The sequence below is a fragment of the Mesorhizobium sp. M2D.F.Ca.ET.226.01.1.1 genome (genome assembly GCF_004022705.2).
Lineage (GTDB): Bacteria > Pseudomonadota > Alphaproteobacteria > Rhizobiales > Rhizobiaceae > Mesorhizobium.
Genome location: NZ_RZOY02000009.1, coordinates 227,670 through 283,336, shown reverse-complemented (window position 1 = coordinate 283,336; position 55,667 = coordinate 227,670). Strand labels below are relative to the sequence as shown.

Annotated in this window: 54 protein-coding genes (2 of these 54 cut by a window edge); 24 read left to right on the top strand and 30 right to left on the bottom strand. The window is 64.3% G+C overall.

Going from position 1 to position 55,667, the window contains the following annotated elements:
- Both EN869_RS22000 and nhaA read left to right on the top strand, forming a co-directional pair.
- On the top strand, positions 1-544 hold the 3' portion of the coding sequence (locus EN869_RS22000; protein ID WP_127227806.1) for an ActR/PrrA/RegA family redox response regulator transcription factor. 20 nt of this gene lie to the left of the window's left edge; only the last 544 of its 564 coding nucleotides appear in the window; its start codon lies off the left edge, out of view; it ends in the stop codon at positions 542-544.
- Between the two features lie 317 nt (positions 545-861).
- On the top strand, positions 862-2,052 hold the full coding sequence (nhaA, locus tag EN869_RS21995) for a Na+/H+ antiporter NhaA (RefSeq protein ID WP_127227805.1): 1,191 nt from the start codon (positions 862-864) through the stop codon (positions 2,050-2,052).
- Here the strand turns inward: nhaA and EN869_RS21990 are convergent.
- The 4 genes from EN869_RS21990 to EN869_RS21975 form a co-directional block, all read right to left on the bottom strand.
- Positions 2,049-3,101: an RNA polymerase subunit sigma-70 gene (locus EN869_RS21990; protein WP_127227804.1), complete on the bottom strand. Its 1,053-nt coding sequence runs from the start codon at positions 3,099-3,101 to the stop codon at positions 2,049-2,051. The genes nhaA and EN869_RS21990 overlap by 4 nt on opposite strands.
- Positions 3,102-3,140: 39 nt before the next feature.
- On the bottom strand, positions 3,141-3,887 hold the full coding sequence (locus tag EN869_RS21985; RefSeq protein ID WP_127227803.1) for an SDR family NAD(P)-dependent oxidoreductase: 747 nt from the start codon (positions 3,885-3,887) through the stop codon (positions 3,141-3,143).
- 175 nt (positions 3,888-4,062) lie between these two features.
- Complete coding sequence (locus tag EN869_RS21980) at positions 4,063-4,563, bottom strand: MmcB family DNA repair protein (RefSeq protein ID WP_164772367.1); 501 nt, start codon at positions 4,561-4,563, stop codon at positions 4,063-4,065.
- Between the two features lie 284 nt (positions 4,564-4,847).
- Positions 4,848-5,075 (bottom strand): hypothetical protein, encoded by a 228-nt coding sequence (locus EN869_RS21975; protein ID WP_127227801.1) that lies wholly within the window; start codon positions 5,073-5,075, stop codon positions 4,848-4,850.
- 164 nt (positions 5,076-5,239) lie between these two features.
- Here EN869_RS21975 and EN869_RS21970 point away from each other — a divergent pair, with 164 nt between their 5' ends.
- Complete coding sequence (locus EN869_RS21970; protein ID WP_127227800.1) at positions 5,240-5,710, top strand: nucleoside deaminase; 471 nt, start codon at positions 5,240-5,242, stop codon at positions 5,708-5,710.
- Positions 5,711-5,724: 14 nt separating this feature from the next.
- Here EN869_RS21970 and cueR read toward each other — a convergent pair whose 3' ends face one another.
- Positions 5,725-6,114: a Cu(I)-responsive transcriptional regulator gene (cueR, locus tag EN869_RS21965; protein ID WP_127227799.1), complete on the bottom strand. Its 390-nt coding sequence runs from the start codon at positions 6,112-6,114 to the stop codon at positions 5,725-5,727.
- A gap of 225 nt (positions 6,115-6,339) precedes the next feature.
- Here cueR and EN869_RS21960 point away from each other — a divergent pair, with 225 nt between their 5' ends.
- Positions 6,340-6,957, top strand: a complete 618-nt coding sequence (locus tag EN869_RS21960; protein WP_127227798.1) for a L,D-transpeptidase — start codon at positions 6,340-6,342, stop codon at positions 6,955-6,957.
- 159 nt (positions 6,958-7,116) lie between these two features.
- On the opposite strand, the gene EN869_RS21955 is transcribed toward EN869_RS21960, so the two are convergent.
- From EN869_RS21955 to trpS, 3 genes are all read right to left on the bottom strand, one after another.
- On the bottom strand, positions 7,117-7,686 hold the full coding sequence (locus EN869_RS21955; protein ID WP_112128178.1) for a NifU family protein: 570 nt from the start codon (positions 7,684-7,686) through the stop codon (positions 7,117-7,119).
- 340 nt (positions 7,687-8,026) lie between these two features.
- Complete coding sequence (locus EN869_RS21950) at positions 8,027-8,518, bottom strand: universal stress protein (protein ID WP_127227797.1); 492 nt, start codon at positions 8,516-8,518, stop codon at positions 8,027-8,029.
- A 99-nt stretch (positions 8,519-8,617) separates the two neighbouring features.
- Positions 8,618-9,685 carry a tryptophan--tRNA ligase gene (gene trpS, locus EN869_RS21945; RefSeq protein WP_127227796.1) on the bottom strand — a complete coding sequence of 356 codons (1,068 nt, stop codon included), beginning with the start codon at positions 9,683-9,685 and terminating at the stop codon, positions 8,618-8,620.
- 207 nt (positions 9,686-9,892) lie between these two features.
- On the opposite strand from trpS, the gene EN869_RS21940 reads away from it, so the two are divergent.
- Positions 9,893-10,486 carry a LysE family transporter gene (locus EN869_RS21940; RefSeq protein WP_167498524.1) on the top strand — a complete coding sequence of 198 codons (594 nt, stop codon included), beginning with the start codon at positions 9,893-9,895 and terminating at the stop codon, positions 10,484-10,486.
- A gap of 18 nt (positions 10,487-10,504) precedes the next feature.
- On the opposite strand, the gene murJ is transcribed toward EN869_RS21940, so the two are convergent.
- Positions 10,505-12,088 carry a murein biosynthesis integral membrane protein MurJ gene (gene murJ / locus EN869_RS21935; RefSeq protein ID WP_127227794.1) on the bottom strand — a complete coding sequence of 528 codons (1,584 nt, stop codon included), beginning with the start codon at positions 12,086-12,088 and terminating at the stop codon, positions 10,505-10,507.
- A gap of 40 nt (positions 12,089-12,128) precedes the next feature.
- Entirely contained in the window at positions 12,129-14,930 is a 2,802-nt protein-coding gene (locus tag EN869_RS21930) for a [protein-PII] uridylyltransferase (protein WP_127227793.1), read from the bottom strand.
- 186 nt (positions 14,931-15,116) lie between these two features.
- Between EN869_RS21930 and EN869_RS21925 the strand changes: the two genes are divergently transcribed.
- The 3 genes from EN869_RS21925 (at position 15,117) to EN869_RS21915 (ending at position 19,093) form a co-directional block, all read left to right on the top strand.
- Complete coding sequence (locus EN869_RS21925; protein ID WP_127227792.1) at positions 15,117-17,621, top strand: heavy metal translocating P-type ATPase; 2,505 nt, start codon at positions 15,117-15,119, stop codon at positions 17,619-17,621.
- A gap of 41 nt (positions 17,622-17,662) precedes the next feature.
- Positions 17,663-18,052, top strand: coding sequence for a DUF305 domain-containing protein (locus EN869_RS21920; protein WP_127227791.1), 390 nt, complete (start codon positions 17,663-17,665; stop codon positions 18,050-18,052).
- A gap of 195 nt (positions 18,053-18,247) precedes the next feature.
- Positions 18,248-19,093, top strand: a complete 846-nt coding sequence (locus tag EN869_RS21915) for an aldo/keto reductase (RefSeq protein WP_127227790.1) — start codon at positions 18,248-18,250, stop codon at positions 19,091-19,093.
- A 183-nt stretch (positions 19,094-19,276) separates the two neighbouring features.
- Here EN869_RS21915 and EN869_RS21910 read toward each other — a convergent pair whose 3' ends face one another.
- On the bottom strand, positions 19,277-19,699 hold the full coding sequence (locus EN869_RS21910; protein WP_245489457.1) for a helix-turn-helix domain-containing protein: 423 nt from the start codon (positions 19,697-19,699) through the stop codon (positions 19,277-19,279).
- Between the two features lie 38 nt (positions 19,700-19,737).
- Between EN869_RS21910 and EN869_RS21905 the strand changes: the two genes are divergently transcribed.
- Both EN869_RS21905 and EN869_RS21900 read left to right on the top strand, forming a co-directional pair.
- Positions 19,738-20,124 carry a DoxX family protein gene (locus tag EN869_RS21905; protein WP_127227789.1) on the top strand — a complete coding sequence of 129 codons (387 nt, stop codon included), beginning with the start codon at positions 19,738-19,740 and terminating at the stop codon, positions 20,122-20,124.
- 302 nt (positions 20,125-20,426) lie between these two features.
- On the top strand, positions 20,427-21,185 hold the full coding sequence (locus EN869_RS21900; RefSeq protein ID WP_245514639.1) for an MBL fold metallo-hydrolase: 759 nt from the start codon (positions 20,427-20,429) through the stop codon (positions 21,183-21,185).
- A gap of 8 nt (positions 21,186-21,193) precedes the next feature.
- Here the strand turns inward: EN869_RS21900 and EN869_RS21895 are convergent, their stop codons facing one another.
- The 3 genes from EN869_RS21895 to mutS form a co-directional block, all read right to left on the bottom strand.
- Positions 21,194-21,763 (bottom strand): TetR/AcrR family transcriptional regulator, encoded by a 570-nt coding sequence (locus EN869_RS21895; protein ID WP_127227787.1) that lies wholly within the window; start codon positions 21,761-21,763, stop codon positions 21,194-21,196.
- 4 nt (positions 21,764-21,767) lie between these two features.
- Entirely contained in the window at positions 21,768-22,232 is a 465-nt protein-coding gene (locus EN869_RS21890) for a nuclear transport factor 2 family protein (RefSeq protein WP_127227786.1), read from the bottom strand.
- Between the two features lie 75 nt (positions 22,233-22,307).
- A complete protein-coding gene (mutS, locus tag EN869_RS21885) occupies positions 22,308-25,031 on the bottom strand; it encodes a DNA mismatch repair protein MutS (protein WP_245489459.1) in 2,724 nt (907 codons plus the stop codon).
- A gap of 251 nt (positions 25,032-25,282) precedes the next feature.
- Between mutS and EN869_RS21880 the strand changes: the two genes are divergently transcribed.
- Positions 25,283-27,562, top strand: coding sequence for an NADP-dependent malic enzyme (locus EN869_RS21880; protein WP_127227784.1), 2,280 nt, complete (start codon positions 25,283-25,285; stop codon positions 27,560-27,562).
- A gap of 83 nt (positions 27,563-27,645) precedes the next feature.
- On the opposite strand, the gene EN869_RS21875 is transcribed toward EN869_RS21880, so the two are convergent.
- The 3 genes from EN869_RS21875 to EN869_RS21865 form a co-directional block, all read right to left on the bottom strand.
- Positions 27,646-28,806 carry a porin gene (locus EN869_RS21875; RefSeq protein ID WP_127227783.1) on the bottom strand — a complete coding sequence of 387 codons (1,161 nt, stop codon included), beginning with the start codon at positions 28,804-28,806 and terminating at the stop codon, positions 27,646-27,648.
- A 379-nt stretch (positions 28,807-29,185) separates the two neighbouring features.
- Positions 29,186-29,893 (bottom strand): antitoxin Xre/MbcA/ParS toxin-binding domain-containing protein, encoded by a 708-nt coding sequence (locus tag EN869_RS21870; protein ID WP_127227782.1) that lies wholly within the window; start codon positions 29,891-29,893, stop codon positions 29,186-29,188.
- Between the two features lie 247 nt (positions 29,894-30,140).
- Complete coding sequence (locus tag EN869_RS21865) at positions 30,141-31,133, bottom strand: adenosine kinase (RefSeq protein WP_127227781.1); 993 nt, start codon at positions 31,131-31,133, stop codon at positions 30,141-30,143.
- Positions 31,134-31,413: 280 nt separating this feature from the next.
- Between EN869_RS21865 and EN869_RS21860 the strand changes: the two genes are divergently transcribed.
- Positions 31,414-32,325, top strand: coding sequence for an EamA family transporter (locus tag EN869_RS21860; protein ID WP_127227780.1), 912 nt, complete (start codon positions 31,414-31,416; stop codon positions 32,323-32,325).
- A 96-nt stretch (positions 32,326-32,421) separates the two neighbouring features.
- A complete protein-coding gene (locus EN869_RS21855) occupies positions 32,422-33,117 on the top strand; it encodes a sulfate transporter family protein (RefSeq protein ID WP_127227779.1) in 696 nt (231 codons plus the stop codon).
- Here the strand turns inward: EN869_RS21855 and EN869_RS21850 are convergent.
- The 6 genes from EN869_RS21850 to EN869_RS21825 all read right to left on the bottom strand — a co-directional run bounded on the left by EN869_RS21850 (position 33,114) and on the right by EN869_RS21825 (position 36,720).
- Positions 33,114-33,923 (bottom strand): oxaloacetate decarboxylase, encoded by an 810-nt coding sequence (locus EN869_RS21850; RefSeq protein ID WP_127227778.1) that lies wholly within the window; start codon positions 33,921-33,923, stop codon positions 33,114-33,116. The genes EN869_RS21855 and EN869_RS21850 overlap by 4 nt on opposite strands.
- 80 nt (positions 33,924-34,003) lie before the next feature.
- On the bottom strand, positions 34,004-34,858 hold the full coding sequence (locus EN869_RS21845; protein WP_127227777.1) for a hypothetical protein: 855 nt from the start codon (positions 34,856-34,858) through the stop codon (positions 34,004-34,006).
- 63 nt (positions 34,859-34,921) lie between these two features.
- Complete coding sequence (locus EN869_RS35525) at positions 34,922-35,167, bottom strand: HAD-IA family hydrolase (protein WP_167507064.1); 246 nt, start codon at positions 35,165-35,167, stop codon at positions 34,922-34,924.
- Complete coding sequence (locus EN869_RS21835) at positions 35,139-35,687, bottom strand: HAD family phosphatase (protein ID WP_127227775.1); 549 nt, start codon at positions 35,685-35,687, stop codon at positions 35,139-35,141. Before EN869_RS21835 ends, EN869_RS35525 begins: the two co-directional genes overlap by 29 nt.
- On the bottom strand, positions 35,687-36,172 hold the full coding sequence (gene dut / locus EN869_RS21830) for a dUTP diphosphatase (protein ID WP_127227774.1): 486 nt from the start codon (positions 36,170-36,172) through the stop codon (positions 35,687-35,689). Before dut ends, EN869_RS21835 begins: the two co-directional genes overlap by 1 nt.
- Before the next feature lie 77 nt (positions 36,173-36,249).
- Positions 36,250-36,720: an Lrp/AsnC family transcriptional regulator gene (locus tag EN869_RS21825; protein ID WP_127227773.1), complete on the bottom strand. Its 471-nt coding sequence runs from the start codon at positions 36,718-36,720 to the stop codon at positions 36,250-36,252.
- Positions 36,721-36,835: 115 nt separating this feature from the next.
- Between EN869_RS21825 and EN869_RS21820 the strand changes: the two genes are divergently transcribed.
- From EN869_RS21820 to EN869_RS21810, 3 genes are all read left to right on the top strand, one after another.
- Complete coding sequence (locus tag EN869_RS21820) at positions 36,836-37,090, top strand: DUF6356 family protein (RefSeq protein ID WP_127227772.1); 255 nt, start codon at positions 36,836-36,838, stop codon at positions 37,088-37,090.
- Positions 37,091-37,106: 16 nt separating this feature from the next.
- A complete protein-coding gene (locus tag EN869_RS21815) occupies positions 37,107-37,907 on the top strand; it encodes a class II glutamine amidotransferase (protein WP_127227771.1) in 801 nt (266 codons plus the stop codon).
- Between the two features lie 109 nt (positions 37,908-38,016).
- Positions 38,017-39,390: an amidase family protein gene (locus EN869_RS21810; protein ID WP_127227770.1), complete on the top strand. Its 1,374-nt coding sequence runs from the start codon at positions 38,017-38,019 to the stop codon at positions 39,388-39,390.
- Here EN869_RS21810 and EN869_RS21805 read toward each other — a convergent pair.
- Complete coding sequence (locus EN869_RS21805; RefSeq protein WP_245489460.1) at positions 39,384-40,451, bottom strand: FAD-binding oxidoreductase; 1,068 nt, start codon at positions 40,449-40,451, stop codon at positions 39,384-39,386. The genes EN869_RS21810 and EN869_RS21805 overlap by 7 nt on opposite strands.
- A 112-nt stretch (positions 40,452-40,563) precedes the next feature.
- Between EN869_RS21805 and EN869_RS21800 the strand changes: the two genes are divergently transcribed.
- The 3 genes from EN869_RS21800 to EN869_RS21790 all read left to right on the top strand — a co-directional run bounded on the left by EN869_RS21800 (position 40,564) and on the right by EN869_RS21790 (position 43,766).
- Positions 40,564-41,157 carry a TetR/AcrR family transcriptional regulator gene (locus EN869_RS21800; protein ID WP_127227768.1) on the top strand — a complete coding sequence of 198 codons (594 nt, stop codon included), beginning with the start codon at positions 40,564-40,566 and terminating at the stop codon, positions 41,155-41,157.
- Entirely contained in the window at positions 41,157-42,077 is a 921-nt protein-coding gene (locus EN869_RS21795; RefSeq protein WP_127227767.1) for a haloalkane dehalogenase, read from the top strand. The genes EN869_RS21800 and EN869_RS21795 overlap by 1 nt, the downstream gene beginning before the upstream one ends.
- A 96-nt stretch (positions 42,078-42,173) precedes the next feature.
- The gene (locus EN869_RS21790) at positions 42,174-43,766 is read left to right on the top strand and encodes a peptide chain release factor 3 (protein ID WP_127227766.1); all 1,593 of its coding nucleotides are present in this window, start codon (positions 42,174-42,176) and stop codon (positions 43,764-43,766) included.
- 85 nt (positions 43,767-43,851) lie between these two features.
- On the opposite strand, the gene EN869_RS21785 is transcribed toward EN869_RS21790, so the two are convergent.
- From EN869_RS21785 to EN869_RS21775, 3 genes are all read right to left on the bottom strand, one after another.
- Positions 43,852-44,322 (bottom strand): VOC family protein, encoded by a 471-nt coding sequence (locus EN869_RS21785; protein ID WP_127227765.1) that lies wholly within the window; start codon positions 44,320-44,322, stop codon positions 43,852-43,854.
- 32 nt (positions 44,323-44,354) lie between these two features.
- Positions 44,355-44,885 carry an SRPBCC family protein gene (locus EN869_RS21780; protein ID WP_245489461.1) on the bottom strand — a complete coding sequence of 177 codons (531 nt, stop codon included), beginning with the start codon at positions 44,883-44,885 and terminating at the stop codon, positions 44,355-44,357.
- 114 nt (positions 44,886-44,999) lie between these two features.
- Positions 45,000-45,344, bottom strand: a complete 345-nt coding sequence (locus EN869_RS21775) for a metalloregulator ArsR/SmtB family transcription factor (RefSeq protein ID WP_127227763.1) — start codon at positions 45,342-45,344, stop codon at positions 45,000-45,002.
- A gap of 184 nt (positions 45,345-45,528) precedes the next feature.
- Here EN869_RS21775 and ilvD point away from each other — a divergent pair, with 184 nt between their 5' ends.
- A complete protein-coding gene (gene ilvD / locus EN869_RS21770) occupies positions 45,529-47,373 on the top strand; it encodes a dihydroxy-acid dehydratase (protein ID WP_127227762.1) in 1,845 nt (614 codons plus the stop codon).
- 207 nt (positions 47,374-47,580) lie between these two features.
- Here ilvD and EN869_RS21765 read toward each other — a convergent pair whose 3' ends face one another.
- Complete coding sequence (locus EN869_RS21765; protein ID WP_127227761.1) at positions 47,581-49,335, bottom strand: ABC transporter ATP-binding protein; 1,755 nt, start codon at positions 49,333-49,335, stop codon at positions 47,581-47,583.
- A gap of 174 nt (positions 49,336-49,509) precedes the next feature.
- Here EN869_RS21765 and EN869_RS21760 point away from each other — a divergent pair, with 174 nt between their 5' ends.
- From EN869_RS21760 to EN869_RS21750, 3 genes are all read left to right on the top strand, one after another.
- Positions 49,510-50,790, top strand: coding sequence for an amidohydrolase family protein (locus tag EN869_RS21760; RefSeq protein ID WP_127227760.1), 1,281 nt, complete (start codon positions 49,510-49,512; stop codon positions 50,788-50,790).
- Between the two features lie 81 nt (positions 50,791-50,871).
- Positions 50,872-51,795, top strand: a complete 924-nt coding sequence (locus EN869_RS21755) for a DMT family transporter (RefSeq protein WP_127227759.1) — start codon at positions 50,872-50,874, stop codon at positions 51,793-51,795.
- 139 nt (positions 51,796-51,934) lie between these two features.
- Positions 51,935-52,408, top strand: a complete 474-nt coding sequence (locus EN869_RS21750; protein WP_127227758.1) for a DUF805 domain-containing protein — start codon at positions 51,935-51,937, stop codon at positions 52,406-52,408.
- A 10-nt stretch (positions 52,409-52,418) separates the two neighbouring features.
- On the opposite strand, the gene EN869_RS21745 is transcribed toward EN869_RS21750, so the two are convergent.
- The gene (locus EN869_RS21745) at positions 52,419-53,318 is read right to left on the bottom strand and encodes a phosphotransferase family protein (protein ID WP_127227757.1); all 900 of its coding nucleotides are present in this window, start codon (positions 53,316-53,318) and stop codon (positions 52,419-52,421) included.
- Between the two features lie 101 nt (positions 53,319-53,419).
- Between EN869_RS21745 and EN869_RS21740 the strand changes: the two genes are divergently transcribed.
- The gene (locus EN869_RS21740; RefSeq protein ID WP_127227756.1) at positions 53,420-54,052 is read left to right on the top strand and encodes a class I SAM-dependent methyltransferase; all 633 of its coding nucleotides are present in this window, start codon (positions 53,420-53,422) and stop codon (positions 54,050-54,052) included.
- A gap of 12 nt (positions 54,053-54,064) precedes the next feature.
- Here EN869_RS21740 and EN869_RS21735 read toward each other — a convergent pair whose 3' ends face one another.
- Positions 54,065-55,667: the 3' portion of an FAD-dependent oxidoreductase gene (locus EN869_RS21735; protein ID WP_127227755.1), read on the bottom strand. Its footprint extends 839 nt past the window's final position; only the last 1,603 of its 2,442 coding nucleotides appear in the window; its start codon lies beyond the right edge, outside the window; its stop codon occupies positions 54,065-54,067.

Genomic DNA, 55,667 nt, shown 5'->3' with positions numbered 1-55,667 from the left:
TGGCGCGATGGTCGAGGGCGAGGACACCTCGCTGCTGATCGTCGAGGACGACAAGCCCTTCCTCACCCGTCTTGCCCGGGCCATGGAAACACGGGGCTTCGTGGTCGAGACGGCCGAGAGCGTAGAGGAGGCGGTCGCCAAGGCGCGCGCCCACCCGCCGGCCTACGCCGTGGTCGACATGCGGCTCGGCGACGGCAACGGCCTCGATGTCGTGGCGGCCATCCGCGAAAAGCGCGACGACGCCCGCGCCATCATCCTCACCGGCTACGGCAACATCGCCACCGCGGTGACGGCGGTGAAGCTCGGCGCCATCGACTACCTGTCCAAGCCCGCCGATGCCGACGACGTCTTCGCCGCGCTCACCCGCACCTCCGGCGAGCGCGCGGCGCCCCCGGAAAACCCGATGTCGGCCGACCGCGTCCGCTGGGAGCACATCCAGCGCGTCTACGAAATGTGCGACCGCAACGTTTCCGAGACGGCGCGCCGGCTGAACATGCATCGCAGGACGCTGCAGCGGATACTGGCCAAGCGAGCGCCGCGGTAGTTGCCTGGAACGCGCTTGGCGGGGACAAGACCACCAACCACCAAAGCCGGCGCTGCCCCTCATCGCCCTGCCGGGCACTTCTCCCCGTATGGTGACGGGGAGAAGGGGCTGGCCGCAACGCTGGCTCTCTTCCGCGACGTTGGAGATTTGCGAAATCACTGGTGACAGCACCCTTCTCCCCGTTTACGGGGAGAAGATGCCGGCAGGCAGATGAGGGCCAGCGCCCGCATTCGCAAATTGTAACGCTTGCCCGGCCGTCGAGCTTTGCGCATCATCGCCAATGATGTCGCCGTAAAAACGCGACAGCGGAGGGGTCCATGCGCGACGAGCGGCCAAAATCGATCCTGCGCGAGTTCCTCGACGGCGAGGCGGCCGGCGGCATCATCCTGATGGTCGCTGCGGCCCTTGCGCTGATCGTCGCCAACTCGCCTTTGGCCGCGGCCTATTTCGCCGTCCTGCATGCCTATCTCGGGCCGCTCAGCGTCTCGCATTGGATCAATGACGGGTTGATGGCGGTGTTCTTCCTGCTGGTCGGGCTGGAGATCAAGCGCGAGATGCTGGACGGGCAGCTCTCGACCTGGCCGCGCCGCGTGCTGCCCGGCATTGCCGCCGCCGGCGGCATGGTGGTTCCGGCGCTGGTCTATGTCGTCGTCAACCGCGACAATCCGGCGGCACTCTCCGGCTGGGCGATCCCGACCGCCACAGACATCGCCTTTGCGCTCGGCGTGCTGTCGCTGCTCGGCAGCCGCGTGCCGGCCTCGCTGAAAGTCTTCCTCACCGCTCTGGCCATCATCGACGATCTCGGCGCCGTCATCATAATCGCGCTGTTCTATACCAATGGCCTGTCGCTCGCCTATCTGGCCGCCGCCTTCGCCGTCATCGCCTTGCTGGTCGCACTCAACCGCATGCGGGCCATGAAGCTCTGGCCGTATCTTCTGCTCGGCGCGCTGCTGTGGGTGCTGGTGCTGAAGTCGGGTGTGCATGCCACCCTGGCCGGCGTCGCGCTGGCGCTCACCATCCCGCTGGAGCGGTCTCCCGGCATCAGCGACGAAACAGACCATTCGCCGCTGCATCGCCTCGAACACGGCCTGCACAAGCTGGTGCCCTTCCTCGTCATCCCGATCTTCGGCTTTGCCAATGCCGGCGTCTCGCTCGGCGGCCTGAGCTTCGCGGCCCTGGTCGAACCGCTGACGCTGGGCGTCGCCGCCGGCCTTGTTCTGGGCAAGCTGGTAGGGGTCTTCGGCTCGTCGGCGCTTGCGATCCGCTTCGGCCTCGCCGACCTGCCGCTCAATGCCGGCTGGCTGCATATGCTGGGCATCTCGCTGCTTTGCGGCATCGGCTTCACCATGAGCCTGTTCATCGGCCTGCTCGCCTTCGCCAGCGACCCGGCGCTGCAGGACGCGGTGAAGGTCGGCATCCTTGCCGGCTCGCTGGTTGCCGCGCTGCTCGGCGCTGCCGTGCTGCTGACGGCGCCGGCTGCCGGCGAAGCGCAAGAGGACGTGGACTAGACCCTCGAGGCAAGCGGCTCCGGCGGCAGGCCAAAGGCCGCGAACAAGGCGGGGCCGAGCGGCGGGACGTAGATCGTCAGCGAGGCGATCTTGCCGTCGGCCGGTTCGATGACATGCAGCGAATGCGGCCGCCACACGGAATCCTGGCGGCCGAGCGCGTAGACGCCCACGGCCGGTTGGGTGTTGGCGCCGATGGCCACCGCTCGATAGCCGGCGAAATTGCCCCAGACGCTCCCCAGGAAGGCGCCGATTGCCTGATGTCCGCGGTACCATTCCCGCCATGGCGGCATGTGATAGACGGCGTCCTCGCGCAGCAGGTCGACGAGCCCGTCGAGATTGTCGGCCTGCCAGGCCTGCATATAGCGTTCGAGCAGCAGGCCTTCGTTCGCGCTGGGCTCTGATCGCTGCGGCGGCTGGCCTTGTGTGTAGTGCCCGCCAAGCGTCGCGCGGGCCCGCTGTAGGGCACTGTTGATCGAGGCCGTGGTTCCGCCGAGCAGTTGCGCGGTCTCGATGGCGGACCATCCGAGCACATCGCATAGCAACAAGGCGGCGCGCTGCCGTGGCGGCAACAGCTGGATCGCAGCGACGAAGGCGAGCCGCACCGCCTCGCGGGCCTCGTAGCGCGCTTCCGGACCGGGCCTGTCGTCGGCAATGTCGGGCAGTTCCGCATCCGGATATGGCTCCAGCCAGGCAAGCGCGCTTGCCGGTCCGCCGGTCGCTTCTCCTTCGGTGGGCGGCCGCCCGGGTTGATCGAGAATGCGCCGTGCCGACGATCGTGCCTTGATGGCGTTGAGACAATTATTGGTGGCGATCGAGTAGAGCCAGCCGCGCGCCGAGCCGCGCCCGTCGAATTGCGACCGCCCGCGCCAGGCTTTGAGGAACGTCTCCTGGACGAGATCGTCCGCCTCGCTGAGCGAACCCATCATGCGGTAACAATGCAGCTTGAGCTCGCGGCGGTGGGCGACGCTCAGCCGCTCGAAGGCCAGCCGGTCGAGGACCGGCCGGCCTGACCGGCCCAAAGGCTCGAAGGGGCACGGAGCATCAGTCATGAGAAGCCCGGTGCGTTGAGTTGCGGCATCCTGCGCGCCTCATGCCGCCGCCGCAAGGCCGCTGCCGCTCACGGTGAAGGAACTGCCCTGCGGCTTGCCCGTCGCGAGCTGCACCACTGCACGTGCGACATCGGCCGGCGTCTGCATGTCGCTCAAGCTGGCCAGGAAGTCGGCCGGGCGGACGCCCATATAGGCGGCGATGCTGTCGATGCCGCGATCGCCGACCCCAGTCCCCGGCATGATGCGGGCCGGCGAAAGTGCCATAAAGCGCAGGCCGAGGCCGAGCCGGTCCGATTCCTTCTGGCAATGGCCGGCCAGGAATACCTGCATGCGCTTGGCGCCGGCATAGCCGCCGGAATTCGGCGGTCCGCCGGTGATGGCGGCGCCGCTGGCGATCAGCAGCACGCGGCTGCCCGCTTTGAGCCGGCCCTTGAGGGCTTCGCGGCAGAACAGGAACGATGCCTTGACGTCCATTTCCCAGTTCGCCGAGAAGACCTCCCAGCTCTGCTCCTGTATCGGCGCGGCAGGGGCGAGCGCCCCCGCGCAGACCACCAGCACATCGGGAGCCAGCGTTTCGAAAACCGCCTGCGGCGCTCCTTCCGCGGTCGCGTCCATGCTGAGGGTCTTCAGGCCCGGGCGTTCCCAGGCGAACTGTTTAAGGTCGGCGGCGCCACGGGCTACGGCAAGTACAGTCGCTCCCTCACCAAGCGCTGCTTCGACGATCGAGCGGCCGACACCCCGGCTACCTCCGACGACGACGACATTCTGATTGTGTAGCGATTTCATCTGATCACCTCTTTTCCAGGCGGCCGGTCCATCCGGACGTGCCTGTTGGTGAAGACAATCGGGATCCGCGAAAATCATCGGTGCTGGCCAAAAATTTTTCGCCGGCCTCGGGCAGAGTTAGCTCGAGGCTTCGGCCTGACGCCGCAAGTCAGCGCCAAGGCGCGGTACGCCCGATCTACTCGCTCTCGCCATCCAGCGCCGGCACCGCAACGCCGGCAAGCTCGGCCGCCAGAAGCCGCGCGGCGCCCGCGCGGGCAATCCGCAGCATCAGTGCCTTGCGCGTCGCGGCCGCCATGCGATGCTCGGGCGCATCGCGTAGGATCTCCGCGCCATAGCCGTCGGAGAGGATGAATCCGCATTCCTCGGGAAAGATGTCCTGTGGAACGCCGGGATGGGTGGCGAAGAAGAAGCGGTCCGAATGCAGCCGGTAGTCCGGCCATTTGCGGTCGACGCGAAAGTCCTCGATCGAGGATTTGATCTCGATGATCCAGATGTCGCCCTGCCTGGTCAGCGCGACGAGGTCGGCGCGCCGCCCGGTGGCCAAAGACAGCTCCGGTAGCACATGCGCGCCCATTTCGGTGAGCAGCCGCTGCACGCCGCGCCGCACCAGCATGGCGCGCTCCGACTGGCGGCCGTCGATCAGCGGGTTGAGGGGAATCGGGGAAACGATGGGCATGGGAAACACCATGCCAGATTTTGTTCACGGTTTTAGGCGGGCGATTATATATTTGACAGACCCGGCACATAAAATTGTTCGGACCCGCGCGGCGAATGCAGGCTCATTGGGAGGGATTATGGTCCAAGAGCATGAGGATGAGCCACAGGTAGAGCGCGAAGCCGGCCGGAACGCTCAAGGCCACTGCCAGGATGAATACGAACAGGCGCTGAACGGTCAAGGTTGCGTGTCAGAGAACACAACAAATCCCAATACCGGCAATATGATTATGGCAACAATGGCGATCATTTGGATGGCGAGCCCTTCGCTCGAAATTCGTCCGCCAGAAGCCTCGCCAGATGGTCGCGGCTCAGGCTCAGCGTTTCCTTCAGGAACCAGAGGAAGTTGCGCGGGCCGTCCGTCGGCAGTCCGCTTTCCTCGGCCTGGGTGATGACCCCGCGCTGGCGCTCGATCCGCTGTTCGATCTCGCGGATGTGCTGCTCGACGCGTTCGATATCTTCCTGGATGCCCATGGCCCATGATGGCGGCGAAGACGGACAAAAGCCAGCACGATGAAGCCCAGCCGCGGATGGAAGGGCGCGTTGCAAGCGACATACTCGAAACGGCCGCTCAAGGAAGATAAGTTCTTGCTAATCATGTCCCCTTGGCAGCAATCTCGCCGTGAGAGGATTTCCCCATGACACGCGATCAGATGCTCGCCCACCTCCGGTCTGCCGACGCCGTCGCGCGCGAGGCGGCGGCGCATGGGCATCATCCCTTCGGCTGCGTGCTGGTCGGACCGGACGAACAGGTGCTGATGCGGCAAGGCAATCTCGACACGGTGCGCCATGCCGAGACCGAGCTGGCCCGTCGCGCCGCCGCGGCCTACGAGCCGGAGTTCCTGTGGCAATGCACGCTGGTCACGACCGGCGAGCCCTGCGCGATGTGCGCCGGCACGATGTACTGGGCGAATATCGGGCGGCTGGTCTATGGCTTCGAGGAGACCGATCTCCTGGCGCTCACCGGGGATCACGAGGCGAATCCGACGATGAACCTCGCCTCGCGCACCGTTTTCGCCTCCGGCCAGAAGAAGATCGAGGTCTTCGGCCCTTTTCCCGAAATCGCCTCCGAGTTGCTCGCCCCGCACCGCGATTTCTGGAAGCGCTGACAGGCCATACAGCCTTAGGCCGCTCCCGCCATATCGTCCAGGATCGGGCAGTCAGGCCGGTCGTCGCCATGGCAGGCATGGATCAGCTTCTGCAGCGTCGAGCGCATCGACTGCAACTCGCGCACCTTGTCCTCGATCGCCCTGACATGGGCGGCGGCGATCTCGCGCACGTCGTGGCTGGCGCGGTCGCGATCCTGATAGAGCGCCATCAGCTGCCTGCAATCGTCGATTGAGAAGCCGAGATTGCGCGCACGGCGCAGGAAGGCGAGCCGGTGGACGTCGTCACCGGAGTAATCGCGATAGCCGTTCTCGGCCCGCGCCGGACGGATCAGGCCGATCTCCTCGTAATAGCGAATGGTCTTGGCCGGCAGGCCGGAACGCTCGGCGGCGTCACCGACATTCATGGCGTTCTCCCAGGTTTCCGGCAGCCTTCGGGCTGCCCCATTGATTTTGCTTCACAATCCTGTGAGGCCTGTTGCGGAAATGCCGCAGTTCGGCATCTACCGGCACGTAAGGCCTTGCATATAGGCAGTGCGCGCTTGGCAAGCAAAAGAAATGCCAGCATGAATGATGGCGAGAAAGCGGCCGACTCGTGCCGCTGATACAGAAACAGGGCGTCGGACCTTTTCATGCGCTTGAAGTCGTTTGCAATCCTCGCCGCTCTTGCGCTGTCGATCGCGGTCAGCGGCTGCAGCACCATCGGCGGGCAGTTGTTCACCAACAACTATGGCGCGATGACGGATGCCGGCTATCAGCTGCCACGCGTCCCGATCGAGAAGGTTCCCGCGAGATTCCACCGCCAGGAAGTGCGGTACGATTCCTCGGAGAAGCCCGGCACCATCATCGTCGATACCCAGAACAAGTTTCTCTACTTCATCGAAGGCGACGGCATGGCGATACGCTACGGCATCGGCGTCGGCCGCGAGGGTTTCGAGTGGCACGGCACCGCCCATATCGCGCTGAAGCGCGAATGGCCGACCTGGACGCCGCCTTCGCAGATGATCAAGCGCCAGCCCGAGCTCGCCAAGTTCGCCGGCGGCATGGAGCCGGGCCTGAAGAACCCGCTCGGCGCGCGCGCCATGTATCTCTTCAACAAGGGCGGCGACATGGGCTACCGCCTGCATGGCAGCCCGGAATGGTTCTCGATCGGCAAGGCGATGTCGTCGGGCTGCATCCGGCTGATGAACCAGGACATTATCGATCTCTACGACCGCACGTCGGTCGGCGCCAAGGTCATCGTGATGTAGGCGTGAAAAAGTTTCGCAGGCGGACCGTCTAGGCAACAACAAGACGTCCTGAAAACAGAAAACCGGGCTGTTGGGGCCCGGTTTTTTGTTTTTGGGTCTTGGATCAGAATTCTTGGATCAGAATTCGCTCCGCTGCTATTCGGCCGGCGGAGCGGATTCTCAGGCGACTTGCTCGACCTGCTGCACCTCCGGCACGAAGTGGCGAAGCAGGTTCTGGATGCCGTGCTTCAGCGTCGCCGTCGATGACGGGCAGCCGGCGCAGGCGCCTTTCATATGCAGGAACACGGTGCCGTTCTCGAAGCCGCGGAAGGTGATGTCGCCGCCGTCCTGGGCGACGGCCGGGCGCACGCGCGTGTCGAGCAGTTCCTTGATCGTCAGAACCAGCTCCTCGTCGGCCTTGTCGTAGAACTCGCCGGTCTCGCCGGCTTCGCGCGCCGGGGCGGTCGAAGCCATGACCGGCGCGCCGGACATGAAGTGCTCCATGATGGCGCCGAGGATGGCGGGCTTCAGGTGCTGCCAGTCCGGGCCGTCCTTGGTCACGGTGACGAAATCATAGCCGAAGAAGACGCCCGTGACGCCCGGGATCTCGAACAGCCGGCCGGCCAGCGGCGAGGCTTCCGCCGCGGCTTCGGCGTTGCGGAAATCGGCTGTTCCTTCGCGCAGCACTTCCTTGCCGGGAAGAAACTTCAACGTCGCCGGGTTCGGCGTCGATTCGGTCTGGATGAACATAGGTATCTCCAGGCCCTTCTCGGGCCGATAGTTTGGAATAATTCTAAATAGGCTCTATCGGCTGGACATTCAAGCGAAACACGTCGCCCGAACGGCTGGCTGGCGGAATGTTTTTTCGACCCCTCATCCACTTAAGATATGTTGAGATTCAGGTCAGGCCGAGTCGAGAATGGTGGTTTCCGAGAACCGGCCTACGCCGGCCGTAGCCTTCATAGATCGAAGACATTTATAAGGGCTTCGGCCGGCGAAGGCCGGAGCGGAGCGTACTTGAAGTACGTGAGCACCGGAAGCGCAGGAAGCCGCCGTTGGCAGGCCGGCCTCACCTGAATATCAGCACATCTCAGGCGAGGCTGTCGATCTCCTCATCCGACAGATTCTGCGGCACCACCGTCACCGGAATGGGGAAGGCCGCGGCCCGGCCGGCAACCGCGCTGACCAGCGGTCCCGGACCTTCCTTGCCGGCGCCGGCCGCCAGCACCAGGATGGCGATGTCCTGGTCTTCCTCGATCAGCTTGTGGATCTCTTCGGTCGGCTTGCCCTCGCGCACCACCAGCTCCGGTTCGATGCCGACGCTCTGGCGCACCTTGTTGGCATAGCCGTCTAGCGCCGCGCGCGCCGTCGCGTTCGCTTCCTCGCGCATGATCTTTTCCACGCCCAGCCAATGTTGGAAGTCGTCCGGCTCGATGACATAGAGCAGCACCAGCACGCCGCTGGTGTGCTGCGCCCGCTTCGAGGCGTAGGCGACGGCGCGCTCGCATTCGGGCGTGTCGTCGATGATCGCCAGGAATTTGCGGCGATGGCCGGCTTCGCGGCTGAGGCGTTTGGAGACCATGTCTATCTGCTCGGTATCAATTCGGCCGCAATCTGCCACCGCCGCGAACCGGCGGCAAGCCGCCGGCCGGCGTGGCAATGGTCCTACGGAACCCTTCGATCAGTCCTGCAGCAGGCCGATAATGTCGCGAACCGTCTTCATCGTGCGCTCGGCGATCGCGCGCGCCCGGTCGCCGCCATCCTGGAGCACGGCGTCGACATAGGCGCGGTCGCCCTCGATGCGGCGCATCTCGGCAGCGATCGGCGCCAGCTTCTCCACGGCAAGATCGGCCAGCGCCGGCTTGAACACGGAAAACTGCTGCCCGCCATATTGCTTCAGCACGTCTTCCTTCGAGATCTCGGCGAGGCCGGCATAGATGCCGACCAGGTTCTCAGCTTCGGGCCGGCTTTCCAGCCCGTCGACCTCGCTCGGCAAGGCCTCCGGATCGGTCTTGGCCTTGCGGATCTTCTTCGAGATGGTGTCGGCATCGTCGGTCAGGTTGATGCGCGACAGGTCCGACGGGTCGGACTTCGACATCTTCTTCGAGCCGTCACGCAGGCTCATGATGCGCGCCGCCGGACCGCCGATCACCGGTTCGGTGATCGGAAAATAGCCGTTCACCGTCTCCTCGCCGACCTGCATCTTCACGCCGACGCCGAGCGCGGCGATCTTCTCGGAGAAGTCGTTGTTGAATTTCTGCGCGATGTCGCGGGTGAGCTCGAGATGTTGCTTCTGATCCTCGCCCACCGGCACATGGGTGGCGCGGTAGAGCAGGATGTCGGCGGCCATCAGGCTCGGATAGGCGAGCAGGCCGAGCGAGGCATTCTCGCGGTCCTTGCCGGCCTTGTCCTTGAACTGCGTCATCTTGTTCATCCAGCCGATGCGCGCCACGCAATTGAAGATCCAGGCGAGCTCGGCATGCTGCATGACCCGCGACTGGTTGAAGACGATGTGCTTCTTCGGGTTGATGCCGGAGGCAAGGAACGCCGCGGTGATCGAGCGCGTCTGGTCGCCGAGGTCCTGATGCACGAGCTGTGCCGTCAGCGAATGCAAGTCGACGACGCAATAGATGCAGTCGGACTGTTCCTGGAGGGCGACGAATTTCTTGATGGCGCCGAGATAGTTGCCGAGATGCAGATTGCCGGTCGGCTGAACGCCCGAAAAGACGAGTGGCTTGAAGGCGGACATGGTTTCCTCATGGCTTGTGGAGGGCCGTTTCGCGCGCGGCGAAAGTCTTTCGACGACGCGCTTATGGACGAAGGCGGTTTCGGGATCAAGAGGCCAGCCGGGTTCCCGACTTAGAAGGCTCTAGCCAGCCACGATTGCCCTGGCTTAGCATTGTGGTCTTCCTCGGGTTTCCGCCATGCTTTCACATCTGCTTGCCGTCGCTTCCGTGTGGCTGGTCGCGGCCGTTTCGCCGGGGCCGAATTTCCTGATAACGGCGCGGATTGCCGTGGCGCGTTCGCGTGGCGCCGGTTCGCTGCCGTATGCGGCATCGGCATCGCCACGGCGGTCTGGGGCGTTTGCGGACTTGCCGGCGTAAAGGCGTTGTTTCTCGCCGCTCCCTGGGCCTACGCGACGTTGAAGTTCGCGGGCGCCGGCTATCTCGTCTATTCGGGCGTAAGGCTGATCGTGCTGGCCGAGAAGCGCAGCGCGGCCGATGGCCCGTTGCCTGTCGATCCAAAGGGATTCTCAAACCGGCGGGCCTTTTGGATCGGTCTCGTGACCAGCCTTGCCAATCCGCGTTCCGCGCTTTCGGTGGCCAGCATTTTCGCCGTCGCCCTGCCGGCGCAGCCCCCTCTGTGGCTCGGCGTCGTGTCGGTCGCGCTCATGGTGGCGATCTCGGTCGGCTGGTACGCCTGCGTGGTTTGGCTGTTTGCCGCTGAAGCCGTCTCGAACGGCTATCGAAAGCTGCGGCGCACCATCGACCGCGTGGCCGGCGGTCTGCTCATCCTGTTCGGCGCGAAACTGGCCCTGGAGCGCGCGTGATCGCCCGGCTCGCCGCCGTCATTGCGTCGGCGGCGCCTTCGAGCCGCGCTTGACGTTCCTGCGGATCATGCCGAAGTCGGCGCCGCCAGTGCCGAAAGCAGCGATGAAATAGAGCGCGGCACCGCCGCCGACGAGCGCGAACAGCGTCGTCGCCTTCACCACCAGCGGCGAGCCGGGCCCAAGCCTCGCGGCGAAATAGTGCTCGGCGAAGTAAAGCGCGGCGGCCATGATCACAGCGGACAGCACAAGCCTGGGGATGCGCTTCAGCAGGGGGACGTCGCGGCCCCAATGTCCCCTCCTGATCAGCATACCGAGCAGCATCAGGGCATTGACCCAGCCGGCTATCGCCGAAGCCACCGCGATGCCCGGCGCGCCCATCGACGGAAACAGGCTGAGCGCCGTGGCGACGTTCACGCCGACCGAGATGGCGGCAAAGATCATCGGCGTGCGCGTGTCCTCGCGCGCGAAATATCCGGGCGTGAAGGCCTTGATCAAAACGAAGGCTGGCAGTCCGAGGCCGAAGATCGCGAGGATCGAGGCGACGATCGGCGTCGAGTGGTTGGCGGCGAAGGCGCCGCGCTCGTAGACCAGCCGCACGATCGGTTCCGACATCACCCAGAGCGCGGCGGCAGCCGGCAGTGTCATGAACAGCGTGAACTCGACCGAGCGGTTCTGCAGGTTTGCGGCTTCCTTCAAGTTGCCCGATTTCAGCGCCCGCGACAGTTCCGGCAGAAGCACGATCGCTACCGCCACGCCGACGACGCCGAGCGGCAGCTGATAGATGCGGTCGGCATAGGCGAGCGACGACACGGCGCTGTTCTGCGCCGAGGCGATCGCCGTGCCGATCAACTGGTTGATCTGGGTGATGCCGCCGGTGATCGCTGCCGGCAGCGCCAGGATCAGGAGCCGCTTGACGTTGGGGGTCAGATGCGGTCTGCGGAAGCCGATCGAGATGCCGGCATGGCGCACCGCGATCCAGACGATGGCGAGCTGCACGATACCAGCCGCCAGCACGCCCCAGGACAGGCCGAAGCCGACATCATGCGCGTCGAGCCCGTGATACCAGGCATAGGCCAGCACGGCGATCAGGATGATGTTGAGGAAGGCAGGCGCGATCGCCGCGGCGAAGTAACGGCGCAGCGAGTTCAGCATGCCCGCCATCATGGCGCCGAGCGACATGCAGATCAGGTACGGGAACATGATCGTCGCAAGCGTCACGGTCGTCTCGAACTTGCCCGGAATGTCGGCAAAGCCCGGCGCCACCAGGTAGCGCACGATCAGCGGCATCGCGAGCTCCATGGCGATCGTCAGCGCCAGCAGCGCCGAGAACAGCACGCCGAACACTTCCTCTGAAAAGCGCTTGGCGCCCTCATTGCCGTGTTGCTCGATCTCCTTGGCGAACAGCGGCACGAAAGCGGCGTTGAAGGCGCCCTCGGCGAACAGCCGGCGAAACGTGTTGGGGAACTGGAAGGCGGCGTTGAAGGCGTCGGCGACCGGCCCGGTGCCGAGGGCCGCCGCCATCAGCATCTCGCGTCCGAAACCCAGCGCGCGGCTCATCAGCGTGCCGGAAGCGACGGTGGCGAATTTCTTGACCAGACTCATGCGGTGGATGACTGCCAGGGGAATTGCGTCAAATGGATGTTCACTCGGCCGCCGCCTTGGCCTTGCCGTTGCGTTCGGGCGCGTTGCCTTCGAGCGTATCGATCAACCGCTTGTGGATGGTGGCGGTGCGCGTCGGGCTGTCGATCTTCTGTCCGGTCAGGTCGGTGACATAGAACGTGTCGATGACTTTCTCGCCGAAAGTGGTGATATGTGCCGAGGCGATGTCGAGCGACAGGTCGGACAGCGTTCCGGTGATCTCGGACAAAAGGCCCGGCCGGTCCAGCCCCTCGACCTCGATCACCGAGAAGCGGTTCGACAGCGTGTTGCGGATCTCGGCGCGGGGCGGGATCCGGAAAGCCTTGGCGCCACGCTTCGGCTTGGTGCGTTTCTCGATCATCTCGGGGAGCCAGGTCTTGCCTGAAAGCACGTCCTCGATCAGCCGGCCGACGCGTTCGGCGCGGCGGCGTTCGTCCTCGTCGCGGTCGAACTCCCGCGAAATCAGGATAGTGTCCAGCGCCCGTCCGTCCGAGGTGGTGAAGATCTGCGCGTCGACGATGTTGCCGCCGGCCGCAGCACATGCCCCCGCGATGATCGACAGCAGGCGCGGATGATCCGGCGCCAGCACGGTGATCTCGGTCACCGCCTCGAATTCATGCGTCTTGACCATGGTGGTGAGCTTCTTGCCCGCCGCGTCCGCCTCGCGGATGAATTCGGCGTGGCGCAGCTGATCCGGCAGGTCGACGGTCAGCAGATAGTTCTCATAGTGCTGCGCGACATAGCGCTTGCGCTCCTTGGCCGGCCAGGCCGAGAGCGCCTCGGCCAGCCGCTCGCGCGCGGCGGCGGTGCGTTGCGCACGCGACACTTCCGAGAAGCCGCCAGTCAGCAGCAGCTCGGTCTCGTAATAGAGCGTGCGCAGCAGCTGCCCTTTCCAACCGTTCCACACACCCGGCCCGACGCCGCGTATGTCGCAGACGGTGAGGACCAAAAGCAGCTTCAGCCGCTCGACCGACTGCACGATCGAGGCGAAATCCTCGATCGTCTTGCGGTCGTTGAGGTCGCGCGTCTGCGCCGTCATCGACATCACCAGATGGTTTTCGACCAGCCAGGCGACAGTTTCGGTGTCGGCCGCAGACAGCCCCATATGCGGGCAGATGCGCCGCGCGATGCGGGCGCCGGCCTCCGAATGGTCCTCCGGCCGGCCCTTGGCGATATCATGTAGAAGCACCGCGACATAAAGCGCCTCGCGGCTCTTCTTCAGCCCCGGCATCAGCGAATGCGCCAGCGGGTGAATCTTCTCGCCATCGCCGCGCTCGATCTCGGCCAGCACGCCGATGCAGCGGATGAGATGCTCGTCCACCGTATAGTGGTGATACATCGAGAACTGCATCATGGCGACGATCTTGCCGAAGTCGGGGATCAGCCTGCCGAGCAGCCCGGCCTCGTTCATACGCCTCAGATTGAGCTCGGCGTTGCGATCAGAGGTCAGGATGTCGAGGAACAGCCGGTTGGCTTCCTCGTCGCGCCGGAGCGACTTGTTGACCAGGCCAAGCGAGCGGGTGAGCAATTTCAGCGCGTCGGGGTGGAACTCCAGCCCGTGCTTGTCGGCGAACCAGAAGAGCCGCAAGAGATTTACCGGATCGCGCTCGAATACGCTCTCGTCGGCGATGTTGATGCGGTGATTGTCGACGATGAAGTCGGAGGTTCCGGCGAGCTTGCGCTTGCGCCGCGAGAAGGTGAGGAAGATGCGGTTGAAGCCCGGCACATGCTTGGCCTGCTCTTCCTCGAGCGCCGCGCAGAAGATGCGGGTGAGGTCGCCGACATCCTTGGCGACTAGGAAATAGTGCTTCATGAAGCGCTCGACCGCCGACAGGCCGGGATGCGTGGTGTAGCCGAGGCGCTCGGCGATCTCACGCTGGATGTCGAAATGCAGCCGCTCCTCTGCCTTGCCGGTGAGGAAATGCATGTGGCAGCGCACCGCCCACAGGAAATCCTCGGCCTTCTGGAACTCGCGATATTCGACCTCGGTGAAGACGCCGTTTTCGACCAGTTCCTCGCCGGTGCGCACGCGGTAGAAATATTTGCCGATCCAGAACAGCGTCTGCAGGTCGCGCAGGCCGCCCTTGCCGTCCTTGACGTTGGGCTCCACCAGATAGCGGCTTTCGCCGGCCTTGGCGTGGCGCTCGTCGCGCTCGGCAAGCTTGGCCTGCACATATTCCGGCCCGGTTGTGCGCACCACTTCATGGTCGAAGCGGGTGAGCAGCTCGTCATAGAGCTTGCGCTCGCCCCACAGGAAACGTGCTTCCAGGATCGACGTGCGGATGGTGATGTCGCTGCGCGATAGCCTGAGGCATTCCTCGATGTTGCGGGTGGCGTGGCCGACCTTCAGCCCCATGTCCCACAGCATGTAGAGCATGTATTCGACGATCTGCTCGCCCCAGGGCGTCTGCTTGTAGGGCAACAGGAAAAGCAGGTCGATGTCGGAGCCCGGCGCCAGCGTGCCGCGGCCGTAGCCGCCGACGGCGACGACCGCCATGCGCTCGGCCGCGGAGCGGTTCTTGACCCGGTAGACATGGGTAGCGGCGAAATCGTAGAGCGCCCGGATCAGCTCATCCATCAGATGCGAGAGCCGCTCGGCACAGGCATTGCCGCCGCCATCCTCCTTGAGCATGGCCTCGGCGATCTTTCGCCCGTCCGCTAGCCTGGCTTTGAGCAATTGGAGGACAGCAGTGCGAACCGCCGGTCGCGAACCGTCGCCGGCGGTTGCCGACGTCAGCGCGGTCAAGTCGCGGCGCAAGGTGTCGCCATCGATGATTTCGTTGAGTTTCAAGGAGATCTTTGCCATTCGGCGGCGTCTATAGCGCGTTTTCGCGGCGCTGTGTATGGGGCGGGCCGCCGCGTTTCCAGCGGTAAATGATGGACGCGATACGCCACTGAGAGACGAAAGCTCCAAAAATCCAATCCGCCCCTTGACCTTCCAGTTACTGGAAGCACTACCTCCGCCTCAAGTTCGAAACTTAGGGGCCTTTTCATGAGTCATTCCGACCATCGCCACCTTCATGCGCATGGCGACAGCTGCTGCTCGGCGAAGAGCATCGCGCCTGCCGCTGAGGCAGTGATTCGCGACCCTGTCTGCGGCATGACGGTCGATCCGGCGGCCGGCAAGCCGACGGTCGAGCATGGCGGCCGGACGTTTCATTTCTGCAGTGAGCGCTGCCGCACGAAATTCCAGGCCGAGCCGGAAGCGTATCTTTCCGCTACCGATCCCGTCTGCGGCATGAATGTCGACCGCGCGAGCGCGAAGCACTTCCTGCGCCATGAAGGGCAAGGCTTCTATTTCTGCTCCGCCGGCTGCAAGGACAAGTTCGAGGCGGAGCCGGCAAAGTACCTTGCCGGCCGGCCTGAGGCGCAGCCGATGCCGAAGGGCACGCAATACACCTGCCCGATGCATCCTGAGATCATCCGCGACAAGCCAGGCTCGTGCCCGATCTGCGGCATGGCGCTGGAGCCGATGGGCGTGCCGACCGGCGACGAAGGCCCGAATCCCGAGCTCGTCGACTTCACGCGCCGGCTCTGGGTCAGCGCGGCGCTCTCCGTGCCTCTCCTAATCATTGCCATGGCGCCGATGCTGGGCTTCAGCTTCGAAACCATCATCGACGGTCGTACCAAGACGTGGGTGGAACTGGCGCTGGCGAGCCCGGTGGTGTTGTGGGCGGCGTTTCCGTTCTTCCGTCGCGGCTGGGACTCAATCCTCAACCGCTGCCCGAATATGTGGACGCTGATCTCGCTGGGCGTCGGCGCCGCCTATCTCTATAGCGTCGTCGCCGCCCTGTTTCCGGACATCTTCCCGAATCAGTTCCGCGGCCATGACGGCGCCGTGCCGGTCTATTTCGAGGCTGCTGCCGTCATCGTCGCGCTCGTCTTCCTCGGCCAGGTGCTGGAGCTGCGCGCCCGCGAGCGTACCGGCTCGGCCATTCGTGCCCTGCTCGATCTCGCGCCGAAGGCGGCGCGGCTGATCGGCGCGGACGGTTCCGAGAGGGACGTGCCGCTCGACAGCGTCCAGACCGGCGACCGGCTTCGCATCCGCCCCGGCGACGCGGTGCCGGTCGACGGCATCGTGCTGGAGGGCCGCTCGGCGATCGATGAATCGATGATCACGGGCGAGCCGTTGCCGGTCGAAAAGACGCAAGGCGACGCACTCACCGGAGGCACGCTGAACAAAAACGGTTCGCTGGTCATGCGCGCCGACAAGGTCGGCGCCGAGACCACCCTGTCGCGCATCGTCGAGCTAGTCGCCAAGGCGCAGCGCTCGCGCGCACCGATCCAGGGGCTTGCCGACCGCGTGTCCTTCTATTTCGTGCCGGCCGTGGTGCTGGTCGCCATCATCGCCTTCATCGCCTGGGCGCTCCTCGGTCCCCAGCCAAGCCTGATCTTCGCCATCGTCTCGGCTGTGTCGGTGCTGATCATCGCCTGTCCCTGCGCGCTCGGTCTCGCGACGCCGATGTCGATCATGACGGCCACCGGACGCGGCGCGCATGCCGGCGTGCTAATCAAGGAAGCGGCGGCGCTGGAGCGTTTTTCTTCCGTCGACACGCTGATCGTCGACAAGACCGGCACGCTGACCGAAGGCAAGCCGCGGCTCACCGATGTCGTCGCGGCCGAGGGCATCGAGGAGAACGAACTGCTGGGCCTTGCCGCCGCGCTTGAAAAGGGCTCGGAGCATCCGCTGGCCGAGGCGATCGTCGAGGGCGCTGCCGCGCTCGGCCTGAAGCTGGCCGACGCTGCCGATTTCGAAGCCGTCACCGGCAAGGGCGTTTCAGGTGTGGTTTCGGGCCGGAAGGTAGCGCTCGGCAACGCGGCGATGATGGCCGGCCTCGGCATAGAGCCGTCGGCGGCCAGTGTGGAGGCGATGCAGGGCGAAGGCAAGACGGCCATGTTCGTAGCCGTCGACGGCAGCTTCGCCGGCATCGTCGCCGTCGCCGATCCGGTGAAGGCAACGACGGCCGAGGCGATCAAGGCGCTGCACGACAAGGGCCTGAAGATCATCATGGCAACCGGCGACAATGAGCGCACCGCGAAAGCCATCGCCGGCAGGCTCGGCATCGACGAGGTGCGCGCCGGCCTGCTGCCCGACGGCAAGAGCGCGCTGGTGGAAGAACTGCGCCGCAAGGGTGCAGCCGTCGCCATGGCCGGCGACGGCGTCAACGACGCGCCGGCCCTGGCTGCCGCCGATGTCGGCATCGCCATGGGCACCGGCGCCGATGTCGCGGTCGAGAGTGCCGGCATCACGCTGGTCAAGGGTGACTTGAACGGCATCGTCAGGGCGCGCACGCTTGCCCAGGCGACACTGCGCAACATCCGCCAGAACCTGTTCTTCGCCTTCCTCTACAACGTGCTTGGCGTGCCGGTCGCGGCCGGCCTGCTCTACCCGCTCACCGGCACGCTTTTGTCACCGATGCTGGCGGCGGCGGCGATGAGCCTGTCGTCGGTGTCGGTCATCGCCAACGCTTTGCGGCTGAGGACGTTGAAACTCTGAGCAAAGCCCCCAGATACGCTATCCAACAGAAGGAGACCTGAATGACCTTGGCCAAGAAAATCGTGCTGCTGCTGATGGCCGCCGGAATGCTGCTTGCCGTCTTTCTCGAAAGCGTGCCTGCCTCGTCGGAGGAGATGAAGCACGACATGTCCAAGATGGCGATGGGCGCCCAGAGCCCGGCCACCGTCGGCTACGAGGCGGCGATGAAGAAGATGCACAAGGACATGATGATCAAATACACCGGCAATGCCGATGTCGACTTCGTTCGCGGCATGATCCCGCATCATCAGGGCGCCATCGACATGGCCAAGGTGGTGATAGCCAACGGCAAGGACCCCGAAATCCGCAAGCTCGCCGAAGGCGTCGTCGCGGCGCAGGAAGCCGAGATCAAACAGATGCAGGACTGGCTCGCCAAGCATCCGGCGAACTAGAGCAATTCCAGGAAAAGTGTGTAGCGGTTTTCCGTCCGGAATTGCGTAGAAACAAATACTTAGAGCGGTTCGGCGGTTCCGCGAAACGCTGAACCGCTCTAGCCCACTCCAGGAAATCTGGGCGGCCAGCGGGCCCCTACTGTCTGGATTTCCGACTTTGGCTGTGCTGCGATCCAGCTTCACGCGGAGGAAGCCATGCCCTCGTCGATCAGAACCGTGAAGCTGCCGTGGGGTGAAGCCGTACCGGCCCTCGGCCAAGGCACCTGGAAGATGGGCGAGGACCGGCGCCGCCGCGCCGATGAGGTGGCGGCGCTGAAGCTTGGGCTCGACCTTGGCATCACACTGATCGACACGGCGGAGATGTATGCCAGCGGCGGCGCCGAGGAAGTGGTGGCGGAGGCTGTCGCCGGGCGCCGCGACGAGACCTTCCTGGTCTCCAAGGTGCTGCCCTCAAACGCCGCGCGCGCCGGCGTGAAACGCGCCTGTGAAAGCAGCCTGAAACGGCTCGCCACCGACCGCATCGATCTCTATCTGCTGCATTGGCCGGGCAGCGTGCCGCTGTCCGAAACCGTCGAGGCCTTCGAGGCGCTGAAGGCCGAAGGCAAGATCCGCCATTGGGGCGTCAGCAATTTCGACACCGACGAGATGGAGGAATTGGTCGGCTTGGCCGCTGGCGGCAATGTCCAGACCAATCAGGTGCTCTACAATCTGTCACGGCGAGGCCCGGAATTCGATCTAGCCCCCTGGTGTGTGGAGCGCGGCATCCCGCTGATGGCCTATTCGCCGGTGGAGCAGGGCGCGCTGGCGCGCAATGCGCGGCTGGAGGCCGTCGCTGCCCGACACAACGCCACCGCCGCGCAGATCGCGCTCGCCTGGGTGATGGCGCAGCCGGGCGTCATCGCCATTCCGAAGGCCGGCCGCCAGGAGCATGTCCGCCAGAATGCCGCCGCGCTCGACATCAAGCTGACGCCTGAGGATTTCACCGATCTCGACCGCGCCTTCCCGCCGCCGACGCGCAAGCGCGGGTTGGAGATGATCTGAGGCGGACCAGACCGCTCCAAGTCTTCCATGATCGTGACCCGCTTGGCTCTGAGATTGGCACGGTTTGGGTTCCGCTTCCGGCCCGGAGCAATTTCAGGAAAGGTGTGAGCGGTTTTCCGTCCGGAATTGCGTAGAAACAAAGAGATAGAGCGGTTCGCCGTTTCCGTGAAACGATGAAACGCTCTATGGTTTTTCGCTCGAGCTGCGCGCGAGATGCGTTCTGCCCCATTTCGCCAGCGTGCGGATCACCGTGTCCAGCGTCCTTCCATGGTCGGTCAGCGCGTATTCCACCCGCGGCGGCACTTCGGCGAACACCTTGCGGCTGACAATACCCTGGCTTTCCAATTCGCGCAGATGCGTTGTCAGCATGTGCTGGCTGACGCCGGCGATCGCCCGACGCAATTCGTTGAACCGGCAAGGCCGCTTGGTCAGCTGCCAGAGGATGAGGATCTTCCACTTGCCCCCGAGCACGGCGAGCGTGGCGTCGATTTCCGGCGGTGGCTCATGGAGCGCGGCGGCCGCGCTTTCGCACTCCGGATCATTAGTCATATTTTCCATACTATACCAGATAATCCATCCTACTTGCACATTCGATGCAGCACTCACAATATCACCAGCATCTCAAATTGACACGGGAATAGTCAATGTCACTGCCTGCATCCGCCTCTTCGGACGCGACCCGGTGGAAACCGATCGCCTTCTGGGCGCTGAAGATTGTCTTTGCTGTCGCATTTTTCGGCGCCGCAGCGATGAAGCTCTACGGGCCACCGCCAATGGTCGCCGAATTTGACGCCGTCGGATTGGGACAGTGGTTCCGCTATTTCACAGCGATCCTGGAGATCGGCGGCGCCATCCTTCTCCTCGTGCCGAGAACGACCTTCTTCGGCGCGGCCCTACTGACGGTGGTCTGCGTGGGCGCGTTCTTCGCCCAAATCCTGGTCCTGCATCAGGACTGGATACACACTGTGGTGATGGCCGCGATTCTCGCAGCCATCGCGTGGTCCCAGCGGGGGCAAGTCCAGCTCTCCTGAGCATTTGCGTGAGCAGTCGCGACTTCAATCGGGCTGACGTCAGGGTTTGGCCGTCGGCCCCTTTGGCCTGTACAGCGCCTCCAGCGCTTCCCTCGGCGTCATCTCGTCTGGGTTGATCGTGCCGAGTGCCTCGCCCAGCGCATCGCTCTTCACCGGCTTCAGCGCCTTGTGATTTCCCGCCGCCGACGCACGAGCGTGGGCTGGAGATGATATAGTCGCCGCGAATTTTGCGACTTAGCCGGGAGCAGGCATTGGAACGAATTTCAGCCGGACCTCATCATACGACTTATAAAATAGGCGACTTGACCGTCACTTCGCTGCGCGACGGTTATGTCGACATGCCGATCCGGCGCCTGCGCCATCCGGGAGACGAGCCCTTCGGCGACGATCTCCCGGCGCAGCTGCCGCTCTTTGACGGCGCGCTTCGATTGTCGGTCAACGCCTTTGCCATCGACGACGGCCATGAAATCACGCTGATCGACACGGGGTCCTCGAACGCCTGGCACCCGACAATGGGGTACCTGCCGCAGGCTCTGAGCGAGGCGATGATCGCCATCGACCGGATTCGGACGGTTGCGTTCACCCACACCCATCTCGACCATATTCACGGGCTCGTCCGTCCGGATGGGAAGGACGGCTTTCCGCAACTCTCTCGCCTGCTTGTCCCTCGAGCCGAGCTCGACATGTTCCGGTCGGTAGCGAGGTTGAGCCGCTTCCATGATCGAGCAGAACCGTTGGACCCTGGGCAGCGCCTGAGCGCGAATATCGATGCTGTCGCGGCGACGGGCCACGAAATCGGTCACACATGCTTTCGCGTCACGAGCGGCGGCGAAACATTGCTGGTCTGGGGCGACCTCGTCCATGTGCCGTCGCTCCAGTTCGAGCGGCCGGAGGTCGCCTGGGAGTTCGACGCCGACCAGGAGCAGGCGCGGGCAACCCGGTTGCGCATTCTTGCGCTTGCCGCCGACAATGCCTGGTGCGTTGCCGGAGCGCATCTCGATTCACCAGGTGTCGGCCGGATCTTGCGAGGCGAAACAGGCTTCCGCTTCGAACCGTTGTAGGAACCGGGCTAAATCTTTGCCGGCAGCCCAAGCCGCATCCGCAATCGCCGCAAGGCCCTTGAAAACACCTCGAGGTCGTTGGCGGCGCGGGCGAGCGTGAGGGCGCCCTGGATGGCGGCGACGGCTTCCTCGGCAAGCTCGCCGGCCTCGCCCGGCTTGTGCCCGGATCGCGCCAGCGCATCGGTGAGATGCGTGACCCAGCGGCCGAAATAGTCCCTAATCTGGCCGGCGAAGAGATCGCGCGATTCATCCAGCGCGAAGGCGCCGATAAGGCAAACGCGCCGTCCCGAGCGGAAATAGCTGTCCGTCGCCTCGAGCATTTGCTCGATCCCGGCCGACGGATCGGTACTGTCGCGTAGTGGCGCAAAGACATTGTCCTCGAACCAGCCGTCGATATGGACAATGACGGTTCTCGCCATCTCTTCCTTGCCGCCGGGAAAGAAGTGGTAGAGGCTGCCTTTGCCCAGCCCCGTCGCTCCGCCGATCAGGGCCAGGCTGGCGCCCTCATAGCCATGCTCGCGGAAAACCTCCGCAACGATGCCAAGCAACTGGTCGCGATCCGGAGCGATGCGCCGCACCGGCTTAGAGTCCGAGTTCGGAAAGGCCGGGATGATCGTCCGGCCGGCGGCCGAGCGGCCAATGATATTTCCGCTCGCTCTCGGCGATAGGCAGGTCGTTGATGCTGGCGACCCGGCGCCGCATCAGCCCGCCTTCGTCGAACTCCCAGTTCTCGTTGCCATAGGAGCGGAACCAGTGGCCGCTGTCGTCGCGCCATTCATAGGCGAAGCGCACGGCGATGCGGTTGCCGTTCCAGGTCCAGACCTCCTTGATCAGGCGGTAGTCCAGCTCGCGTGCCCATTTGCGCTTGAGGAAACCGACGATCTCGCTGCGGCCGGAGACGAATTCGGCCCGGTTCCGCCAGATGCTGTCCTCGGTATAGGCGAGCGAAACCCGTTCAGGGTCGCGGCTGTTCCAGGCATCCTCCGCAAGGCGCGCCTTTTGCGCCGCAGTTTCGGCCGTGAAGGGCGGCAATGGCGGACGGCTCATGAGATCTCCTGTCGGTTTCGATTGTGGAACCGACATTGTACCGAACGGTACAATGAGTCAAGGACATGTCTGGTTCTATTGCTTTGTCGCTAGCCCCTTCAGCCGGTAGAGCGCTTCCAGCGCCTCCCTCGGCGTCATCTCGTCCGGATTGATCGCGCCGAGCGCCTCGCCCAACGCGTCGCTCTTCACCGGCTTCGGCGTTTCCCGCTTCACGGCCACCGAAAACAGCGGCAGGTCATCGACCAGCCGGTTGGTTTTGCCGGAAACCTCGCCTTCTTCCAACTGATGCAGAACTTCCTTGGCGCGCGCGACCACCGCTTCCGGAAGGCCGGCCAGCCGCGCCACCTGAACGCCGTAGGAGCGGTCGGCGGCACCCTTGCCGACCTCGTGCAGGAAGACGACGTCGCCTTCCCATTCCTTGACCCGCATGGTGACGTTGGAGAGCCGGGGCAGCTTGCCGGCAAGCGCCGTCATCTCGTGGAAATGCGTGGCGAAGATTGCCCGGCAGCGGTTCTTCTCATGCAGATATTCCACCGCCGCCCAAGCGATCGACAATCCGTCGAAAGTCGCGGTGCCGCGGCCGATCTCATCAAGGATCACCAGCGCCCGCTCGCCCGCCTGGTTGAGGATCGCCGCCGTCTCGACCATCTCGACCATGAAGGTCGAACGTCCGCGCGCCAGATCGTCGGAGGCGCCGACGCGCGAGAACAGCCGGTCGACGACGCCGATATGGGCGCTTTGGGCCGGCACGAAGGAACCGGTCTGGGCAAGGATGGCGATCAGAGCGTTCTGCCTGAGGAAGGTCGACTTACCGCCCATGTTCGGGCCGGTGAGCAGCCATATGGCGCCGGCCTTTGCGCCTCCCTCCGGCGACAGGTCGCAATCATTGGCGACGAACGGGCCTTCGCCCGAGCGCCGCAGCGCCTGTTCCACCACCGGGTGACGCCCGCCGGCTATTTCGAAGGCAAGACTGGAGTCCACCAGGGGTCGGCACCAGCTTTCGCTTTCGGAAAGCAGCGCCAATGCCGCCGAGACGTCGAGCAGGGCAAGCGCCTCGGCCCCGGCGCGGATGCTGTCCGCCGCACCCACCACTTCCGCCGTCAGCCGATCGAAAGCGGCGAGCTCGATGCCGAGCGCCTTGTCGGCGGCGTTGGCGATCTTCGATTCCAGCTCCGCCAGTTCCGTCGTCGTGAAGCGCATGGCATTGGCCATGGTCTGGCGATGGATGAAGCGCGCCTTGGCGGCGTCGCTGCCGGTCATGATCGAGTGATGGTTGGCCGTCACCTCGATATAATAGCCGAGCACATTGTTGTGCCGGATCTTCAACGAGCGGATGCCGGTCTCCTCGATCAGGGAGCGCTCCAGCCCGGCGATCACCTTTCGCGACTCGTCGCGCAGCGCCCGCATCTCGTCGAGCTCGGCGTGATAGCCGGGGCGCACGAAGCCACCGTCGCGCCTGATCAGCGGCAGCTCGTTGTCGAGCGCTTCGCTGAGATGGCTGGCAAGCGCCTCGGGCAAGGCATTGATAGCCGCCAATGCTGCAGCGAGTTCGGCAGGCAGGGTGGCCGCCGCGAACAGTTCGGCGATCGCGCCCGCCGCCTCGAAGCCGGCACGCAGCGCCCCCAGATCGCGCGGCCCGCCGCGGTTGAGTGCCAGCCTGGACAGCGCCCTTGGCATATCGGCGACGCTTTTGAGGCTCGTCCGCAACCCCTGGCAGAGCCGCGTCTCGGAACGGAAGAACGAGACCGAATCCAGCCTTGCCGCGATCGCCGCCGGATCGGTCAGCGGCGCCATCAGCCGATCTGCCAGCAATCGCGCGCCGCCGCCCGTCACCGTGCGGTCGATCGCCTTGAACAGCGAGCCGTCGCGGCTGCCCGACAGCGTGCGCAGCAATTCCAGATTGGCGCGCGTCGCTGGATCGATGAACAGCGTCGAGCCCTGCTCCTCGCGCTCGGGGCGTGACAAAGGCGGGCGTTCTGCTTTCTGCGTCTTCTCGACATAGGCGATGGCGCCGGAGATCGCCGACAGCTCGGCGCGCGAAAAGGTGCCGAAACTGTCCGGTGTGGCCACCTCGAAGAAGCGCGCGATGCGGCTTGTGGCCGAAGCCGAATCGAACAGCGAAGGCGGCTGCGGGTTGGCGACGCGGCCGAGCACATCGAATACGGGCCTGAGCTCCGGATCGTGGAAAACCGGCTCGGCGACGATCAGCTCGCGCGGGTCGACACGGAAGATGTCGGCAAGCAGCCGCTCGGCACTTGTCTCGGCGACGCGGAATGCGCCGGTCGAAATGTCGATCCAGGCCAGAGCGAAGTTCGCTTGACTGGCCGCGCCGCCGCCTTTCACGCGGCCAAGCGCCATCAGGAAACTCGATTCCGAGGGCGCGAGCAGCTTGTCCTCGGTGATGGTGCCGGGCGTGACCAGCCGCACCACGTCGCGCCGCACCACGGATTTGGAGCCGCGTTTCTTGGCTTCGGCGGGATCCTCGATCTGCTCGCACACGGCAACACGAAAACCCTGCGCGATCAGCTTCTGCAGATAGTCGTCCGCCGCATGCACCGGCACGCCGCACATCGGGATGTCGTGGCCCTGGTGCTTGCCGCGCTTGGTCAAGACGATGCCGAGCGCCTGGCTGGCCTTCTCCGCGTCGTCGAAGAACAGCTCGTAGAAATCGCCCATGCGATAGAACAGGAGCGAATCCGGATTCGCCGCCTTGATCTCGATGAATTGCTCCATCATCGGCGTGACGCCCGTGGCGGGCGCAGGCGTCGTCGCCTCCTGGACGTCGGTATCGGTCGGCATGTGCATATTCATGCCGGGACGCTAGCAGATCGGCCAGCCGGGTTTAATGCCGGCCGCTCGAAAAGCAGGGGAAAGCCGGCAGTGCTGCTGCCAGATGCCGTCGCGGCGCCAAGCAGGGCCGCCGGACCCGCATTGAATGAGCTTTGCCGGGCTTGCCGGTTTACAGCTGCCGCCTGTAGCCTTAGTCCTGAAATTCCAAAAGAAAGCATCCATTCAAGCGGTGCCGTGCAAGGCGAGGAAATCAAAGCATCATGGCCAGGAAAACCGAAAGCAGCGGCCCCTCAGTCAGTCCCGAGGAGGCGTTGGAATTCCACGCCATGGGGCGGCCCGGCAAGCTCGAGATCGTCGCCACCAAGCCGATGGCGACGCAGCGCGATCTGAGCCTCGCCTATTCGCCGGGCGTCGCGGTTCCCGTGCGCGCCATCGCCGAGGATCCGAGCCGCGCCTTCGACTATACGACGCGCGGCAACATGGTTGCCGTCATCTCGAACGGCACCGCCATCCTCGGCCTCGGTAATCTCGGCGCGCTGGCCTCAAAGCCGGTGATGGAAGGCAAGTCGGTGCTCTTTAAGCGCTTTGCCGATGTCGATTCCATTGACCTTGAGGTGGCGACGGAAGATGCCGACGAGTTCATCAACTGCGTGCGTTTCCTCGGGCCGTCCTTCGGCGGCATCAATCTCGAGGACATCAAGGCGCCGGAATGCTTCATCATCGAGCAGCGCCTGCGCGAATTGATGGACATCCCGGTCTTCCACGACGACCAGCACGGCACGGCAATCATCTCCGCCGCCGGTCTGATAAACGCGCTGGAGATCACCGGCCGCGACATGAAGACCACGAAGATGGTCTGCAACGGCGCAGGTGCGGCCGGCATCGCCTGCATCGAATTGATGAAGGCGATGGGCTTTGCGCCGGAAAACGTCATCCTGTGCGACACCAAGGGTGTTGTCTACCAGGGCCGCACCGAAGGCATGAACCAGTGGAAGTCGGCGCATGCGGTCAAGACCGAGGCGCGCAGCCTGGCCGAGGCGCTGGACGGCGCCGACGTCTTCCTCGGCCTTTCCGCCAAAGGCACGCTGACGCCTGCCATGGTGCAGTCGATGGCCAAGAACCCGATCATCTTCGCCATGGCCAATCCCGACCCCGAGATCACGCCCGAGGAAGTCGGCGAAATCCGCACCGACGCCATCATGGCGACCGGCCGCTCGGACTATCCGAACCAGGTCAACAATGTGCTGGGCTTCCCCTACATCTTCCGCGGCGCGCTGGATGTGCGCGCCACCACCATCAATGACGAGATGAAGATCGCGGCGGCCCGCGCGCTGGCCGAACTGGCGCGCCAGGACGTGCCGGACGACGTCGCCGCCGCCTATCAAGGCAACCGGCCGAAATTCGGTCCCAACTACATCATTCCGGTGCCGTTCGATCCGCGCCTGATCTCGGCGATCCCGCTCGCCGTGGCCAAGGCCGCGATGGAATCCGGCGTCGCGCGCAAGCCGATCCTCGACCTCGACCGCTATGCGCAGGAACTGTCCGCCCGCCGCGACCCGATCGCCTCGACCTTGCAGCGCATCTACGACCGCGTGCGGCGCCAGCCCAAACGCATCGTCTTCGCCGAGGGCGAGGAGGAGCAGGTGATGCGCGCCGCCGTCTCCTATGTGAACCAGAAGCTCGGCACCGCGATCCTGCTCGGTCGTGACGATGTCATCAAGGACAATGCCAGGAATGCCGGCATCGATCTCAACAAGCAGGGCATCGAGATCATCAACGCACGCCTCTCGCGCCGCAACGGCATCTACACCGACTATCTCTACGAGCGCATGCAGCGGAAGGGTTTCCTTTTCCGCGACTGCCAGCGCCTGATCAACAACGACCGCAACCATTTCGCCGCCTGCATGGTGGCGCTGGGCGACGCCGACGGCATCGTCACCGGCGTCACCCGCAACTATTCGACGGCGCTCGACGACGTGCGCCGCATCATCGACGCCAAGCCCGGACACCGCGTCATCGGCGTGTCGATCGTGCTCGCGCGCGGCAGGACGGTGCTTGTCGCCGACACCGCCGTGCATGACATGCCGAACGCCGAGCAGATCGCTGACATCGCCGAGGAGGCGGCCGGTTTTGCCCGCCGCATGGGTTATGAGCCGAGGATTGCCATGCTTGCCTATTCCACCTTCGGCCATCCGCAGGGCGAGCGTTCCGAGCGCGTGCAGGAGGCGGTACGCATCCTCGACAAGCGCCGCGTCGATTTCGAATATGACGGCGAGATGGCGGCCGACGTGGCGCTGAACCCGCGCGCCATGGCGCAATATCCGTTCATCCGGCTGACCGGCCCGGCCAATGTGCTGATTATGCCGGCGTTCCATTCGGCCTCGATCTCGACCAAGATGCTGCAGGAGCTCGGCGGCTCGACCGTCATCGGGCCGCTGCTGGTCGGCTTGAACAAGCCGGTGCAGATCGTGTCACTCAACGCAAAGGACAGCGACATCGTCAATATGGCGGCAATCGCGGCCTATACCGCGGGGAATTGACGGATCGATGGCCCGTCAACGCTGGCAGGAATTAAAAAGGCCCGCGGCTATGCCGCGGGCCTTCGCTAGGGGCAGGGATTCGATCAGAACGAGCGCTGGAAGCGGAGGATGCCGCCGACGCTGTTCTTCTTGTCGGCCTTCGTAAAGTTGCCATAGATGGTTGGGCTGCCGAAGTTGCCGTAGTGGTCGTAGTCCACTTCGGCCGTGACCGTGAAGCCCGGAACCATGGTGTAGGCAACGTTCGCAGCCACACCGTAATTCTTGTCGTCGTCACCCGACACCTGGAGGTTGAACGAGGTCTTCTTGTCGAACTTGTAGGTGCCGCCGGCCCACCATGCCCAGTTGCCGCCCCATTGCTTGTAGAAGCCGCGGCCGTGAGCGTCGATGACATTGGTCGCGTCGTCGTTGAGCTTGCCGTCGTTGCCGTAGCCGAACATGCCGAACAGCGAGATCTGGTCGTTGACGGTGACGTCCAAGCGGACCTTGCCGGTCACTTGCTCGTAGTTGCTGTCATAGGCGACGACGCCCGTGATCGCACCCCAGTCCTGCTTGTACTTCACGCCGCCGACGACATGCGGGACGTAGCTGTCGATCGTGCCGACAGAGCCTTCGCCTTCTTCGAGCGAGACCACGGCCGAAAAGCCGCTGCCGGCATCGAAGTAGTACTGGACGACGTTGGTGTCGAAATCGCCGTAGGGAACGATCGTATCCTGGATGACGGCGCCGGCGTAGCCGACGAACGTGTCAAAGGCCGATTCGTCCTTACCGACGCGAAGGCCACCGAGCTGGATCCAGGCGAATTTCACCGAGACATTCTTGCTGACGGCCGGATTGTCGACGGCGTCACCAGCACCATTCACGCCAGCGCCATTGCCGAAGTTGAAGCGCATTTCGGTGTAGGTCTTCAACGTGCCGAGCTCGGTTTCCTGGCCGGTCCAGGTCTTGAAGGTGAAGCGGGCATTTTTCTTCCACGTTTTGTTGTCGCCGCCGTCCTGATGATCGATCGCCTTTGCGCCGTCGAACGAGCCGACGTCACCGAGGCCGATGTCGTAACGGACATAGCCGCCGATGCGCAGGCAGGTCTCGGTGCCGGGGATGTAGAAGTAGCCGGCGCCATAGACGTCGCAGATCTTGACGTATTCGGCCGGTTCCGGCTCGGCGACGGTCACCGCGTCGGCGGCGCGGGCTCCCGAAACTGCGATCAGGGCCGCAGCGGAGCCGAGTAGAAGGCTCTTGATGTTCATTTTCTTGAATCTCCAGTCAAAGGTTCAAGACAGGCCTGACATGCCGTTCGGCTTTTGCCACCCCCGTCCCCATCGTTGAAAAAGTACGCGCACCGGCGCTGCTTCTTCGCTTTGGACATGGCCTAATCGGCGGGCGCGCACAACAGAGATTGTGTCGGAAAGGCGGCCTTTTGACTCTTCTGAAAGTCTTGTTGCCCAAATATCACGTCACATATTTGCAAAAATGGGACATTCTGAACAATAAGTACAATCGCAGCGGTCGAAAAGCCTACGTGATGTGCCAAATGTGCCATTTATTACAGTTTTATGACGGATAGTTTGCCGATTAAACTTCTAAGGCGGGAACAGATGTGGAAAAAAGCGACTCCCAAAACTAGGGTCAGGACAGGGCGCGGACGGCGCGCAGCACATCCTCGACCATGTCGTCCCGCAACATCTCGATGGGGACCCGGCCGTCCAACTCGGGCGAGGGGCGGGTCAACCAGAACCAGGCCAGCCTCGGATTGGTAATCGCCGACAGCACCTCGCTGATGCCCGGAACCGGCCTGCCGTCGACGAACTGGGCCAGCGGGAAGACATGCTTGCGGCCGCCCTTGCGAAGCCCAATGACTTCGCCGCGCCTTTGCCAGCGATGCAGCGTCGAACGCGGGATGCGAAGCTTCTCTTCCAGACAGGTCGAGCCGGCAACCTCGCCCGCCCAGTCCTCGATCAGCATCGCCTGCAGTTCCGAGGCCCGCTCGGCAATGGACTGGGTGGCGGGCTGTCCTGCTCCGGCTGTCTGTACCGGGCTCTCGGGGGCAGCGTCAGCCCCTGGGCCGCCGCGCGCGATCTTGTCCGCCATTGCGCGAAAGAACTCGGAGGCAAGCGCGGTCAGGTCACCCTTGAAGGAGCCGATCGCAAGCCGCTGCGTTTGCGGAAGGAAGGGAAGGGCGGCGGTAATGCTGCCGGCGATCGCGCTGGCTGATGCGAGCGCATCCGCATCCAGCAGCACGCCATGCTGCGCCAATGCCCGCTGTACCGCCTCGGCCACCAGGCCGGCCAGGGCAGCTTGCGAAATCCCTTCGGACGAGTTCTGAAATCTGGTCATGCATCTTTCTTGCGCCACGCCCCTCCCTGCCGCGGCTCGTTGTTGAGCGGCTACAGCGGAAAGCGCCAATCGCGACGACAACAGACGCAGCGACCGGACAGGTTGCTGTCTTGCATTTAACACCCCAACTGCTTCGGTCGCCCCGAAATGTCAGTCGCGGGACGCCTCTGTTTGCGTGTAGGTGCGCTCTATGACAGGTGCGCGACAGGCCGCGCTGTTTGATGCTCTCGCAAGGTGACGCAGGGGACTACAGCAGCCCCGCCTGCTCGGCTTCGCGGCGCAAGCTCTGGCGCGGGCGCGGGCCGATCTGCTGGATCACCAGCCCGGCGGCCAGCGAGCCGAGGTCGCCGCAATCCTTGAGACTGCGTCCGGTCGTGTAGCCGAAAAGGAAGCCGGCGGCATAGAGATCGCCGGCGCCGGTCGTGTCGACCAGCTCCTTGATCTTCGTCGCCTCGATGATCACGGTCTCGTCGCCGCGCACGATGACCGAGCCTTTCTCGGAACGGGTGACGGCGGCTATTCTGCAATCCTTGCGGATGGCGGCGAGCGCTTCCTCGAAGGAAGCGGTCTGGTAGAGCGATTTGATCTCGTGGCTGTTGGCAAAGACGATGTCGACCGTGCCCGAACGCATCAGCTCGAGGAACTCGTCGCGATAGCGGTCGACGCAAAAGGAATCCGACAGTGTCATCGACACTTCGCGGCCCGCCGCATGCGCCAGCTTGGCCGTCTGGCGGATCGCTTCCTTGGCGCGCGGCGGATCCCACAGATAACCCTCGAAATAGGTCACCTTGGCGCCGGCCGCCTTGTCGGCCTCGACATCCTCCGGGCCAAGCTCGACGCATGCGCCGAGATAGGTGTTCATCGAACGCTCGCCGTCGGGCGTGACGAAGATCATCGAGCGCGCCGTCGGCGGTTCGCCCTCAAGCGGCCCGGTATCGAAGGCCACGCCCTGGGCCTTGATGTCGTGCGTGTAGATTTGGCCCAGCGCGTCATTCGACACCTTGCCGAAGAAAGCGGCCCGGCCGCCGAGGCTGGCAACGCCCGCGGCGGTGTTGCCGGCGCTGCCGCCGGAAGCCTCGATCGCAGGTCCCATGCGGCTGTAAAGCAGTTCGGCGCGCTTGGCGTCGATGAGGTTCATCGCGCCCTTGATGATGCCGTTGGACTCGAGGAAAGCCTCGTCGCATTGCGCGATGATGTCGACAATGGCATTGCCGATGCAAAGCACGTCATATTCCGGCATCAAAATCTCCGCCAAGGAACCACCCGGCTATCTGGCATGCCGGCCGCGCGCGGGTCTAGCGAGTTGGCGCTGTTTTGCCTACCCCGAAAATCGCCACTGCCTTCCAGGATGCCGACCCGCGGCGCCGATTGTTCGCCGGCTGCGGCAGTGTTCGTATCCAACTGGCTCATCTCAACTGCAAGGTGGACGACTATCGTTTCATCGCGATCGAAACATTTGCGCCTCGCCCAGCGCTAGAAGCGGATCGTCCAGGCAAACGGGCTGAAGGCGCGGCGATAAAATGTCCGAAAAGACCGGAATGTCCACCGACCTCGCGCTGCTCGGCGTGCTGGCGGTACTGTGGGGCGCCTCCTACACCTTCATCAAGATCGGCGTCGAGACGATCCCGCCTGTGACCTTCATCGCCGCCCGGACCTTGATCGCCGGGGCTATCCTCGTCAGCATCATCCGCTGGCGCGGCCTTGCCATGCCCGCCGGTGCGGCAAGCTGGCGCCGTTTCGCGTTCCAGGCCTTTCTCAACAGCGTCGTGCCGTTCACGCTGATCGCCGCTGCCGAACGCTGGGTCGATGCCGGTCTTGCCACCATTCTCAACTCGACGTCGCCGATCTTCACCTTCCTGCTGACGGCGCTGATCACGCGCCACGAGCCGGTCACCGCGCGCAAGCTGGTCGGCGTCGGCGCCGGCATTGTCGGCATCTGCCTCATCATCGGCACCGAGGCGCTTGGCGGACTTGGCCATCAGCTGTGGGCGCAGCTTGCCATCCTCATTGCCACAATCTCCTATGCAGGTGCAGCGATCTTCGGCCGCGGCTTCAAGGGCCTTGACCCGATGATCCCAGCCGCGGGCTCGATGCTTTGCGGCGCTGTGATGCTTGTGCCGCTCAGCCTGATCGTCGACCGGCCTTGGACGCTCGCGCCGTCGGCCGCATCGGTCCTGGCCCTGCTCGGACTGTCGGTCTTTTCGACGGCGCTGGCCTTCGTCATCTATTTCCGCCTGATCCACACGCTGGGTTCAGTCGGCACCACCTCGCAGGCCTATCTGCGCGTGCCGATCGGCGTCGGCATCGGCGCCGTCTTCCTTGGCGAAAGCCTGGGGCCGGCGGCCTGGGTCGGCATGGGCTTCGTCGTCGGCGGCGTTGCTGCGATGACCATCCCCGCCCGGCGTGCCGGGACAATTCCAGGAAAAGTGTGAACCGTCAGGCGCTACGATCTAGCCATTGAGTTGCGCCGCTCTTCGTCGCCGCCTATCTCGGGGGCGTCGCTTCTCGATGAGGGGTCTCTATCCGTCGTGATCCTGGACGCTGCCCGTGCCGCCGCCAGCAGGCTGTTCTCGCCCGAATTCCGCGCCGTCTTCCTGAAGACGCTGGGGCTGACGCTGCTTGCTCTGCTGGCGCTGTGGGTTGGCCTGGAAAGCCTGCTCGAATGGCTGGCCTGGCCATGGCTGCAAACGCTGCTGCCGGGCCTGCCATCCTGGGCTGGATGGCTCAGCGCCATCATCGCCGGCATCGTTCTAGCGGTGGGGATGGCTTTGCTCATCGCGCCGGTGACGGCGATCGTCGCCGGTCTGTTCCTCGATGATGTCGCCGAAGTGGTCGAGCGTACGGACTATCCCAATGATCCGCCCGGCAGGCCGGTGCCGGCGCTGCATTCGCTTGTGCTGGCGATCAAATTCTTCGGCGTAGTCGTCCTCGGCAACATCGTGGCGCTGCTTTTGCTTCTGGTGCCTGGCATCAACATTGCCGCCTTCTTCGTCGTCAACGGCTACCTGCTTGGCCGGGAATTCTTCGAATTCGCCGCCATGCGGTTTCGCCCCGAGGCCGAGGCCAAGGCGCTGCGCCGCAAACATGCCGGCACGGTGTTCCTGGCCGGATTGGTCATCGCGGTGTTCCTCGCCGTGCCGCTGCTCAACCTTCTGACGCCGCTTTTCGCGGCCGCCATGATGGTTCATCTGCACAAGGCTGTTTCGGCGCGAAAGCCGATCTAGTCCTGCTCAGCAGCGCCGCGAAACAACGCCTGCAACTTGCCAAACGGCATCGCCGCGCTGGTGAAGCCGAATGTGCCGTCCTGCTGTATTTCGCGTGCCGCCGTTTCCAGCATCCCATAGGCGAAATTGGTCAGCCACGGTCCGAGCGAGATGCGCTTCACGCCGGCCATGGCAAGGTCGGCAATGGTGAAGCCTGGCCGGGCCATCACATTGACCGGACGGCTCACCGACGAGCAGATCGTGCGCACCATTTCGACGTCGCTGATGCCCGGTGCATAAAGCACGTCCGCGCCGGCTTTCTCGAAGGCCTGCAGCCGCTTGATCGTGTCGTCGAGATCAGTCCTGCCCCACAGGAAATTCTCGGCCCGCGCGGTGAAGACGAAATCGCGCTTGAGCGCCCGGGCCGCCTCGACGGCGGCGGCGACGCGTTCGACGGCATGGAAGAAATCATAGATCGGATTGACGGCATCGCCGGTATGGTCCTCGATCGAGCAGCCGGCGAGACCGGCGGCCTCGGCCGCGAAGATGGTCTCGGCCGCCTGTTCGGCGCTGTCGCCCTTGCCGCGTTCGAGATCGGCCGACACCGGCAGGTCGGTAGCGGCCGTCACGTCGCGGCAATGGTGGATCATCGCGTCGAAGGTCACGCCGCCGTCCGGCAGGCCGCGCGAGAAAGCGAAACCGGCGCTGGTCGTCGCCAGCGCCTTGAAGCCGAACGAGGCCAGAAGCTTGGTCGTGCCGACATCCCAGGGGTTGGGCATGACGAAGGTGGAGGCATGCAGGTCGCGAAAAATCTTGCCCTTGTCCATGGCGGGTCCTCAATCACGAGCGGGGTTGTTGAGAGGAATTTATCGCGGCCGCTCGAAGCGGGCAAACGAATGCGGCTGGCTCAGAAGCGTTTGGCGTTTTCTGCTGACAGTTTCTCGAACGCGTCGGAATTCCGAACGTATCGCGACTTGGCCTTGTCCCAACGATAGGTGACGGAAATGTCCTGAGAGCTGGCCTTTGGCGATACCTCGTCGCAGCTTTCGCCGCTCGGCACCGTCGCGTCTGTCACCGTGGCCTTTAGGCGCGCATAGGGCTTCTGGCCACCAAGCCTTTGGAAGGCCAGGTTTTGTGTGCGCCGGTAGGCGCAGTAATTTTCGTCGAACGTATAGATCGCGTCGATCAGTGAGAAGCGGTCGTTGCGGACCATGATCACCATGGTGCCGGCATAACCCTGGTTCGAATTGAAATGCGTGCTCGTGGTGACGATGGCATCGTCGCCGGCGGCGATCGAAACTTTGGCAGGTTCGCGAAAAGAGGTGAGCCTGTCGACTGCGACATTCACAGCATCGAGCAGCTTTGGCTTGCCCGCCAGGTCGTAGAGCGCCAGCACCGCGAAACCTTCGGCGCTGTCCTGCGACTGGCCGAGGTCGAAAAGCATCGCCAACCGGTCCTTGCCGCCGGCCTTGACGGCGAGCGCCGCCGCGTTAGGCAGGTTGACGGTCTCGGGCGGCGAGCCGCCCTCTTCGCCGCCGAGGATGTCGCGCACGTCGATCGGCGCGCTGCCGACGTAGAAGCCGTTGGCGCCGGCCTTTAGGTCGGGGACGACCATCTTGGCAAGATCGAGATAGGTGACGTCCTGACGACCTCCGACAGCGCTGCTCAGTTCCGGAAAGCTGACGTCCTGGGCCAGCGCGGCCGCCCACAGGCACGGCAGCAGCAGGCAGGCGAGCATGAAACGGCATAGTATGGAAATCACGGACCGCACCCCTCGGATGCGCTCACGCTAGCACCGCGTTTTGCGGTGCGCAGCCGGGTATGATCAGCGAATCGGCACCAGCTTGGCCAGATCGCGCATGTCGTCGAACAAGATGCCGCCGGCGGCGGCCAGGCCATCGCGGTCGGTCAGCAGATCGGCGTAGTAGGAGAACACACGCATGCCGGCAGCAATGCCGGCCTGCGTGCCGGCGACGCTGTCTTCGATGACGATGCAATCGGCGGGCGCGAAGCCCATGGTCTTGGCCGCATACAGGAACAGGTCAGGGAACGGCTTGCCGCGCCCGACCATGGTCGAGGAAAACATCGCATGCTCGAACAGTGGCAACAGGCCGGTCTGGCCGAGCGTGATGTGCATCCAGGAACAGGTCAGGGAACGGCTTGCCGCGCCCGACCATGGTCGAGGAAAACATCGCATGCTCGAACATTGGCAACAGGCCGGTCTGGCCGAGCGTGATGTGCATCTTCGACACCCGCGCCGAGGAAGCGACGCAATAGGCGATGCCGGCGGCGCGGACGGCATCGACGAACTCGCGCACATAGGGGATCGCCTCGACGCCCTGCGAAAAGAGATCGGGCAGGCCGGCATTCCAGCGCTCGACGAAGTCGGCGCCGAGCCTGACCTCGGTCGTCTCCTCGATCTCTTTCTGCACCGAGGCCATGCTGCGGCCGGAAAAGTGCTTGCGGCAATATTCGAAGTTCGTCGCAAAGCCGGCGGCGCTCAGCCATTCGGCGAGGCGCCGATTGGCAAGGTTTTCCGTGTCGACCAAAACCCCGTCGCAGTCGAAGATGACCAGTTTTGGAACTTGCATTAGGCGGTGCCGGTGGACCCAAAACCGCCTGCGCCGCGCGTCGTGCCGCCGGCCAGCGCGCGCTCCTCGACCGTAACCTGGGTCACGGCGGCAAAGACGATCTGGGCGATGCGCATGCCGCGCGTCACCGCGAAATCCTCGTCGCCGAGATTGATGAGCAGCACCTTCACCTCGCCGCGATAGTCGCTGTCGACGGTGCCGGGCGAGTTGAGGACGGTGAGGCCATGCTTGAAGGCAAGGCCCGAGCGTGGCCGCACCTGGCCTTCCATGCCTTCCGGGATTTCCAGGACCAGCCCGGTCGGCACCAGCATGCGTTTGCCGGGCAGGATCAGTAGCGGCCGATCTTCCGGCACCGCGGCACGCAGATCCATGCCGGCCGCGCCCGCGCTTTCATAGGCCGGCAGGGGCAGGCCCTCGCCATGCGGAAGCCTGACGAAACCGACGGTGGGGCCGATGACGGAGGAAGAATGGACAACCGTGCGCATGAGCGCATTCCTATCGGCGCGAATCCCGATTCGGTCAACTCTGACGTAGGCCTATCAACGCCTTTCTTTCGGAGACCTCAGCGCAGTTCCACAGGCACCACGGTTGTCTCCTTGATCTCCTCCATGACGAAGGAGGCCGAGACATCCGACAGCGCCACCTTGGCGATCAGCCGCTGGTAGAGACGATCATAGGCCTTCACGTCGGCGACGCGGGCTCTCAGCACATAGTCGAGGTCGCCCGACATGCGGTAGACGCCGGTGATCTCGGCAAAGCCGGTCACCGCCGCGCGGAACTTCTGCAGCCAGTCCGGATCATGGTTGGAGGTGCGGATCAGGATGAAGACGGAGAGGCCGAGGCCGAGCTTGTCGGCATCGACCAGCGCGACGCGGCCGGTGATGACGCCATCCTCTTCCATCCGCTTGACGCGCCGCCAGCAGGCATTGCGCGACAGCGCCACCCGCTCCGAAAGCTGGTCGACCGAAAGCGTGCCGTCGCGCTGCAGCTCTGCCAGCAATCTTCGATCAATCTCATCCATATCAGCCGACATATTGGGATAAATGTTCCACCGAGCAGCCAAAAGCAAGGACAATTTGGGACCGATGAACCTAAGCCGTGTGGCAAGATACTCACCATCGGGGCTCATCCCGGCAGGAGGGATCACCATGACGACACGGCTTACGGCATTGTTCACTTCGCATCCGGAGAAGGTCGGCGAGACCTATTTCGGCCACATGGCTTTCGCCGCCTGGTTCTGCTCGCGCCTGTCGACGGCGGCGGGCGCCGCGCTCGTTCACGCTTTCTTGCCGTTTCTGTTCGAAACTACGGCGAGCCGAATCGTTCGTGAGCTCTATGAGCGCACGCACAACCGAGGCTCACATGCGGTCAAGGAGCCGGCGGCTCTGATGGACCGCGCCTGATAGATGGTGGAAAGCGATGTGCCGGTGGGCGGCCTATCTCGGTGAAGCGGTCTTCCTCGAAGACATCATCACCGCGCCCTGCCATTCGCTGATTGCCCAGAGCCACTGCGCCCAGGAAGCCAAGTCGCCGACCAATGGCGACGGTTTTGGTCTCGCCTGGTATGGCGACCGGCCCGAGCCCGGCCTCTATCGCGACATCCTGCCGGCCTGGTCGGACCCCAATCTGAAAAGCCTGTGCCGGCAGATCAAATCCGGCCTGTTCCTCGCTCATGTGCGCGCCTCGACCGGCGGCGCCACCAGCCGCATGAACTGCCACCCCTTCGTCTCCGGGCGCTGGTCGTTCATGCATAACGGCCAGATCGGCGGCTTCGAAAAGATCCGCCGCGCGCTGGAGAACACGCTCTGCGACGACGTCTTCGACCAGCGCGAAGGCACCACCGATTCCGAGCTCTTTTTCCTGCTGATGATCGACCAGGGGCTGGCGACGGACCCGCAAGGCGCGGTAGCGCGCGCGACCGGCCGGGTTGTCGAGGCGGCGCGCCGCGCCGGCATCGAGCCGGCATTGAAACTGACCGCGGCCTTTTCCGATGGCGAAACGCTCTACGCCGTGCGCTACGCCACCGACGACCATGCGCCGACGCTCTATGCCGGCGCCTTCGCCAGGCGCGCCGGCCATTGCATCGTCTCCGAACCCTTCGACCGCGACGGCGGCGAATGGCAGGCGATCCCGCCGTCGAGCTTCGTCATCATGACGAGGGGCGGCACCAGCATCCGGCCCTTTGCGCCGGCGGCCGCCCCGCTGGCGCTGGCGGGCTGAACCGCAATTTCGATCCAGCTTCACCGGCCTTCCAGTGATCAACTCGGCTTGAAGCCGTCGCGCGATCCTCCATCTTCGTAAGCTGGCGGCGGCAGCCGGAGCACTCGTCATGGACCTCGCCTTCTCTTCGATCACGGAAATCGCTGCCGCGATCGCGGCGCGCAAAATCTCGGCTGTCGAGGCGCTCGATGCGCATCTGGCGCGGATCGACCGGCACAACGAGGCGCTGAATGCCGTCGTCATCCTCGACCGAGAGGGGGCACGTAAACACGCCCGGCAAGCCGATGCGGCGCTGGCTCGCGGCGACGTTCTTGGACCGCTGCACGGCGTGCCTTTCACCCTGAAGGACGCGCATGATACGGCGGGCATAAGGACGACAGCCGGCTTCATGCCTTTTGCCGACTACGTGCCGAAGCGCGACAGCCCTATTGTGGCGCGGCTCAAGGCGGCAGGCGCCGTGCTGCTTGGCAAAACCAATGTCGCCACCATGCTTGGCGACTGGCAATCGGACAACCCGCTGTTCGGGCGCACCGGCAATCCGTGGGATCTGTTGCGCACCGCGGGAGGCTCCAGCGGCGGCGCGGCGGCCGCCGTCGCGTCGGGCATGACGCCGTTCGAGGTCGGCACCGACATGCAGGATTCAATTCGCCTACCGGCGGCTTTTTGCGGCGTCTATGGCCTGAAGCCGACGGAGCGTCGCGTCTCGCTGGCCGGCGCTTTCCCCAATCCGGGCGTCGCGCCGCGCAGCGTCCGGCTGATGTCCTGTGTCGGCCCGCTGGCGCGCAGCGCCGAGGATCTGTCCCTTATTTATCGCATCATCGCCGGGCCGGACGGAGCGGACACGGATTTGCCGCCGGTACCCGTGGAGACGATGCCGAAGCTTGAGCTGAAATCGTTGCGCATAGCCTTTACCGGCGGGTTTTCCGGCTTCCCGGTGGCCGCCGAGATCAGCGCCGCGCTGGAGAAGCTGGCGGCGCAACTCGCTTCGGCCGGCGCGCGCGTCGAGGAGGCAAGATTGCCGAAGCTCGATCTGCATGACGACCTCGCCGAGGGTGGCAAGCTGATCGGCATGATGCTCGAGGCCGCGCGGCCGGAAGCGCCGGAGCGGCAGACGCCGGTGTCGCGCTGGTTCGCGGCGCTCGCCCGCCGCGATCGCTCGATCCTCGCCTGGGAGCACTTCTTCGAAAGCTGCGATGCCTTGCTCTGTCCCGTCGCCATGACGACGGCCTTCCCGCATTGCAAGCCCGGCAGCCCGCTTGAGGTCGACGGCAAGGACGAAAGCTATTGGATGCTGCCGGCCTACGGCGCGGTCTTTAACTACTCCGGCCATCCGGCACTGGCATTCCCTTGCGGGCAGGACAGCGCCGGTTTGCCGATCGGCCTGCAGCTTGTCGGCCGGCATTGGTCGGAAGCGAGGCTGCTCAGCATTGCGGCCGCGATAGCTTCGCTCGCCGGCGGTTTTCACCGGCCGCCGGGTTATTGAGCGAAACGCTCCAGCCCGTAAGGCTTGAGCAAGCCATCCCGCTCGCCCTCGAGGATTTCGCGGGCGGCAAACAAACCGACGGCTGGCGCCAGCGTGATGCCCGAATGCATGACGGCGATGTAGAGGCCTCCGACGCCCTCGGCGCGGCTGATGATCGGGAAACCGTCGGCTGGCGTTGGGCGGTAGCCGATCGTGTGGAAGTCGAGCTCCAGGTCGTCAGCGCCTCGTAGGGCAGCCTTCGTCACCGCAAACAACTCCCGCGCGGTGGCTTGCGCGTTTTCGCCCGGATCGCCGCCTGCGAAATCCGAGCCGGCGATGATGCGGCCCTCGGCCGTCTGGCGCATATGCAGTTTCTCGGCGTGCACCAAACCGTTGAGCAGTTTCCTGTAGGGGCGGGAGTGCACGATGAGGCCCGGCGGCGTTTCGAGCGATAGTTTGACGCCGGCCGTCGCGGCAATGGCCGGTGCGCCCGTGCCCGCCGCGACGACAATTTCATCGGCGCTGATGGTTTCGCCCGAAACGACCGCGCCTGTGACCTTCCCGCCGGCAAGCGCCAGCCTTTCCGCGTTTCCGACCATCACTTGCGCGCCGAGCCGTTCGGCATCCGCCAGCAGCGTCTTGGCGGTTGCTGCCGGCTCGGCGACGCCTTCCTCCGCGACGTAGACGGCGAAATCAGGAGGGCCGACGAGGTTGGGCTCGATCTGTCCTGCCCGCTCACGGTCGACGCGCTCGATGCCGTAGCCCCATGACGAGTGTTCGGCCGCAAAGGCTTCGAGCCTGTCCGGCGGCAGGTCGAAGCACAGTCCGCCGCACCAGGCTAGCGGCAGTCCAGGCAACTCGCCCGCCAAACGCTTCCATTCGGCCATGGCGCGGGTGCGCAGCCGGAAATAGGTCTCGGGATTACCCCAGCTGGCATTGATCCAGGCGAAGGAATTGGGCGTCGCCACGCCGCCGGCGCCGCTCTCGGAGACCACCGTCACCCGCGCGCCGGCTTTCGTCAGATGCCAGGCGATCGAAGCTCCGATGATGCCGGCGCCGATGACGATAATGTCTTTCGCCACGCTGCTCTCCATCCCTGTTCGCGGTGAGGTTCCCCACCTGCCATTTGCGGGAGCTTTTGCCAACGCAAACTTACGCGCTTGACATCAATACGTACGTCCGTATTATACCGACATGGCTAGACAATCACTCCGCGAAAATCTCCTCGATGCCGGCTTCCAGACGATCTGGAATTCCGGCTATACCGCAGCCGGCGTCCGCGACATCGTTGCGGCGGCCGGAGCACGGCCGGGCTCGTTCACCAACCATTTTGCCTCCAAGGAAGACTTCGCCGGCGAGGTGCTGGAACGCTACTTCGCCTATGTCAGCGGCCTGGTGGAAAGCGCACTGGCGCGTGACGGCACGCCGCCCATCGGCAGGCTTCGCCGCTATCTCGACGTCATCACCTCGAAGCTCGAGGCGCATGATTGGGCGCGCGGCTGCATGATCGGCAATCTCAGCCTGGAAACGGCCGTCCACAGCGAACCGCTGCGGCTCAGGCTGGTCGGCATTTTCGAGCGCTGGCGCAAGCCCTTCGCGGCCTGCATCGCCGAAGGCCAGGCGGCGGGCGAGATCACAAAAGCCTTCGATGCCGACGACCTTGCGGATTTCCTGCTTTCGTCCTGGCAGGGCGCCATGCTGCGCATGAAGGTCGAGCGCAGTCCTGAGCCGCTCGAGCGGTTCAAGAAGATCATCTTCAGCACTGTATTTGGGAAGGAGACAGCGTGATGAGTTCGAAGACCGGCGGACAAGAGGCCGCTCTGCGGCGGTTGCAAGTGGATGTGCTGGACTCCAGCATGTCCTACCTGGAGGCCGGCACGTCCGGCCCGACTGTGCTGTTCCTGCACGGCAACCCGACCTCGTCCTATATCTGGCGCAACATCATTCCCCATGTCGCGCCGTTCGGTCGCTGCATTGCGCCCGACTTGATCGGGTACGGGCAGTCGGGCAAGCCCGACATCGACTACCGCTTCTTCGATCAGGTCCGCTATCTCGATGCCTTCATCGAGGCGCTCGACATCAACGAGCTGGTGATCGTCGCCCAGGACTGGGGCACGGCGTTGGCGTTCCATTTCGCGGCGCGGCGGCCCCGGCGCGTCCTTGGCCTTGCCTTTATGGAGTTCATCCGGCCTTTCGAGCGCTGGGAGGATTTTCACCAGCGTCCGCAGGCGCGCGAATTATTCAAGGCGCTGCGCACGCCGGGCGCGGGCGAAAAGCTGGTGCTGGAGGAGAACGTCTTCGTCGAGAAGATCCTGCCTGCTTCCATCTTGCGCAAGATGAGCGAGGAGGAGATGGACGCTTACCGTGCGCCGTTCCCGACGCCGCAGTCGCGCAAGCCGGCGCTGCGCCTGCCGCGCGAACTGCCGATCGAGAACCAGCCGGCCGATGTCGCCGCGATCAGCGAGCACGATCACCGCGCGCTGCGGCTCTCCTCCTATCCGAAGCTGCTGTTCGCTGGCGATCCGGGCGCGCTGATTTCAGCGCAGGCGGCAAAGGAATTCGCCGCGGGACTGAAGAACTGCCGCTTCATCGATTTGGGACCGGGCGCCCACTATCTGCAGGAAGACCACCCCGATGCGATCGGCAAGGCGATCGCCGGCTGGCTGCCTCAGATCGCCCGGGCGGAAGGCACGGCCGAACTGGCTTGAGCCGAAGTGGCGGGCAGGGCATTGCCCGCCCCATGTCGACAGGCCGGCGCCACGCTGGTAGAAGCGCCGCCTGTCACACGGAACACCTTAAAAGAAATGCCCGAAACGATACCTGAAGAGGTTGCGCGCCGTCGCACCTTCGCGATCATCGCCCACCCCGACGCCGGCAAGACCACGCTCACCGAGAAGCTGCTGCTGTTCGGCGGCGCCATCCAGCTTGCCGGCGAGGTCAAGGCCAAGAAGGACCGCATCCAGACGCGGTCCGACTGGATGAAGATCGAGCGCGAGCGCGGCATCTCGGTCGTCACCTCGGTGATGACCTTCGAATATGACGACAACGTCTTCAACCTGCTCGACACGCCCGGCCACGAGGATTTCGCCGACGACACCTATCGCACGCTGTCGGCGGTGGATTCGGCCGTCATGGTCATCGACGCCGCCAAGGGCATCGAGCCGCGCACGCTGAAGCTGTTCGAGGTTTGCCGTCTGCGTGACATCCCGATCATCACCTTCGTCAACAAGATGGACCGCGAGAGCCGCGATCCGTTCGAGATTTTGGACGAGATCGAGCAGAAGCTGGCGCTGGACACCGCGCCCGTCACCTGGCCGATCGGCCGCGGCAAGACATTTTCCGGCACCTATCATCTGGCGCAGAACGCGGTGCGCCGCAGCGACGATGAGAAGGAGCGCACGCCGGTCAACGGCCCGGATTCCAATTGCGTCGCCGGGCTTTTGCCGGAAAACGAACGCAACGACTTCATCGAGGAACTGGAGCTCGCGCGCGAGGCCTGCCGGCCGCTCGATGTCGACGCTTTCCGCGAAGGCCATCTGACGCCCGTCTATTTCGGTTCGGCGCTGCGCAATTTCGGCGTGCGCGACCTGATCGAGGCGCTCGGTGCCTATGGTCCGCCGCCGCGCGCCCAGGAAGCCGACGAACGTCTGGTCGAGGCGACGGAGGACAAGATGACCTCCTTCGTCTTCAAGATCCAGGCCAACATGGATCCCAACCATCGCGACCGCATCGCTTTCGTGCGTGTCTGCTCGGGCAAGCTGGAGCGCGGCATGAAGGCCAAGCTGGTGCGCACCGGCAAGCCGATGAGCCTGTCTGCGCCGCAATTCTTCTTCGCCCGCACCCGCGTCACCGCCGACGAGGCTTTCGCCGGCGATGTCGTCGGCATCCCCAACCACGGCACGCTGCGCATCGGCGACACGCTGACCGAGGGCGAGGAGATCCTGTTCCGCGGCGTGCCGAACTTCGCCCCGGAAATCCTGCGCCGGGTCCGCCTCGGCGACGCCATGAAGGCCAAGAAGCTGAAGGAAGCCCTGCATCAGATGGCCGAGGAAGGCGTCGTGCAGCTGTTTTCGCCCGAAGACGGCTCGCCGGCCATCGTCGGCGTCGTCGGTGCCCTGCAGCTCGACGTGCTGAAGGAGCGGCTCAATATCGAATACACTCTGCCGGTGGATTTCGAGATGTCGCGCTTCTCCGTCTGCCGCTGGATCTCGGCCGACGACAAGGCGGAGGTGCTTCGCTTCATCGAATCGCATCGCGGCGATATCGCCCGCGACCTCGACAACGACCCGGTCTTCCTTGCCCAGCACGCCTTCTCGCTGAACTACGAGGCCGAGCGCTGGAAAGCGATCCGCTTCACCGCCGTCAAGGACTACCAGGTCCGCGACAAGGCGGCGTAGTGCTGCTTCTTCCCTTCTCCCCGTTTCACGGGGAGAAGGTGCCCGAAGGGCGGATGAGGGGCGGCGCTGACGCTTAAGATCTCACTCAACCTCGGGCCGCCGCTTCCAACTTGTCGATCTCGATCTTGCCCATCTTCATCATGGCGTCCATGACGCGGCCGGCCTTCCCCCGGTCGGGATCTTGAAGCAACCGAGGCAACTGCTCCGGCACCACCTGCCAGGAAACGCCGAACTTGTCCTTCAGCCACCCGCAAGGTCCTGGCTCGCCGCCGCCTTCGGTAAGCCTGGTCCAGAAATGATCGACCTCGGCTTGCGTCTTGCAGTCGATCGACAGCGAGATCGCTTCGGTGAACTTGTATTGCGGCCCGCCGTTGAGTGCCAGGAACTGAACGCCGTCGAGCTCGAACGAGGCGACCAGCACCTGGTCCTGCTGCGGATGGCCCTTAGGCCAGCGCGTCACGCTCAGCACCTTCGAATTCTTGAAGATGGAGATGTAGTGGTTCATCGCGTCTTCGGCCTGGGTGTCGAACCACAGGAAGGTGGTGATCTTCTGCATCGTTTTCTCCTTTGTGCTTTCTTGGGGAAGGGTCAGGCGGCGCCTTTGGCGGCCGCGTTCTGCAGCGAAGCAAGGTAGGCATCGAGCTGCGCGTAACTGTCGGCCATGCCCGAGGTCATGCCGGTGCCGAGCGCGCCGTCGCGCGCGGCCTGCGATGCGTAGAGGATCGTCTGTGTCAGCAGCGTCTTGCCGTCGACCTCGGTGAAAGCCACGGTTCCGAGCGTCTCGCCGCCGGTCCAGTCGTCGTCGAACAATTCGCTGGCCACGATCAGGCTTGGCCGGACGATCTCGCGATAGGTCGCGCTCATGCCCATCGCCTGGCCGTCCCGATGACGCCACACGTAGCGCGCCGCTCCGCCCACCCTGAGGTCGATCTCGCACAGCTCCAGCCGCCAGCCGTCCGGACCATGCAGCCAGCCCTTGAGCAGCTCCGGGACAGTCCAGCAGTCGAACACCATCGGCCGCGGCGCGTCGAAGACGCGGGTTACGCGAACCTCCCGATCGCTGGGGGTTGTAATGGTCAGCGTCGCCACGGTGGAACCCGGCAGTCTCGTGGTGCTCATTGAATGTCCTCTTCGTGTTCGCTTGCTCCAAGGACGTCCGGCCGGGCGACGGTCCGACACGCCTGCTATTTTTCTGATCAGGCCGTGCCATAGGCCGCATACGTCCGGCTTCGGCTATTGTTCCGTCTCGCCCGGGTTCTTGCTGGCCTGCAATGCGCCCAACAAGGCGTCGAGCCGCTGGAAATTGCCTTCCCAGATCTTGCGGTAGCGCTCCAGCCACTCGGTGGCCTCGGCCAGCGGTTTCACTTCGAGCCGGCACGGCCTGCGCTGCGCGTCGCGGCCGCGCGAGATCAGGCCTGCGTTCTCGAGCACTTTGAGATGTTTCGAGATCGACGGCTGGCTCATGGCGAAAGGCTCGGCAAGTTCCATCACCGAGGCCTCACCCTCGATCAACCGAGCGAGAATGGCGCGCCGCGTCGGGTCGGAAAGCGCCGCAAAGGTAGTGTCGAGTTGGTTCATGTTAGATAGCCAAAAGGTTATATGCCTAAATGGCTATATACAAATCGATCCCGACGGTCAACCAGCTTCCTGGCGCAGTGCAAAATGGTGGTCATGCCGGATCATGGCCGCTATAACCCCTGCCGACTAAAGTTTGAGCGCCGCCCGCCGCGCATCGGCGTGGCCAGCCAGCAAGGACAATTCGATGCCTGCCTATCGTTCCCGCACCACCACCCATGGCCGCAACATGGCCGGCGCCCGCGGCCTATGGCGCGCCACCGGCATGAAGGATTCGGATTTCGGCAAGCCGATCATCGCAGTAGTCAATTCCTTCACCCAGTTCGTGCCGGGCCACGTGCATCTCAAGGACCTTGGTCAGCTCGTCGCGCGCGAGATCGAAAAGGCCGGCGGCGTCGCCAAGGAATTCAACACCATCGCCGTCGATGACGGCATCGCCATGGGTCACGACGGCATGCTCTATTCGCTGCCGTCGCGCGAACTGATCGCCGATTCCGTCGAATACATGGTCAACGCGCATTGCGCCGACGCGATGGTCTGCATCTCCAATTGCGACAAGATCACGCCCGGCATGCTGATGGCCTCGCTGCGCCTCAACATCCCGACCGTCTTCGTCTCCGGCGGCCCGATGGAAGCCGGCAAGGTGGTGCTGGCCGGCAAGGCGCAGGCACTCGATCTGGTCGACGCCATGGTCGCCGCCGCCGATGACAAGATCTCCGACGAGGACGTCAAGGTCATCGAACGCTCGGCCTGCCCGACCTGCGGCTCGTGCTCGGGCATGTTTACCGCCAATTCGATGAACTGCCTGACCGAGGCCCTCGGCCTGTCGCTGCCCGGCAATGGCTCGACGCTGGCAACGCATGCCGACCGCAAGCGCCTGTTCGTCGAGGCCGGCCATCTCGTCGTCGATCTCGCCCAGCGGTATTACGCGCAGGAAGACGAGACAGCGCTTCCGCGCAGCATCGCCTCCAAGGGCGCTTTCGAGAACGCCATGGCGCTCGACATCGCTATGGGCGGTTCGACCAACACAGTGCTGCACATCCTGGCCGCCGCGCACGAAGGCGATGTCGACTTCACCATGGAAGACATCGACCGGCTGTCGCGCAAGGTGCCGGTGCTGTGCAAGGTGGCGCCCGCCAAGTCCGACGTGCATATGGAGGACGTCCATCGCGCTGGCGGCATCATGGCGATCCTCGGCCAGCTCGACGCGGCCGGCCTGATCAGCCGCGACCTGCCGACGGTGCACACGGCAACGCTTGGCGAAGCGCTCGACCATTGGGATATTTCGCGCAGCTCGGCCGAGAATGTGCGCGAGTTCTTCCGCGCCGCGCCCGGCGGCGTGCCGACCCAGGTGGCCTTCAGCCAGGACCGCCGCTGGGACGAACTCGACACGAATCGCGAGACGGGTGTCATCCGCTCGGCAAAGACGCCGTTCTCGAAGGACGGCGGCCTCGCAGTGCTGAAAGGAAATCTGGCGCTCGACGGCTGCATTGTGAAGACCGCCGGCGTCGATGAATCGATCCTGAAATTCACCGGCCCGGCCCGGGTCTTCGAAAGCCAGGACGCTTCCGTCAAGGCGATCCTCGGCAATGAGATCAAGGCCGGCGACATCGTCGTCATCCGTTATGAAGGGCCGCGTGGCGGCCCGGGCATGCAGGAAATGCTCTATCCGACCAGCTATCTGAAGTCGAAAGGCCTAGGCAAAGCCTGCGCGCTGATCACCGACGGTCGCTTCTCCGGCGGCACGTCCGGCCTGTCGATCGGCCACGTCTCGCCGGAAGCCGCCGAGGGCGGCGCGATCGGCCTGGTCCAGGAAGGCGATACGATCGAGATCGACATCCCCAACCGCACCATCCGGCTTGCCGTCAGCGATGCCGAACTCGAAGCGCGCCGTAAGGCGATGGCAGCGAGGGGCGCGGACGCCTGGAAGCCGGCGGAAAAGCGCAAGCGCAAGGTGACGACCGCGCTGCGCGCCTACGCCGCCTTCGCCACCAGCGCCGACAAGGGCGCGGTGCGGAAAGTGCCGGAGTAAACTAGGCTCCCCCTTCTCCCCTTGTTTGTGGAAGAAGGTGTCGCCGAAGGCGACGGATGAGGGGTGTTGGAAGGATCGCGACAATGAAGAAAAGGGCGCTTGAAGCATCCTATTCTTCAACGCCTCGTTTCTTCCAACACCCCTCATCCGTCTCGGCGCTGCGCGCCGATCCACCTTCTCCCACAAGTGGAGAAGGGGAAGTCGGCGCTACGGCATCAGCTGATATTCATAGAGCTTCTGGTAAAGCCCGCCCTGCTTGAGCAGGGTCTTGTGCGGGCCGCTCTCCTGCACCTTGCCCTTTTCCAGCACCACGATCGTATCAGCCTGATGCACCGTCGACAGCCGGTGCGCGATCACGATCGTCGTGCGGCCGACGGTGAGCTGCTGCAGCGCGTCGCGGAACAGCGCTTCAGACTCGGCATCGAGCGCGCTGGTCGCCTCGTCGAGCAGCAGGATCTCGGCGTCGCGCAGCATGGCGCGCGCGATCGAGATGCGCTGGCGCTGGCCGCCGGACAGCAGCGAGCCGTTCTCGCCGACCTCCGTCTCATAGCCCTTGGCCATGGCGCTGATGAACTCATGCGCGTTGGCGGCCTTGGCAGCGGCGATCACCTCCGCGTCGGTGGCGTCCTCGCGACCGAGGCGGATGTTGTGCATGACAGTGCCGGCGAACAGGAACGTATCTTGGCTGACATAGGCGATCTTGCGCCTGAGAGAATCGAGCGTGGCGAAGGAAATGTCCTGGCCGTCGAACAGCACCCTGCCGGTCTGCGGGTCATACATGCGCATGATCAGGTTGAGGATCGTCGACTTGCCGCTGCCCGACGGCCCGACCAGCGCCGTCATTTTGCCGGCCGCCAATGTCAGGTTGAGGTCTTCGAACACAGGCGGGCTTTCCGGATAGGCGAAGCTGACATTGTCGAAGCGGATTTCACCTGGGCCTGCTTGCAGCGGTTTGGCGCCCGGCTTTTCGGCGAGCGTCAGGGGCCGGTCGGCGAGCTGGAACATCATGCGCACGCCGACGATGCCGGTCTCGAGCGAGATGCGCACCCGCGCCAGGCGCTTTGCCGGCTCATAGGCCAGCAGAAGTGCTGCGATGAAGGCCATGATGTTGCCCGGCATCTGGCCGCCCTGCAGCACCAGGAGGCCGCTGACCAGCACGGCGCCGGCGATCGCCAGGCCGGCCAGCGTTTCCATCACCGGGCTGGTGGCGGCCTCCAGCGTCGCGATGTTGTTGGCGCGGGTTTCGACGTCCGACACCGCCTTGTGCATGCGCTTGCGCATCGCGCCTTCGAGATTGAAGGATTTGACGACGCGCACGCCGATCGCCGTTTCCTGCATCACGTGCACGATCTGGCCGAGCGAGATGAACTCCATCGCCGCGATCTTGCGCACGCGCTTCAGGATGCGGTTGACGCCGTAAATCGCCACCGGCCCGACGACAAAGCAGATCAAGGACAGCGCCGGCTGTTGCCAGACCATGACCCCGACCAGCACGATCAGCGTCACCAGGTCGCGCACATAGGAGGTAACGACGAGGTCGAGCACACTGCGCGCGGCCTGCGCATTGTTGGTCATGCGGGCGATCAGCTCGGATGACGACGTCGAATGATAGAACTCGATGCCCTGCGCCAGGATGCGATCGTAGATCTTGCGCTGCCGGTCGGCGATGATGGCGTTGCCGACCCGGCTCATGAAATAGGCCTGGACGAAGCTGGCAAGGCCCTTGAGCAGGAAGATCGCCGCGACCCCGGCCGCGATCAGGTTGACGCGGTCGAGCCTTTTGAAGACGACGAATTCGTTGGTGATCTCGCGCAGGATCCAGGCGCTGGCGCCGGTCATAGCGGCCACCACCAGCATCGACACTATGGCGGCGCCATAGCCGAATTTATGATCGTGGAACGACTCCCTCACCAGCCTCGCGATGAGGCGCTGGTTTTCCGTCGAGCGGAAGAAACGAAACAACGGCCGATCCTGTGTCTGGCTGCACGAATTTCGGATTCGCCACGAGAGCGCGAGGCGGCTTATAGAGCGAGTTGCGGCGCGATGGAACCTTTCGGCGGCCGGGCAAAGAAAAGGCTGCTTCAGGCTGTCTTTTCGGCCACGATAGGCGCCGATTCTTGGAAGGGGTGACGACAGATGGATTTCGACCTCATCGTGCGGGGCGGCACGCTGCCGGATGGCAGGATTGCCGATATCGGCATTGCCGGCGAGACCATTGCCGCGATCGAGCAGAAACTGCCGGGCTCCGCGCCGACCGAGATCGACGCGCGCGGCAATCTGGTCTCGCCGCCCTTCGTCGATCCGCATTTCCATATGGACGCCACACTCTCCTACGGTATCCCGCGCATCAATGCGTCGGGCACATTGCTCGAAGGCATCGCGCTCTGGGGTGAGCTGAAGCCGCTGCTGACGCATGAGGCGGTGCGCGAGCGCGCGCTCGCCTATTGCGACTGGGCCGTGTCGATGGGGCTTCTCGCCATTCGCAGCCATGTCGATATCTGCGACGACCGGCTGCTCGCGGTGGAGGCGTTGCTCGACGTCAAGAAGACTGTCGCGCCCTATATCGACCTGCAGCTGGTGGCGTTTCCGCAGGACGGCCTCTATCGCTCGCCGACGGCGCGCGAAAACACCATCCGCGCGCTCGACATGGGCGTCGACATCGTCGGCGGCATTCCGCATTTCGAGCGCACCATGGCCGATGGCACCCGCTCGGTGACGGAGCTTTGCGAGATTGCCGCCAAGCGCGGCCTGATGGTCGACATGCATTGCGACGAGACCGACGATCCGCTGTCGCGCCATATCGAGCAGCTCGCGTACGAAACCCAGCGCCTCGGCCTGCAGGGCAGGGTGGCCGGCTCGCATCTGACGTCCATGCATTCGATGGACAATTACTACGTCTCGAAGCTGTTGCCGCTGATTGCCGAGGCTGGCGTCTCGGCCATCCCCAACCCGCTGATCAACATCATGCTGCAGGGGCGCCACGACACGTTCCCGAAGCGGCGCGGCCTGACCAGGGTTAAAGAGATGCAGGCACTCGGCATCCGCGTCGGCTGGGGCCAGGATTGCGTGCTCGACCCGTGGTATTCGCTAGGCACCGCCGACATGCTCGACGTCGCCTTCATGGGCCTGCACGTCGCGCAGATGTCGAGCCCGGCCGACATGGCGCGCTGCTTCGACATGGTCACCAACGTCAACGCCGCCATCATGGGCCTCGATCATCTCGGCCTTGCGGTCGGCAAGCGGGCGAGCCTCGTCGTGCTCGACGCCGGCAACCCGATCGAGGCCGTGCGCCTGCGCCCCGAACGCCTCTGCGTCATCGCCAGGGGGAATGTGGTGGCCGAGCGGATCCGGCAGGAGACCAGGCTGTCGATCTCGGGGCGGCCCTCGCAGGTGAACCGCCGGCACAAAGCCGGCTAGAACCAGCCGATTCCCGCTGCTGGTCTCACCGATCGGCTGAATTTCCCTCGTCAAACCGGCGGTGTGGAGCTAGGGAGCCGCATGGTTCAGACCGTCGCCCGCAATTTCACGATCAGGAATGTCCTGCTCGCCGGCATCCTTTTGATGCTGGCGGGCGATTTCATGTTCGCGCTCAACGACGCGATGGGCAAATGGCTGGTCGCCTCCTTCTCGGTCGGCCAGGTGGTGCTGATCCGCTCCATCGGCGCCTTCATCGTGCTCGGCCCGATGATCGCCAACCAGGGCGCGGGTAGGCTCTTTCACATGGAACGGCCGCTTCTGCAGGTCCTGCGCGTCGTCGCCACCACCACCGATACCGCGCTTTTCTACGCCGCCGTCGTCTACCTGCCGCTTGCCGACGTGATGAGTTTCTATATGGCCGGGCCGATCTATGTCGCGGCGCTGTCGCACCTGCTGCTTGGCGAAAAGGTCGGCTGGCGGCGGTGGCTGGCGATCCTGATCGGCTTCTGCGGCGTGCTGATCATCCTGAAGCCGTCCTCGGCCGCTTTCTCCATGTCTTCCGGCTTCGCGCTGGTCGGCAGCATCGCTTTCGCCTTCGCCATCATCCTGAGCCGTCTGCTACGCGGCACCAGCGACACGACTTTGGTCACCTGGCAGACCATCGGCACGCTGCTGGTCGGCGGCGTACTTGCCGTCGGCGCCTGGCGCACGCCATCGGCGCTCGATTTTGGCGCCATGCTCCTGCTCGGCGTCGTCTCCTGTGCCGCCCATCTGATGATCACAAGGGCGCTGAAGCTGGCGCCGGCCTCGACGCTGGCGCCGCTGCATTACAGCCTGCTTCTTTGGGCGATCGTCTTTGGCCTGGCCTTCTTCGGCGACGTGCCGAGCCTGCGCATCTTGATCGGCGCTGCCATCGTTGTGCTCGCCGGCCTGTTCATCTTCCACCGCCAGAAGGTGGTGGAAACCGAAGTGCCACCGGAGAACGTGCCGAAGGGCGTCAATTAGACTCGGGCCACCTCGCCCCAGCCTTCCGTCCACAAAGTATTTTGCAGTGCAAATCGCCTATTGGGTGCAATCTACGATTGATTCCGGCGGGGTAGGCAGGATATCCATAGCTCCCGAGATTGGGGTGTTGGGGGAAATCATGGGCAGTTTTTCGATATGGCATTGGCTGATAGTTCTAATCCTTCTCGGCTTGCCATTGTTGTTTGTCTTGAGGGCGCCGCCAGCCGGCGTCAATCGTTTTGGTGACACGCCACCGTCAATGAACTTCGGTGAAGCGATTGCAAGCTTTTTCCGAAACTATGTGAACTTCTCCGGCAGGGCCAGCCGCTCGGAGTTCTGGTATTCCTACCTCTTCATTGTCATCGTCGCCGTTCTTATGGGCATAGTCGATATCTTTGTAGGAAACGAAGCCGTCTCGTCGCTTTGGAATCTGGCCGTTCTTCTGCCGACACTTGCCATGACCGCGCGCCGTCTGCATGACGTCAACAGAAGCGGCTGGCATCAGCTGCTTGCGGGATTCTTCCCCATCGGCAGTATTGCGCTGCTCATCTGGTATTGCAAAAAGTCCGACGAAGCAGGGTCGTTGAACGAGATCCAGAGGGTGTTCAGGTAGAGCGCCGGCTCTAGCCCAGGCGCACTGCCGCCAAATGGCCTGAGAATTCCGCCGTCTCCATCAGCATCTTGCAGCGGGCGAAGCGGCCATCGGCATAGGCACGGAAATCGTCGACCGGATTGTCGTTGGCAAGCTGGATCAGCCCCCACAGTGTCCATAAGAGGTCGCACATCGCCTTGTAGATGACGACGCGCCCGCGCTCGGCCGGTCGCGCCTCGCCGCCGAAATAGGCGCGCATCAACTCCTCGTCCTGGGCTTCATTGAACTTGCCCTCGACGGAGAGATCGCCGAGATCCCACAGCGGATCGTTCATGCCGGAATATTCCCAGTCGACGATCCACATCCGCTCGCCGGTATCGAGAAAATTCTCGCACAGCGGATCGCAATGGCAGGCGGCGAGCTCGATCGGGTGCGCATCAAGGGCGGCGCGCACGCTGCCCGCCTCGCGCACGACGTCATGGTAGCCCGCGGGCAGCGCCACATCCTTGGTCGAAAGGACCTTGAGATAGTCGTCGATCATCGCGAACAGTTCGAAGCGGAAGGGAAACACCGCGCCCGACCTGTGCAGCTTGCGGAAGGCCTCGCCCGCGCGGGCCGCGCTCCCCTTGCGCGTTTTGAACTTCTCCGGCGACATCGTCTCGGCGCCGGCGATGAAGCGCGTCGCCATGCGGCCGGTTTCCGGATCGGCATAAAGCACTTCGGGGCTGACGCCGGCCTTGGCCGCCTCTCGCGCCGCCACCGCCTCGTTGGCGCGATTGATATACTCTTCCGTGCCTTTGCCGGGAATGCGCAGACACACGTCGCCTGCTCTGTAGACCATGTTGGTCAGGCCGCCGAGCCGCTCCAGCGGTCCATCATAGCCCGCCAGGACCGGAACGGTTGCCAGCGCCGCGCGCAAATCGTCGGTCACGTCGTGTCCCCTTCACGCCATTTGTCGCGGGACTGACGGTTCCACAATTTTGGCGGCTTGGCTATCATCCGTTGAACGAGAGTCGGGCGGCGGGAGCAGCAATGACAGACGGCAGGCAAAACAGCGCGCTGGGCGCCGCTTATGCGGCGAAGCGGCCGGAGGAAGTCGCCGCGATCTATGACAGCTGGGCGGACACTTACGACGCGGACATGTCGGCCGCCGGTTATCGCCACCCGACGATCTGCCTGGCGCTGCTTGCCCGGCATTTGCCGCGCGGCGCCGAACCCCTGCTCGACGCCGGCGCCGGCACCGGCCTGATCGGCGAATGGCTTTCCATCACCGGCTATCCGAAGGTCGAAGCGCTCGACATCTCGCAAGGCATGCTGGACAAGGCCGGCGCCAAGGGCGTCTACACGGCGCTGCATCGCCTGGCGATGGGCGACGCTCTGCCCTTCGCCGACGGCGCCTATGCAGGGATTATTTCGGCGGGCGTCTTCACCTCCGGCCATGTCGGGGTCGAGGGCCTGGACGAACTGATCCGCATCTGCCGTTCCGGCGGTGTCATCGTCTTGACGGTCAAGAACACGCTTTGGCAGGCCGGCTTCGCCGAGCGGATCGCCGAGCTCGAAGCGCGGGGCCGACTGACACGCGTCGAGGAAACGCGGCCCTATGCCTCGATGCCCGGCGAAAGTGATACCGTTCCGAGCCGGGGCCTGGTGCTGCGCGTCAACTGACCGGCCCGGCGGTCAGGCCTTTATCTTCGCGCCGGCCGGGTCGTACATCGCCTCGAGATGGATCTTTGCCGCCGTACGTTCCATCGCCACCACCAGTTCGTAATCGCCGGAGGCGAGGAGCTCGTCGCTGACGCCATCGGCGTTGCGCACATAGCCGTAGCCGATGTTCTTCTCCACCGTGTAGCCGTAGCCGCCGCTGGTCAGATACCCGACCGGCTCGCCATTGCGCAGGATCGTCTCGCGCCCGACCAGCACGATCTCCGGGTCGTCCACCGAGAAGCCGGCAAAGCGTTTCGTCAGCGGCTTGCCGGCCGCTTTCTCCAGCGCCCTGCGCCCGACGAAATCCGTGTTCCTGCGAAGCTTCACCGCCCAGCCCAGCCCCGCCTCCAGCGGCGTGTCGTTCGGCGTGATGTCGGAGCCCCAGGCGCGGTAGCCTTTTTCCAGTCGAAGCGATTCCAGCGCCCGGTAGCCGACCGGGCGAATGTCATGCGCCTTGCCCGCCGCCATCAGCGCGTCGAAAACCTCGCCGGTGGCGGCGATCGGCACATGCAGCTCCCAGCCAAGCTCGCCGACATAGGTGACGCGCAGCGCCTTCACGCTATGGCCGGCGATCGCGATCTCGCGCGCATGGCCGAAAGCGAAGGCCGCGTTCGAGACGTCGGCATCGGTCACCGCCGACAGCACGTCGCGGGCGCGCGGGCCCATCAGCGACAGCGTGCCGTACTCCTCCGTGACGTCCTTCAGCCTTGCGTCGAGGCCGGCGCCGATATGGTCGCCTATCCAGGACAGGTCATGCGTGCGAAAGCCGGTGCCGGTGACGATATAGAACCTGTCCTCGCCGAGCCGCGATACGGTGAGATCCGCCTCGATGCCGCCGCGCGTGTTGAGAAGCTGCGTGTAGGTCAGTCGCCCAACCGGCTTGTTGATGTCGTTGGCGCAGATCCAGTCGAGCGCCTTCAGCGCATCGGTGCCGGTCAGCTCATATTTGGCGAAGGAGGACTGGTCGAAGATGCCGACCTTTTCGCGCACGTGCCGGTGCTCGTCGCCGACCGGGCCGAACCAGTTCTGCCGGTCCATCGAATAGACGTCCTCGGCGGCCGCGCCGTCGGGCGCGAACCAGTTCGGTCGCTCCCAGCCGAGCTTGGAACCGAACACGGCGCGATGTTTCTTCAGCCGCTCATAGAGCGGCGAGACGATGCGCGGCCGTCCGGTCAGATATTCCTCATGCGGGAAGCCGATCGTGTAATGCTTGCCATAGGCTTCCAGCGTGCGGTCGCGGACCCAGTCGCGGTCGCGATGCAGGCCGGAGAAGCGTCTGATGTCGACCACCCAAAGGTCGAGCGGCGCCTCTCCGTCGACCACCCATTGCGCCAGCACCCAGCCGGCGCCGCCGCCGGATGCGATGCCGAAGGCATTGAAGCCGGCGCCGACGAACATGTTGGCGCATTCGGGCGCCGCGCCGAGGATGAAATTGCCGTCCGGCGTAAAACTTTCCGGGCCGTTGATCATCTGTTTGACGCCGACGGTTTCCAGGGCAGGAACCCGCGCGATCGCCTGCGTCATATGCTGTTCGAAATGATCGTAATCGTCGTCGAACAGGCGGAATTCCCAGTCG

Excerpts from the sequence above, each read along its gene's own strand:
- EN869_RS21820 (WP_127227772.1), top strand. The coding sequence starts at position 36,836 with ATGACGACACGGCTTACGGCATTGTTCACTTCGCATCCGGAGAAGGTC.
- EN869_RS21800 (WP_127227768.1), top strand. The coding sequence starts at position 40,564 with ATGGCTAGACAATCACTCCGCGAAAATCTCCTCGATGCCGGCTTCCAG.
- EN869_RS21760 (WP_127227760.1), top strand. The coding sequence starts at position 49,510 with ATGGATTTCGACCTCATCGTGCGGGGCGGCACGCTGCCGGATGGCAGG.
- EN869_RS21785 (WP_127227765.1), bottom strand. The coding sequence starts at position 44,322 with ATGCAGAAGATCACCACCTTCCTGTGGTTCGACACCCAGGCCGAAGAC.
- EN869_RS21905 (WP_127227789.1), top strand. The coding sequence starts at position 19,738 with ATGTCACTGCCTGCATCCGCCTCTTCGGACGCGACCCGGTGGAAACCG.
- nhaA (WP_127227805.1), top strand. The coding sequence starts at position 862 with ATGCGCGACGAGCGGCCAAAATCGATCCTGCGCGAGTTCCTCGACGGC.
- EN869_RS21950 (WP_127227797.1), bottom strand. The coding sequence starts at position 8,518 with ATGGTCTCCAAACGCCTCAGCCGCGAAGCCGGCCATCGCCGCAAATTC.
- EN869_RS21790 (WP_127227766.1), top strand. The coding sequence starts at position 42,174 with ATGCCCGAAACGATACCTGAAGAGGTTGCGCGCCGTCGCACCTTCGCG.
- EN869_RS21960 (WP_127227798.1), top strand. The coding sequence starts at position 6,340 with ATGCGCTTGAAGTCGTTTGCAATCCTCGCCGCTCTTGCGCTGTCGATC.
- EN869_RS21810 (WP_127227770.1), top strand. The coding sequence starts at position 38,017 with ATGGACCTCGCCTTCTCTTCGATCACGGAAATCGCTGCCGCGATCGCG.
- EN869_RS21990 (WP_127227804.1), bottom strand. The coding sequence starts at position 3,101 with ATGACTGATGCTCCGTGCCCCTTCGAGCCTTTGGGCCGGTCAGGCCGG.
- EN869_RS21890 (WP_127227786.1), bottom strand. The coding sequence starts at position 22,232 with ATGAGCCGTCCGCCATTGCCGCCCTTCACGGCCGAAACTGCGGCGCAA.
- EN869_RS21865 (WP_127227781.1), bottom strand. The coding sequence starts at position 31,133 with ATGCCGGAATATGACGTGCTTTGCATCGGCAATGCCATTGTCGACATC.
- mutS (WP_245489459.1), bottom strand. The coding sequence starts at position 25,031 with ATGCCGACCGATACCGACGTCCAGGAGGCGACGACGCCTGCGCCCGCC.
- EN869_RS21955 (WP_112128178.1), bottom strand. The coding sequence starts at position 7,686 with ATGTTCATCCAGACCGAATCGACGCCGAACCCGGCGACGTTGAAGTTT.
- EN869_RS21850 (WP_127227778.1), bottom strand. The coding sequence starts at position 33,923 with ATGGACAAGGGCAAGATTTTTCGCGACCTGCATGCCTCCACCTTCGTC.
- EN869_RS21795 (WP_127227767.1), top strand. The coding sequence starts at position 41,157 with ATGAGTTCGAAGACCGGCGGACAAGAGGCCGCTCTGCGGCGGTTGCAA.
- EN869_RS21980 (WP_164772367.1), bottom strand. The coding sequence starts at position 4,563 with ATGCCCATCGTTTCCCCGATTCCCCTCAACCCGCTGATCGACGGCCGC.
- EN869_RS21860 (WP_127227780.1), top strand. The coding sequence starts at position 31,414 with ATGTCCGAAAAGACCGGAATGTCCACCGACCTCGCGCTGCTCGGCGTG.
- ilvD (WP_127227762.1), top strand. The coding sequence starts at position 45,529 with ATGCCTGCCTATCGTTCCCGCACCACCACCCATGGCCGCAACATGGCC.
- EN869_RS21920 (WP_127227791.1), top strand. The coding sequence starts at position 17,663 with ATGACCTTGGCCAAGAAAATCGTGCTGCTGCTGATGGCCGCCGGAATG.
- EN869_RS21930 (WP_127227793.1), bottom strand. The coding sequence starts at position 14,930 with ATGGCAAAGATCTCCTTGAAACTCAACGAAATCATCGATGGCGACACC.
- cueR (WP_127227799.1), bottom strand. The coding sequence starts at position 6,114 with ATGAATGTCGGTGACGCCGCCGAGCGTTCCGGCCTGCCGGCCAAGACC.
- EN869_RS21915 (WP_127227790.1), top strand. The coding sequence starts at position 18,248 with ATGCCCTCGTCGATCAGAACCGTGAAGCTGCCGTGGGGTGAAGCCGTA.
- EN869_RS21755 (WP_127227759.1), top strand. The coding sequence starts at position 50,872 with ATGGTTCAGACCGTCGCCCGCAATTTCACGATCAGGAATGTCCTGCTC.
- EN869_RS21825 (WP_127227773.1), bottom strand. The coding sequence starts at position 36,720 with ATGTCGGCTGATATGGATGAGATTGATCGAAGATTGCTGGCAGAGCTG.
- EN869_RS21985 (WP_127227803.1), bottom strand. The coding sequence starts at position 3,887 with ATGAAATCGCTACACAATCAGAATGTCGTCGTCGTCGGAGGTAGCCGG.
- EN869_RS21875 (WP_127227783.1), bottom strand. The coding sequence starts at position 28,806 with ATGAACATCAAGAGCCTTCTACTCGGCTCCGCTGCGGCCCTGATCGCA.
- EN869_RS21740 (WP_127227756.1), top strand. The coding sequence starts at position 53,420 with ATGACAGACGGCAGGCAAAACAGCGCGCTGGGCGCCGCTTATGCGGCG.
- murJ (WP_127227794.1), bottom strand. The coding sequence starts at position 12,088 with ATGAGTCTGGTCAAGAAATTCGCCACCGTCGCTTCCGGCACGCTGATG.
- EN869_RS21925 (WP_127227792.1), top strand. The coding sequence starts at position 15,117 with ATGAGTCATTCCGACCATCGCCACCTTCATGCGCATGGCGACAGCTGC.
- EN869_RS21780 (WP_245489461.1), bottom strand. The coding sequence starts at position 44,885 with ATGAGCACCACGAGACTGCCGGGTTCCACCGTGGCGACGCTGACCATT.
- EN869_RS21750 (WP_127227758.1), top strand. The coding sequence starts at position 51,935 with ATGGGCAGTTTTTCGATATGGCATTGGCTGATAGTTCTAATCCTTCTC.
- dut (WP_127227774.1), bottom strand. The coding sequence starts at position 36,172 with ATGCGCACGGTTGTCCATTCTTCCTCCGTCATCGGCCCCACCGTCGGT.
- EN869_RS21835 (WP_127227775.1), bottom strand. The coding sequence starts at position 35,687 with ATGCAAGTTCCAAAACTGGTCATCTTCGACTGCGACGGGGTTTTGGTC.
- EN869_RS21975 (WP_127227801.1), bottom strand. The coding sequence starts at position 5,075 with ATGGGCATCCAGGAAGATATCGAACGCGTCGAGCAGCACATCCGCGAG.
- EN869_RS21775 (WP_127227763.1), bottom strand. The coding sequence starts at position 45,344 with ATGAACCAACTCGACACTACCTTTGCGGCGCTTTCCGACCCGACGCGG.
- trpS (WP_127227796.1), bottom strand. The coding sequence starts at position 9,685 with ATGTCCGCCTTCAAGCCACTCGTCTTTTCGGGCGTTCAGCCGACCGGC.
- EN869_RS21870 (WP_127227782.1), bottom strand. The coding sequence starts at position 29,893 with ATGACCAGATTTCAGAACTCGTCCGAAGGGATTTCGCAAGCTGCCCTG.
- EN869_RS21815 (WP_127227771.1), top strand. The coding sequence starts at position 37,107 with ATGTGCCGGTGGGCGGCCTATCTCGGTGAAGCGGTCTTCCTCGAAGAC.
- EN869_RS21970 (WP_127227800.1), top strand. The coding sequence starts at position 5,240 with ATGACACGCGATCAGATGCTCGCCCACCTCCGGTCTGCCGACGCCGTC.
- EN869_RS35525 (WP_167507064.1), bottom strand. The coding sequence starts at position 35,167 with ATGGTCGGGCGCGGCAAGCCGTTCCCTGACCTGTTCCTGTATGCGGCC.
- EN869_RS21880 (WP_127227784.1), top strand. The coding sequence starts at position 25,283 with ATGGCCAGGAAAACCGAAAGCAGCGGCCCCTCAGTCAGTCCCGAGGAG.